We start from the raw sequence: 54,363 nt of genomic DNA, 5'->3' as shown, positions 1-54,363 counted from the left end.
CGGGCTCATGATGCTGCCGATGGTCATCGGCATCACGCTCGGCTCCCAGGTTGCCGGGCGGGTCACCCGGGTGACCGGGCGCTACAAGGTGTTTCCCGTCGTCGGCAGCGTGCTGGTCGGGATCGGCGGGCTGTGCTTCGCCCAGCTGTCCTACGACAGCCCGCTCTGGTTCCCGCTCGCCGTCGGCGCGCTGGTCGGGGTCGGGCTCGGCACCAGCCTGCAGACGCTCATCATCGCCATCCAGAACGCCGCGCCGCGCGCCGACATGGGCGCCTCCACCGCCGCGGCCACCTTCTTCCGGCAGATCGGCGGCACGCTCGGCGTCGCGGTCTTCCTGACCGTGCTCTTCAGCCTGCTGCCCGCCCGGATCCTCGCGGCGGCGGGCGGTGCGCTGCCCGCCGGAACCGATCCGGCGCTGCTCGACGTACTGCGCAGCGACACCTCCGGCATCGCCGCGCTGCCCGAGGCGGTGCGCACACCGGTGCTCATCGGCTTCACCGAGGCCATGCACCCGGTGTTCTACACCGCCGCCGCCGTGGCCTTCCTGGCCGCGCTGGTGCTGCTCCTCCTCGATGAGATCCCGCTCCGCGAGCCGGAGCCGGTGGAACCGCTCTGACCTGAAGGTTTTCCCGCGCGGGGTCGGGTACATCGGCGCCATGACCGACACCGAACCGCGCACCCGCACGAACGGAACCGGGACCGCCGCCACCGAGCGGGAGATCGCGGACGCCCTGCGCACCGCCCGCGCGGCCCAGCCCGGCTGGGCCGCGACCCCGGCGGCCGAGCGCGGCGCCGCGCTGCACGCCGCCGCGGCCACGCTGCGCGCGCACGCCGACGAGCTCGCCACCACCCTGGAGCGGGAGACCGGCCGCCCCGCGGCCTCCGGCGCGGAGGGCGTCGAGGCGGGCGCGGGCACCCTGGTGCAGTACGCCGAGCTCGGCCCGGTGCACCGCGGCCGGACCCTGCGCGGCGGCGCGGAGGCCACCGACTTCATGGTCCCCGAGCCGCGCGGCGTTGTCGCCGCGCTCACCCCGTGGAACGACCCGGTGGCGATCGCCTGCGGGCTGCTCGGCGCCGCGCTGGTCACCGGGAACACGGTGCTGCACAAGCCGAGCGAGCGCTGCCCGCGCACCGGCGCGCTGCTCGGCGGGCTGCTCGCCAGGCACCTCCCGGACGGCGTGCTGCACACGCTCGGCGGCGCGGGCGAGGTCGGCGCCGCGCTGGCCGCCGCGCCGGGGGTGGACGTGGTCGCGCACGTCGGCGGCACCGCCACCGGACGCTCGATCGCGGCGGCCGCGGCCCGCACCGGGGCCAAGGTGCTGCTGGAGAACGGCGGCAACGACCCGCTGCTGGTCGACGCCGACGTGGATCCGGTGTGGGCGGCCGAGCAGGCCGCGCTCGGCGCCTTCGCCAATGCCGGGCAGATCTGCGTCTCGGTGGAGCGGATCTACGTGCACCGCGCCATTGCCGAGCCCTTCCTGACCGCGCTGGTCGCGGCGGCCGAGCGCTGGAACGCCGACCCGCAGCCGCTGGTCGACGCGGTGCAGCGGGACCACGTGCACGCGCAGGTCCGGGAGGCCGTCGCGGCGGGCGCCCGCGTGCTGATCGGCGGGGAGCCGGGCTCCGGTGCCCACTACCCGGCCACCGTGCTCGCGGACTGCGCGCCCGGCATGCGGGTGCTGCGCGAGGAGACCTTCGGGCCGGTCGCGCCGGTGCGCGTGGTGCCGGACTTCCAAACCGGGCTGGCCGAGGCCGCCGACGACGAGCACGGCCTGGCCGCCACCGTGCTCACTGCGAACATGGCGCACGCGCAGCGGGCCTGGCGCGCGCTGCCGGTGGGCACGGTCAAGATCAACGCGGTGTTCGGCGGGGCTCCCGGCGGCGCCGCCCAGCCGCGCGGCTGCTCCGGCACCGGGTTCGGCTACGGCCCCGAGCTGCTCGACGAATTCAGCACGGTCAAGGTGGTGCACCTGGCGAGCCCGCCCGAGCACCCCTGAACAGGTCGTACGCTGGACCTCGTGGCCGACCTCCTGGAGCTGACCGCCGTCGACGCCGTCGCCGAGCTGCTCGCCGGGCGCCGGGTGGCGGTGCTCACCGGCGCGGGCATCTCCACCGACAGCGGCATCCCGGACTACCGCGGCCCCGGCTCCCCGCCCCGCAACCCCATGACCTACCAGCAATTCGTCGGCGACCCGGAGTTCCGGCAGCGCTACTGGGCGCGCAACCACGTCGGCTGGCGCACCATGGACGGCTCCCGCCCGAACCCCGGCCACCGCGCGCTGGCCCGGCTGGAGCGGGCGGGCGTCGTCACCGGGCTGATCACGCAGAACGTCGACCTACTGCACACCAAGGCCGGGCACCGCGGCGTGATCGACCTGCACGGCACCTACGCCAGGGTGCGCTGCCTCGGCTGCGAGCGGCTGATCTCCCGGATGACGCTGGCCGACCGGCTGGAGGCGGCCAACCCCGGCTTCGCGGCCGCCGCCGCGGCCGACGGCCTCGAGATCGCGCCGGACGCCGACGCCGTGGTCGCACGCACCGACACCTTTCGCATGGTGGACTGCGCGCACTGCGGCGGCATGCTCAAGCCGGACATCGTCTACTTCGGCGAGAACGTCCCCAAGCCCCGGGTGGCCGCGGCCTTCGCGCTGGTGGACGCGGCGGACGCGGTGCTGGTCGCGGGGTCGTCGCTGACCGTCATGTCCGGGCTGCGCTTCGTCCGGCACGCGGCCAGGGGCGGTAAGCCGGTGGTGATCGTGAACCGCGGGGCCACCAGGGGGGACGAGTGCGCCACCCGCACCGTCGACGCGGGCTGCTCCCCCGTGCTCGACGCGCTCGCGGCGCGGTTGGGTTAGGACCGGCCGAGGTGGCGGTTCATGGCCATCGCGGCGTCGGCCGGCTCGGAGAGTTCCACGACCTCCCCCCTGACTGCTGTAGCTTCTCCACCCTCAGCCGGAGGCGGTCGCGGGTTCAATGCCTCGGGCGCGGTAGGCCACCTGTTCAATCGGCACGGACGGGAAGCGGCAGGATCAATACGTCGAAAGGTCGGGGCGTCGGGCCAGTCCGGGCGCAGCGTCCCGGCCTTCGACCACCCCCACCGCGCATAGCGCTCGTAGGCGCGGTCGTTCACCGGATCGACCAGCAGCGTTGCCCGCTGCTCCGCCCGCCCGTCCAGCAGCTCGTCGTGCAGGGCCCGCCCGATCCCGCGCCCGGCTTGCTCCTTCGCCACCATGATCTCGCTGAGCGCGAACGTGCGGCGGCCGTCCTCCCGCGTGAAGTCCGCGGGGTCACCGTCGTCCAGCTGCAACCCGCGCCACCACCCGGCACCGGCGCGCTCGTCCAGCGGCCAGCCCCAGGACTGCCCGACCGGCTCGGCCCCGTCGGTGGCGATCACCAGCGCGAACCCCGTCGCGGTCGAGCGGGCCGGGTCGGTGTAGGCGTCGAACCGCTCCATGAACGGGCCGGGCTGCTCGAAGGGGTTGCTGCTGGCGATGGCATCGGCGTAAGCGCGTTCGTAGACCCTGCGCACCACGGCGCGCTGCTCGCGCGCCCCCGCAGCGTCGTACCTGTGGAACCTGATGGTCACGCAGTGCTCCCGGTCGTCGTGAGGGCGTCGAATCGTGCGGCGAACTCCTCGCCGGAGGGCAGCGCGCGGGCGACGGCGCGCACCGGCGTGAGCACCTTCGCCGTGCGGGTCGAGGCCACCGACACCTCCAGCGCGGCGAGCACCGGCGCGGCTTCCTCGAGCGCGCCCCCGGTGTCGCCGATCGCGGCCCGGGTGGCGGCCAGCCAGGCCCGCGCGTTCACCGAGTTGCGGGGCTGCGCGGGCTCGGAACAGGCCACCTCGTAGAGCGCGAGCGCCTGCGCCGGGTTCCCGATGTCGTTGTGCGCCCGGGCTTCGTGGCTGCGGATCTCGGAGTGCGTGACGAATCGCAGCCACTGCGCGCACTCGTCGATCGGCTCGAAGTTCCAGGCGGCGTCCATTTCCCGCCACGCGGTCGCGGTGGCGCGGCCGAATCCGTCGGCGTCGCCGAGCAGCGCGCGCACCCCGGCCTCACGAGCGGCGATGAGCACGTGGATGCGCCCGGGCGGGCGGCCTCGCATGAGCGTGCGCGCCCGCCCGATCAGGGTCAGCGCGTAGGACAGCGAGCCCCGGCCGTCGCGGGACAGCCAGACCGCCTGCAGCGCGGCGCACAGGCACGCGTACGCGGTCAGGTCCGGATCGTCGCAGGCCGACGCCAGCGACAGTGCGTCGGCGTAGCAGCGGCGCGCCTGCCGGTGCTGCTCGGCGTCGAAGGCCAGCCACCCGGTCTGCACCGCGAGGTTGCCGGTGGCGGTCATGAACGCGCGGCCGGTGGCCTCGTCGTAGCTGCTGGTGCCGAGCAGATCGAGGGTGCGGTTCAAGGTGGCGACCGCGGCATCGACCAGCGCGGCGCCACCGACGCGCTGGTCGGCCGCTTCGAGTTCGTCGACTGCGGCGGTGAGCCGGTCCACGTCCTCGGCACCGAGCCTGGTGGCGGACGGCGCGCGGTCCCGGCTGGGCAGGCTCGCGGCGGCGAGCGCGGCGAACTTGCCGAAGTCGCGGCGTCGCACGGCGGCATCCTCCTCGGTCCCGGCCGGGTGGTGACCGGCGGTGGTTCCAGGATGCATCGGGCGGGCGGGGCGGTGCTGGGTGAGTGCGGCGGCGAAGCGCTGGAGCTGCTCGCCGGTGAGGGCGCTGAGCACGGTGTCGAGGTCCTCGGCCCGGTTCGCACGCACGCACCGGCCGTCGGCCACCCGCTCCCACTTGCGAATGGTCGGCACACCCCACCCGAGCCGCGCGGCGAACTGCTCCTGGGTGTCGCGGAGTGCCGCTGTCCGAAGGGCTCTCACCTCGGCGGCTCCCCACCTCTCGACGATCATGCGCTCCCCCTGTCAGCACCGGTCGTGCCGGAAGCGTATCGGCAGCGCATCCCCTCGCACCCTGGGTTCGCCCGTACCGGTCGAAGAGTCTGAGAACGCACCCGGCGCCGGGTGCTCGACGCAGCAGGGGAGGAAAATGGTGAGCCAGCCGGACGCCAGCGACAGAGCGCGCCGCCAGGGCCAGCACGACGAGACGCGCACGTACCGGTGCACCGAACCGCCTCCGGCACTGCAACGCTGGGACGCCGCGAGCGTGCTCACCCGGCACTCGGGCCACGACCCGGCCCGATGCCTGCCCTACGCCGCCGCACTCGCCCGCCTGTCCACGCCGCTGGAATGACCGCTGACCTGCCGCACTGGCGCGAGCTGACGAGGGTGTTCCGGACTCCGCTGCGCCAGCATGACTCCGCGCTGTTGAAGCGTGCCCGAATCCTGGCCTCGATACACCGGGTACGCGGGTGCTACCCGGACCGGGCCGCGGTCTTCGACGCCAGCCGAACCGCACTGCGCCAGCAGATCGCGGAATGGATCATCGAGCACACCGACGCACGGCCCGGCACCGCCGCCAAGTGCGCGACCGTCATCGACGACATGGCAGCCGCGCACATCACCGCCGAGCGGCTCCTGCAGACGAACCCACCACCCAGCGCCGAACAACTGCACGCCGCGTGGTCCGACGTCGGCTACCTCGCCACGCACTGGGCCGACCTGGTCGCCGAGGTGATCGACGGCCAACGACCGGTGCCGCGCCCGTGACCGCTCAGAACAGCGTCATCGTCTGCGCCGGTTTTGGCTCAGGCAACGGCTCCAGCTCGGGAATCAGCGCCCGCACCTCGGCATGGAATCGCCGAGCCAACCCGAGCGCGTCCCCATTGTCCGGCGTGTGCACGAACACCGTCGGCGAACGCCCCTCGGCCAGCCACCCGGCCACCGTCTCCAGCCAGGGCGCCCAGCCCGCAACCGTCGCCTCGGCATCGTCACGCCCGTGATACCGCACCACCGGATGCGGCCCGAGCGCGGGCGTGCGCCGCGGCAACCGCGGCTTCTTACCCCACGCCTCGCGCTCGGCCGGAGTACGCGGCGGCGCCGCGAAAAGCGTGGTGGTGTCGAAGGTGACCCACTCGGCGCCCGCCGCGTTCAGCACCCGCACCAGCCGCCGCGCCTGCTCGACCTCCTCGAAGAAGGCCGGGTGCCGCACCTCGACCGCGATACCGGGCCCGGCGGGCAGCGCGGGCAGGAAGGCCGCGAGCGCGCCGAGATCGTTCGGGCCGAAGGTGGGCGGCAGCTGCACCCAGAGCGCGTGCAGGCTCGGGCCGAGCGGCTCCATGGCGTCCAGGAAGGCGGCGAGCTCGGCCGCGCCGCCGCCGAGCCGGTGGTCGTGCGTGACCGGGCGCGGCAGCTTGGCGTAGAAGCGGAAGTCGGGTCCCACCTGCGCCGCCCAGGATTCCGCGGTACGCCGGGAGGGGGTGGCGTAGAAGGTGGTGTTGCCCTCGACGGCGGTGCAGTGCTCGGCGTAGCGGCGCAGCCGCTGCGCGGCGGGCGGCTGAGGCTCGAACCAGGACCCGTGCGACCACATCGCACACCCCACGTGGAGTCGCATCCCGCCACGCTAGCGCAGCGGGCTGCGCGCTCAGGAGATGAGCGTGTTCATGATGGTGCCCGCGCTGGTGGCCACCACCCCGCCGATCATGCCGCCCGCGATCATCTTCGGCGAGGTGAAGCTGGAGCCGTGCCACTTCTCCCAGGCGAACTTGCCGCCGGCCACCGTGATCCCGGCGACCCCGGAGAGGATGGAGAACCAGGTGACGTACCTGACCATCTGCAGGATCTCGCCGGAGAGCGGCGGCGCCTCCGGAGTCGGGTTGCCCACCTGAGCGAGCAGGAACATGTCGTGCGCCGTGCTGAAGACCATGTGGGGCTCCCCTGAGGATTCCGCAACCGTTGCGCAAACAGTGATCTCCTCGGATTATGCGCGGTCGAGCGGCACCGAGTCAACGATCGGCACACTCGTGGCAAACCGAACGGTTCGCACTGTCCGATCGGCACCCCCCGGCGCCGGAACCCGCTTGTCGGTTCGCGTTGCTACCTTCTCGCCCGAGATCGACCGAACGACGAAGCGGGGCAAGACGATGACGACCGGCGCCAGCACCAGCACCTACCTGGAACTGTCCGAGGACGACGGTTCGGCGCACAAGTTCTACGAGGTCGGCGTGGCCGGTACCCAGGTGACCATCCGGTACGGCCGGATCGGCGACCAGGGCCAGGTCAAGGTCAGCAGCTTCCCGACCGCGGACCGGGCGCGCGCCGCGGCGGCCAAGAAGGTCGGCGAGAAGGTGCGCAAGGGGTACGCGCCGGCGGTCCAGGGGCAGCGCGCCCGGCGGCAGACCACCCGGCGCACCATCACCAGCACCCGCTCCACCGCCAAGGCGGCCCCGGTGCTGTGGAGCTTCGACTCCGGCGCCTCCGCCTTCGGCATCTTCGTCGACGACGAGCGCTGCTGGGTCGGCAACGAGCACGGCGACGTCTTCACGCTCGCCCCCGACGGCACCGTCACCGGCCGCTTCCGCCTCCCGGATGCCGTCAAATGCATTGTCGCGGACGATTTCTGGATCTACGCGGGGTGTGACGACGGCCGCGTCTACGACCTCTCCGGCAAGGTGCCGCGGGCCGCCTACGACATCGCCGCCGACGTCGACATCTACTGGCTCGACATCCACGACGGCATCCTCGGCGTCTCCGACCGGGAGGGCGGCGTCACCGTGATCGACCACGAGGAGGAATCGCTCTGGTCGCACCGCAGCCGCGGCGATTCCGCGTGGATGGTGCGGATCGACGACACCGGGGTGTACCACGGGCATTCGCGCGGCGTCACCAAGTACGGCCTGGAGCGCGGGCAGCAGCTCTGGCAGGTGCCCACCGGCCCGGTGCTCTTCGGCTGGCAGGAGTCCGGCGCGGTCTACGCGGGCACCGGTACCAGCGAGGTGCGGATGATCGGCAAGGACGGCACCGACGCGATCACCTACCGCTGCGACGCCGCGGTCTTCTCCTGCGCCACCTCGCCGGACGGCCGCTACGTCTTCGCCGGCGACAACCACTCCTCGGTGTACTGCTTCGACGCCGGCGGCCGGCGGCTCTGGAAGCTCGGCACCGGCTGCGGCTCGGCGTACTCCATGCAGTACCACGCGGACCGGCTCTACCTCGTCACCACCAGCGGCGCGCTGGCCTGCCTGGACGTCACCGAGAGCGCGATCCGCGGCGCCGAGGAGGGGGTGCTGCCGCGCACCGTCTCGATCAAGGCGCCGGAGATCTCCGCGGTGGCGCCGAGCTCCACCGTCGAGGTGATCGCGGAGGCGGGCGACGGCATCGTGGTGGAGTGCGTCGAGCAGGGCGGCGGGCTGCGGGTGCGGGTGGTCTCGCCGGGGTACCGGGACGGCTGGAATGTGCAGTTCCCCCGGGATATCCGGGAGGCGGGGGCGCGGTATGTGGTCGACGCCGTCGCGGAGTCCGGCCGGGGCGGCTTCTACCGGGTGCGCGGCGACATCCGCAGGCTGCGCTGACCCCGCGCGGAGCCGAATTACTGTACCGCGCGGTATCTTTCGAGCTACCTCGCGGACATCGCACCCCGCCGCGCCCTAGGATAGGGGCGATTACGGTTCCAACGAACGTGAGGTCCCCGCCTGTGTCCGACAATTCCCCCTCGGTCGAGATCGATCAGAGCAAGCCGAGCATCGCCCGCGTCTACGACTACGTGCTCGGCGGGAAGGACAACTACCCGGTCGATCAGGCGATCGGCGATCATTTCATCCACAACCTGCCCGGCTCGGTCGCCATCGCCAAGACCAATCGGGACGTGCTGGTCCGCGCCGTCCGCGAGCTCGCCGCCGATGGCATCCGGCAGTTCGTCGACCTCGGCAGCGGCCTCCCCACCTCGGACAATGTGCACCAGGTCGCGGCCAGGCACGCGGCGGGCGCGAAGGTGGTCTACGTGGACAACGACCCGATCGTGCTCGCGCACGGGCGGGCCATCCTCGCCACCGACGCGAACACCGTGGTGATCCAGGCCGACGCGGTCGACCCGGAGGGCATCCGGAACCACCCGGATCTGGTGCGGCTCATCGATTTCGACCAGCCGGTCGCGGTGATCTTCAGCGCCATCCTGCACCACCTGGAGGACCGGGAGAACCCGCTCGGCATCGTGCGCTTCTGGCGCGACCGGGTGGCGCCGGGCAGCGCGCTCTTCATCTCGCACTTCCGCTCCGGCGACAACGCGGAGACCAGGGAGGCCGAGGGCAAACTCCAGGAGACCTTCGGCCGCGGCCGCTGGCGCACCGACGAGGAGATCGCGGCCTTCTTCGAGGGCCTCGACATCGCCGAGCCCGGCATCGTGCCCGCCGTGCAGTGGCGCCCGGACGCCACCGGCGGCGCGGAGGCCATCGGCACCGCCGAGCGCGAGCTCACCGTCTGGGAGCGGCTGATCGTGGCTGGGCTTGGCTACAAGCGCTGACGTTCAGCGCTTCAGGCCGTGCGCCCGCGCGGTGATCCGGTGGATCGCCGCCGCGGGCAGCAGCCGGCGCAGCGCGAAGACCAGCGGGGCCCGGCTCCCGGTGGCGTAGAGCGGCTTCGGCCGCCTGGCCCGCGCCGCCTTCAGGATGAGCGCGGCGACCTGCTCGGCCGGGATGCCGTTCTGCTCGTTGTGGTCCAGCTGGGTGATCATGGTCCGGTAATCGGCAAGGTGCGCGGAGTCGGCGGCGATGTAGGCGGTGCGGCGCTCGCCGATCCCGGTGGCGATCGAGCCCGGCTCCACCGTGCTGATCGAAACCCCGAACGGCGAGACCTCCAGCCGCGCCGCGTGCGCGAAGCCCTTGAGCGCCGCCTTGGTGGCCACGTACGAGGAGCGGTAGGCCAGCGGGAAACTCGCCAGCATCGAGCCGACCATGAGCACCCGCCCGGAGCCGCGCTCGCGCATACCGGGCAGCACCAGCTGGGTGAGCCGCACCGGGCCGAGCACATTGATCTTGAAGAGCCGGTCGAGCGCATCCGCGGGCAGCTCCTCCAGCGGCCCGGACTGGCTCTCGCCGGCATTGTTGACCAGCACGTCCACCGTGCCGAGGCCGGCGCCGAACGCCTCGATCGACTCCGAGTCGGCCAAGTCCAGCGCGCGGTACTCGACCCCGTCGACCCGGTTCGCCGCCGGGATCCGCTCCGGATCTCGGCTGGTGCCGATCACCGTGTAGCCGTGCGCGAGGAACAGGGCCGCGGTGGCGCGGCCGATTCCGGACGACGCTCCGGTGATGACGGCGGTCTGGGACATCCGAACTCCTCTGGTGCGCATGCCCGCGCCATCGGGCGCGGGCCACCCCGACCCTAGCGGAGCCGCCCGCCGCGGTTCACTCCACGCGCAGCGCCGCCATGGGGCAGCTGTCCGCCGCCAGCCTGGCATTCTCCAGGTCGGCGGCGGCGAGCTCGCCGGGCGTCACGAGCACCACGTCGTCGTCGCCCACCCGGAAGAGCTCCGGCGCCACCGCCTCGCACATGCCGTGCCCCTCGCACCGCTCGGTATCGGCGAACACCTTGGTCATGGCAGCCGCTCCAGCCGGATCGGCAACCCGTCCGCCGGGGTCGGGCCGGTGGTCGGCACCATGGGCGGCACGTACCCGGCAGGCACCGACCAGCGGTAGCTCAGCAGCATGCGGTGCAGCACCGCCTTGACCGTCATGCCGCCGAAGTAGAGCCCGATGCACTTGTGCGCGCCGCCGCCGAAGGGCGGCCAGGCGAAGCGGTGCGACTTGTCCTCGCGGCGGCCGTCGACGAAGCGCTCCGGGTCGAAGGTGTCCGGGTCGTGCCAGAACTCGGCATTGCGCATGAGCCCGAACGGCCCGGTCATCACCAGCGTCCCCTTCGGCACGAAGTGGCCGCAGAGCTCGGTGTCCTCGGTGGTCTCCCGGGCCTGCTGGCCGACCGGCGCCCACATGCGCAGCGCCTCGCGGAAGGCGAGGTCGAGCGATGGCAGCTTCTCGAGGTCGGCGTAGTCCAGCGAATCCTTGCCCAGCGCCAGCGATTCCGCGCGCACCCGCTCCTGCCACTCCGGGTGCCTGCCCAGCTCGTAGATGAGCATGGAGGAGGCGATGGTGCTTGTATCGTGCGCCGCCATCATCACGAAGATCATGTGCTCCACCACCTCCTCGTCGGTGAAGGCGTGGCCGTCGGTGCTGCGTGCCCTGGTGAGCACGCTGAACAGGTCGGCGCCGTCGCCCGCGCGCTTGGCCGGCAGCTCGCTGCGGAAGTACTCGGAGAGCGTGCGCCTGCCGCGCAGCCCGCGCGCCCAGACCCCGCCGGGCACATTCGCCCTGATGATCGCCATGCCGCCGTGCACCGCGTCCTCGAAGGCGTGCTCCAGCCGGTTCGCGATCGGGCCGAGCTCGGCACCGGCGAAAACCGCGGTGGCCTGCTGCAGCAGCATCTTCTTGATCGCCGGGTAGACGGGGAACCGCGGCCCCGGCTCCCAGGCCGCCACCGCGCGCTCCAGCAGCGGCGTGGTGAGCGCCAGGTACCCCTCCAGCCGGGGCCGGGTGAAGGCCTGCTGCATGATCCGGCGGTGGTGCAGGTGGTCCTCGAAGTCGCGGAGCATGAGCCCGCCGCGGAAGAACGGGCCGATCAGGTACTCCCAGCCGCGCTCGGCCGACATCACCTTGTTCCGGTCGAGCAGCACCGCCTCGAAGGCGGCCGGGCTGCCGACGAAGACCACCTTGCGGCCGAGCACCCCGACCCACTGCACGTCGCCGAAGCGGTCGTACCGCTGCTGGCCGAAGCCGAGCGGGTCGACGATGGAGTGGAAGGTGTAGCCGATCACCGGCGGCCCGAAATCACCGAGCACCGGTTTCAGCCCGCTGCCCGGCGGCGGCTCGGCCAGCGGCCGCACCCGGCTCGGCAGCCGGTCGGCGAGCCGCACCGCGGCCCGCTGGAACGTGAAGGCGGCCCTGGCGCGCGCGTGGCGGTACCTCTCGGTGAGACCGTCGACGCTCGGCGGGGCTAGCAGAAGACTCATGGCCGGTCATCCCTTCGCTTCATTGCGAACAGGAACGACGATAGAGGAAACATGCGTTTCCGTAAACGATTGTTTCCCAATTGGTGCTGTGCCAAGCTGGCGTGATGACCCGCGCATCAACCGGCACCTACCGCGGCGCCTCCTCGGAGGAGCGCCGCGAGGATCGGCGCAATCGGCTGCTGGACGCGGCGCTCGGCATCATCGGCACGAAGGGGCTCGCCGCGCTCACCGTGCGCGGGGTCTGCGAGCAGGCCAAGGTGGGGCCGCGCTTCTTCTACGAGGCCTTTCCCGACCTGGATGCGCTCGCCGCCGAGCTGCTGCTCCGCATCCAGCAGGCCGGGCTGGACCGGGCCCGCCACGCCATCGCCGAGACCTCCGCCGACCCGGAGGCCAGGATCAGAGCCGGGGTCGCCGCGCTGATCACCGAGCTCACCGACGACCCGCGCCGCGCCAAGATCGTGTTCGCGCAGGCGTACGGCAGCGAGGCGCTCATGCGCAGCCGCTTCGACGGCATGCGCCGGGTGGCCGAGGTGATCATCGAGCAGACCCGGGTGGTGCTCGACCTGCCCGAGGGGCAGGACGCCGCGGTCGCCGTCACCTCGCAGCTGATCACCGGCGGCGCCGCCGAGCTGGTGCTGATCTGGCTGGACGGACAGCTCGAGGTGGACCGGGACGGGCTGATCGACCTGCTCGCCGATTTCGCCGTCGACATGCTCGCGCGCATCCCCGCCCTGGCCGAGCGGCTGCGGACCACCAAGAAGTCCGCGGCCTCCTAGCGGGCCGCGGCCCTACTCCAGCTCCAGCTCGGTCTCGGCGACGATCCGGGTCAGCTCCTTGAGCTGATCCCGGAAGCCGATGAGGTCGCGCGGGTCCATCCCGCTCGCGCAGGCGATCCGCTCCGGCACCGCGGCCGCCCGCTCGCGCAGCGCGGCGCCCGCCTCGGTCGGCGCGACCAGCACCGAGCGCTCGTCGGCGGCCGAGCGCACCCGCGCCACCATTCCGCTCGCCTCCAGCCGCTTGAGCAGCGGCGAGAGCGTGCCGGAGTCCAGGTCGAGCGCCCGGCCGAGTTCCTTGACGGTGACCGTGCCGCGCTCCCAGAGCACCAGCATCACCAGGTACTGCGGGTAGGTCAGCCCCAGCGGCTCCAGCAGCGGCCGGTACAGCCGGGTGACCGCACGGGACGCCGAATACAGCGCGAAGCACAACTGCTGATCCAGGGCCAGCGCATCCGCTCGCGACATCCCGCACCACCTCCTGCTTCGAAGTTAGCGAGCCGATCGGTTGCGAGCAATCAATTGTGCGCGGAATCGCGGCGCCACCGCCCGCTCCGGCCGCGCGGTACGCGCCGTGATCAGCCACCCCGCGAGCAGCGCGAGCGGCACCGAGACGATGCTGTAGACCCCCGCGGGCACCGCCATCCGGATATCGCCGAGCACACTCACGGCGATCGTCATGGCCAGCGCGCTGTTGTGGATCCCGACCTCCATGGCGCAGGCCAGCGCCTGCGGCCGCGGCACCCCGGCCAGCCGCGGCACCAGGTACCCGGTGCCGAGCGCGATCGCGCAGAGCGCCGGGATCAGCACCCCGACCTCGGCCAGGTACCCGCCGATATTGCGGCGCTCGACGATCAGCGCCGCCACCGTGGCCACGGCGAGGAAGCCGAGCGCGAGCACCCGCACCGGCCGGTCCAGCCGCGCGCCCCACCCCGGCCGGGCCGCCCTGGTGAGCATCCCGGCCAGCACCGGGAGCAGCACCAGCGCGAAGACCTGGAGCAGCTTGCCGGATTGCAGCCCGAGCCGCTCCTGCCCCGCGGGCGCGAAGTACGTCAGCGCGAGGTTGGCGACGACCGGCAGGGTCAGCATCGCGAGCAGTGAGTTGATCGCCGTGAGCGTCACGTTCAGCGCGACGTCGCCGCGGAAGAGGTGGCTGAGCAGGTTGGCCGTCGCCCCGCCCGGCGCCGCCATCAGCAGCAGCACCCCGACCGCCGCGGCGGGCGCCGGGCCGGTCGCCAGCACCAGCCCGAAGGCGATGGCGGGGAGCAGCACCAGCTGGCAGCCGAGCGCGACCCCGACCGCGCGCGGATACCGCAGCACCCGGGTGAAGTCGGCGCCCGTCAGCGCGAGCCCGAGCCCGAACATGATCAGCGCGAGCACGACCGGAAGCAGCACCGTCACCGGCCACGACCCCATGCCGACCTCCCGCCCTCCCGGCGGTCTTCGCCGATGGCGGTCACTCTAGAACCGCGGGTGGACCGGGGGCATGCCACCAATCCTGGGGCGGATCAGCGCGCGGTGCCGATGGTGGCGTCGGCGAGGAACTCCGCCGGGCTCACCCCGAACCGGGTCTCGATCAGGGTGAGCGCCGAGGCCAGCGCCCCCGCCGAATCCCGGCCGACCACGATGGAGTGCGCGGGCGCCGCCCTGGCCCGGTCGACCGCGAGCCGGCACCAGTACCCCGAGCCGCGCACCGGCGGGATCGGCGCCGGTCGGCCCACCGTCACCGACACCGGTTCCCCGGCCACCAGCAGGCTTCCGGTCACGAGCACGTCGTGGCGCGGGTCCGCGGGGGCGGGCCGGTCGCTGTCGGTCATCGGTGTCGGTTCCTTCCCTCGGCGTTTCCCGGACGGTCGCCGAGCGGCTGCCGGGTATTCCGGTCCCGGCGGGCCCGGCGATCTCCGACCTAGTTACCCAGTGCGATCGGATTCCAATCGACCGCACGCGCGGGTGTGCGGCGGGATTGCTGAACAGGCGGAACCGGGCGTGCGGCGCGCTGCGGCGCGCCGGTCCGTTCCTGCCCCTAATCGGCGCCGAAACGTCCCGTTCGCCCGAGGTGTGCTGCTAGATTTCGCTGGCTCGAATCACGAAGGGACACAATGCGTAACGCACTCCTGCTCGGCGTCGCCGGCGCCGCCGTCTCCGCCTTCCTCGCCGCCGCGGCCCCGGCCTCGGCCGCGCCGCAATCCGGCTGCCACGCCTCCTACCGCCCCTGCGTCCCGATCACCTCGGACGTGGACTGCGCGGGTGGCAGCGGCAACGGCCCGGCCTACACCGGCCGGGTCGAGGTCATCGGCCCCGACGAGTACGACCTGGACCGCGACGGCAATGGAATCGGCTGCGAGAACAGCTGATCCGAAAACGCGAAGGCCCGCCCGGATATACCGGGCGGGCCTTCGCCGTCGTCGAGCGGTCAGGCGCGCTCGAGCACGACCACCGGGATCACGCGCTCCGTCTTGGTCTCGTACTCGGCGAAGCCGGGCATGCGCTCGACCAGCTTGCCGTAGAGCCGGTCGCGCTCCGGGCCGCCGGTGACCGGGGTCGCGATCGCGGTGAAGGTCTCGGTGCCCAGCTCCACCGTGACCTCGGGGTTGGCCTTGACGTTGTGGTACCAGTCCGGGTTGGTGTCGGCGCCCGCCTTGGAGGCGGCGATCACCAGGCGCTCGCCGTCCCTGGCCAGCGCCAGCGGGCTCACCCGCGGGGCCCCGCTCTTCGCCCCGGTGGTGGTGAGCAGCAGCAGCTCGCCGCCGGCGAAGGGCCCGCCGACCCTGCCCTGATTGGCCCGGAACTCGGCGATGATCTTCGCATTGAAATCCTCGGCCACAGCCGCTCCCTCCATTCGCCCCGTGCGCGGGTCCGCGCGAACCCGAGGCTACCGGCCCACGATCTCACCCGCTCCGGGTGACGCGGCGGCACGGCGAGCACGGCAGGCTCGGCGCACGGGACAGGGAAGGAGGGATGGTGACCGCGCTGCGCTACCAGTTCATCATCGACGGCGAACTCTCCGAGCGCGCGCTCGCCGCCTTCCCCGAGCTCAGCGCCTCGAATCGGGCGCCGGGCGCGGTGACGGCGCTGTACGGGCCGGTCACCGACGCCGCCGCGCTGCGCGGCCTGCTGGCCAGGATCGACGCGCTCGGCCTCACCCTGCTGGAGCTGCGGCAGATGCCGGATTGAGGCTCAGACCCGCACCGGCACCCGCGGCCGCACCGGCCGCAGCGTCTTGCCCAGGTCGGTGCGGAGCGTGGTGGCCGAGTCGAGCAGGTAGTTCTGCCGCACCTTCCACGGGTGCCGGTCGCCCTGCCGCGGGAAGTCGCCGATCGAGCGCTGGACATACCCGGACGCCAGGTCCAGCAGCGGCTGCTCGCCGAGCTCGCCCGCGGGCTCCGGCACCACCGCCGCGTACCCCTTCCGGTCCATGAAGGTGAGCACCTTGCAGATGAGCCGGGAGGTGAGGTCGGCGCGCAGCGTCCAGGAGGCATTGGTGTAGCCGATGCAGACGGCGAAGTTCGGCACCCCGGTGAGCATGGTGCCCTGCCAGACGTACTGCTCGGGCAGCGCCACCTCGACCCCGTCCACCGAGGGCGCGATGCCGCCGAAGGCGAGCAGCTCCAGCCCGGTCGCGGTGATCACGATGTCGGCGGGCAGCACCCGGCCGGACGCCAGCCGGATGCCCTCCGGCACGAAGCGGTCGATGCGGTCGGTGACGACCTCCGCCTTCCCCTTCTTCATGGCCTTGAAGAAGTCGGCGTTCGGCACCGCGCAGAGCCGCTGGTCCCAGGGGTCGTACTCCGGGGTGAAGTGCTCGGCCACCAGCTTCTCGTCGCCGAGGATCCGGGTGGTGAGCCCGGTGAGCAGCTTGCGCGCGGCCTCCGGGCGGCGTCGGCAGTACTGGTAGAAACCCACGCTGAACAGGATGTTCTTGGTGCGGATCAGGCGGTGCGCGAGGTCGGCGGGCAGCGTCGCGCGGAGCTTGTCGGCGATCTTGTCGCGGCCGGGCACCGCGCTGATCCAGGTGGGGGTGCGCTGCAGCATGGTGACCGACTCGGCGTCGTGCGCCATGGCGGGCACCAGCGTCACCGCGGTGGCGCCGCTGCCGATCACCACCACCCGCTTGCCGGTGTAGTCCAGCTCCTCGGGCCAGAACTGCGGGTGCACCACCTGCCCGGTGAAGTCCTCGCGCCCGGCGAACTCCGGCGCGTGGCCGCGGTCGTAGTTGTAGTAGCCCGCGCAGCTGTAGAGGAAGCCGCAGGTCACCGTCTCCTCGACGGTATGGCCGTCGGCGCCGGTGCGCTCCAGCGTCAGGGTCCAGCGCAGCCGCTCCGACGACCAGTCCGCGCCGACCACCTTGGTGCCGAAGCGGATGTGCCGGTCGATGCCGTACTCGTGCGCGGTCTCGGTGATGTAGCGCAGGATGGCGGGGCCGTCGGCGATGGACTTGGCGTCCCGCCACGGCTTGAAGGGGTAGCCGAGGGTGAACATGTCCGAATCCGAGCGGATCCCCGGGTAGCGGAAGAGGTCCCAGGTGCCGCCGAGCGCCCCGCGGGCCTCCAGCACGGCGTAGCTCTTGCCGGGGCACTCGGTCTGCAACCGGTACGCGGCGCCGATTCCGGAGAGCCCTGCGCCGACGATCACGACGTCGAGGTGTTCGGTCATGGTTCCAGTCTGCCCGCGATAGGCCGCGCCTTCTTGCCTTCACGCGACAAAACTTTGATCCTGGACGACATGTCCGTCATCCGCTCCGCCGGTCTGCGCGGTTTCCGCGCCACCGTGGCCGAGCTGGGCGGCGATGCCGAGGCGCTGGCCGCCGCGGCGGGGCTGCCCGCCGCCGCGCTGGACACCGACGACATGCTGGTGCCGGACACCGCCGTCGCCGCGGTGCTGGAGCTGGCCGCGCACCGGCTCGGCTGCCCCGACCTCGGGCTGCGCATCTCCTACCGGCAGGACCTGGACATGCTCGGCCCGCTGGCGCTCGCCATCCGCAACTCGCCGACGCTGGCCGGGGTCATGGAGTGCACCGCGCGCTACCTCTTCGTGCACGCCCCCGCGCTCAGCCTCGGCCTGGAGCCGGACCCGTACGGCGACGAGCACGTGGTCGCGCTGCGCTACCAGGTGCGCACCGACGACCTGCCCACCCCGGTACAGGGCACCGACCTCGGCCTCGGCTTCGTGCACCGGGCGCTGCAGCGGCTGGTGGCCCCGCGCTACGGGCTGCGCTCGGTGGAGCTGCCGTACCGCCCGCCCGCCGCGCTCGCCGCCTACGAGCGGTTCTTCGGCGCCCCGGTGCGGGCCGGGCGGCCCGCCGCGCTGCTCCGGGTGCCGCGCGGGCTGGAATCGCGCTCGCTCGCCGGCGGCGACGAGACGCTGCACCGGCTGGCCATGGCCTTCCTGGCCGCGCAGACCGCGGGCGACGGCGCCGCGGCGGCACCGCGGGTGCGCACCACCGTCCGGCAGCTGCTCGGCACCGCCCCGCCGGAGATCGGCGTCGTCGCCGAGCTGCTCACCGTGCACCCGCGCACCCTGCAGCGCAGGCTGGCCGCGGAGGGAACGAGCTTCGCGGCGATCCTGGACGAGGTGCGGCGCGAGCAGGCGCACCGCTACCTGACCACGACCGCCATGCCGATGAGCCAGATCGCCTCGCTGCTCGGCCTCGCCGAGCAGGCCACGCTCACCCGCTGCTGCCGCCGCTGGTGGGGCAGCACCCCGACGGCCGTCCGGCGCGGCAGGCCCTGAGCACACCAAAGCGGGGCGGGTGCGGAATCCGCACCCGCCCCGCTCCGGGGTGGATCAGCGCCGGAAGGCGTCCCGCACGGCCGAGGCCGCGCGCTTCAGGTTGCCGGTCGCCTGCTCCCTGCGCCCCGACGCCTCCAGCCGGCGATTGCCGACCGCGCGTCCGAGCACCTTCTTCGCGTTCCCCCGGGCGGCTTCCACCCGGTGGGCGACTCGATCCTCGAAGGCCATGGCGCCGGTTAGAAATAGTGGCGGCGGCCACCGACCGGGCGGCCCAGCGAGCCGGCGAGCAGCAGGACGGCGCCGACGAGCAGCACCACGATGCCCGCGGTGGTGAGCAGCGGGATGCCGAGCAGCCAGCCGACGAGGAGGAGAATCAGGCCGAGAACAATCATTTTCCTGTCCTTACTTCGTTCTGCGGATGAGGGGTTGGATGGACGCGAGTCGCAGCGCTCGCGGCCGTTACTTGCTCGCGGTGGCCGCGCCGGATCGGTTGAGGAAGCGGTTCCAGCTCCACGAGGGTTTCTGCTCCGGTGCGGACTTCTGAACCGGTGCGGTGGTGGCGGCCGGGGCCGTCACCGGGACCGAAGGCTGGGTGGCGGCGAGATCCTTGCGGGCCGCGGCCACCTCCTTCCGGGATTGCCGTAGCTCGCGGCGAGCCAGCATCGCGCGCCTGCTGGCGAACCAGGAGCCACCGACCACCAGCACGAAGCCGAACATCCCCAGGGCGCCGAGCACGATGCCGTCGAAGAACAGCAGCCCGCTCGACCCGGAGAAGTGGTAGTCGAAGACCGTGAAATCGCTGGCGAGGTAGTGGTTCTCGCCCGTATTGGCCACGGTTCCGGCCACGCCGACGATCACGGCGGCGACCAGGACGAGCAGCCCGATGAGAATGATCATGACACTTCCTGCTGGTGTCGAGTTTTCCTACAGCCCAGCTATTCCCGGCTTTTCGAGTACCAAACTGCGCTAATTTCGAATTTGCGACTTCGCCCACAAACAGTTAGTGCACTAAGTATTCGTGCGCTAAACTGGCAGCATGACGGCGGTCGAGGATCCGCTCCGGCTGGAGCGACAGGTGTGTTTCGCGCTCGCGGTGGCCAACCGCTCGGTGCTCGCGGTGTATCGGCCGCTGCTGGAGCCGCTCGGCCTCACGCATCCGCAGTACCTGGTGATGCTGGCGCTGTGGGGCGATGCGCCGATGTCGGTGAAGAGCATCGCCGAGGCGCTGCAACTGGACTCCGCCACGCTCTCGCCGCTGCTCAAGCGGCTGGCGGCCGCGGGGCTGATCAGCAGGGGCCGGGATCCGAGGGACGAGCGCGCGCTGCTGGTCGAGCTGACCGACGAGGGCCGCGCCCTGCGCGCCCGCGCCGAGGAGATCCCGCCCGCGGTGGTGCGCAGGCTCGGCGTGAGCCCGCGCGACCTCGAGGAGCTGCACGCCGTCCTGACCCGAGTCAACGCCGCCGCGCTCGGCGCTGCGGCACCCCGTGAGGAGCACCCGTGACCCGCGAACCCCGCCGCCCCGGCCCGATCCGCTGGATCGGTTACGCCTTCGGCCGCCGGCTGCCCGACTCCATGCGCGAGTGGGTGCGCCGCGATCTCACCGGCAAGCACGCCGCCGCCAGGCACGTACTGCGCGGCCTGGTCCCGTTCACCCCGCTATACGCGGCCTTCCTGCTCTTCCCCGGCGAGCTCTGGCTGCGCGGCGCCATGGTGTTGCTCGCGCTGCTGCTCGCCCTCTTCTATACGGTCGCCTTCATGCCCATGAACCGGGCCCATCGGCTGGCGAAGCACGGCTTCCCGCAGGATCTGCGGAATCCGGCGCAGGCGCGCCGCGAGGACGCCGACCGCGCCAGGTACGCCGCGCGCTACGGCCACTGACGCGCGGAGCGGGAGCGGCGCGCCAGCGACGATCGCCCCGCACCGCCCCGAGTGCGCGAGAATGCAGCCCGTGCGAACCCAGTTCACCCGCGAGCTCGTCGCGTTGACCCAGGATCTGACGCAGATGTGCCGGCTCGCCCACGACGCCGCCGAGCGCGTGACCCACGCGCTCGCCGCCGCCGACCTCGCCGCCACCTACGAGGTCTTCGCGCTGGACGAACAGCTGCAGAAGATGTACGCCGCCTGCGAGGCACGCACCGTCGTGCTGCTCGCACTACAGGCACCGGTCGCCCGCGACCTCAGGCACGTGGTGACCGCCATCCAGATCGCCGGTGAACTCTCCCGGATCGGCAGCCTCACCAGTGGAGTCGCCGACCAGGTGTACAGCGCGCACCCGGAGCACGTCGCGGCCGGCCCGGTCGCCGCGACCATCGGCGCCATGGGCAGGCTCGCCACCGAACGCACCGCCATCGCGGTCGAGGGCGTCGCCAACGGCCGCCCGGCCGGCGACCACGCCGCCGCCGTCACCGCCATGCGCGACCTGCACGGGCGGCTGCGCACCGAGCTCGCCGACGCCGCCGCCGACCGGCCCATCGGCGCCGCCATCGATCTCGCGCTCCTCGGCCACCACCTGGAGCGCTGCGTCGACCACACCGGCCGGATCGACCGGCTCATCCGGTTCCTGGAGACCGGAGTGCCGCCCACCGCCCAGGGCGAGCCGGGCGACACGCCGGGCGAATAGGGCGGTTGCCCCGAATTCACCCCGGCGCCACCCGATTCCACACCGTAAACCACGGTGTGCGGTAGCTCATATGCGACAATCGCATTCGTCCACCGCGTCGCCGAGTACGGTGGCGCGGTTCGTGGTTCGACTCCGGTTCGGTGGGTATCGTGGTGAATTTGTCTGCTGCTCGGCGCGGTGCGCGCCGGGCGTTTGCCGTTGTCGTCCCGCTCCTGGTGGCGGGGGTGCTGACCGGCTGCACCGCGACCGAGCAACCCGGCGCGCCCGGCAAGCAGGGCAGCGGTCCGGTCTCCTCGGCCGGAATCCCGGCCGCCGACGCCAATGCGCTGCTCGGGCAGCTGAAGGTCGCGCCGGAGGCCGAGATGGCCGGTTACGACCGGGACAAGTTCCCGCACTGGGACACCGCCCCGCTCGAGCACGGCTTCGGCCCGGAGTTCTCGCAGTACGCCAAGTGCACCACCCGCGACGTCATGATGCTGCGCGACGCCAGCGGCCCGGTCACCCTCGACCCCAAGTCCTGCAAGCTCAGCATCGGCAAGGACGGCGGCTGGCACGACCACTACGGCGTGGTCGACCGCAAGACCGGGAAGCTGAAGCCGTACGCCTTCATCACCGATCCGGCCAAGGTGGATGCCGAGCACATCGTGCCGCTGGCCGAGGCGTGGCGCTCGGGGGCGGGCGCCAAGGATCTGGAGACCAGGCGCGCAATCGCCAACGACGCAACGAATCTCGTGGCCTCGGACCCGACGGCGAACCGCTCCAAGGGTGATCAGGATGTCTCCAGTTACCTGCCGCCCGGCGAGTTCCGCTGCACATACGTGGTTCACTACCTGCAGATCAAGGTAAAGTACGGCCTCACCGTCGACAGTGCGGAGCAGGCCGCGCTGCGCACCGCGATCGACGATTGCGTCAGCCGAGGAGGGTTCGCATAACCGAGACCGTCGCACTGGAGAGCAAGGCCGCCGTCCTCACGGAAGAGGAGGGGACGGTCTCGGGCGAGCTCGATCTCTCGCTGGACGAGAGCGGGCACGGATTGGTCCGCTACCGCGGGACCGAGAAGTGGTACCGGATCGGGAACCTCGATGGCGAGCCGCCCTGCACCTGGGTCGATCTCGCCGCGCTGGTCAGCGCGGTGCGGGCGGGGCTCGGCGAGCGGGATTTCGCCGGGAACGTCATTCCCTTCGAAGCGTCCGCTGCCGGTCCGGGCGACCCGGTCGGCGGGAAGTCCGCCCCGGACGGGGGTTCGGCGGGTTCCGCAGCGGCGGTGTCCGCGCCGGACGCGGCTACGGCGCCCCCCGCCGACAGCACGACTGCCGCGCCCCCCGCCGACGGCGGAACCGGAACGGCGCCTGCGCCGGAAGCGAACGCCGCGGCTCCCACGGAAGCGCCCCCGGCGACTCCCGCCGACGGCGGAACAGACGCGGGCCCGGCGACGGGTAAGGGCCCTTCACCTTTCGCCGGTGCGTCCGGCAAGGGCTCGGTGACCTCCGGCGAACCTGCGAAACCCCCTGCGGACGAGCAGAACTAGACCCCGACCGCTTCCCGCTCCCGCACCCCCTCGTCCAGCAGCTTCGTGGCGATATTGTCCATCGCCCGCGCCAGCAGCGCACGATCCGCCGGATCATCGGCCGACCAGTCGTCGAGCCGCGCGTCCAGCCACTGCCGCCACGCCTCGCGGATCCGATCCACCTCCCCCTGCCCGCGCTCGGTCAGCAGCAGCCGGGTACCGCCCTGCGCCAGGTACCCGGCGTCGATCAGCTCGGCGAAGACCGGCTCGAGCACCTCCTCCGGCACGTGGTGCGCGTCCGCGATCGCGCCGACCGTCGCCTCCCCGCGATACCGCCGCAGCACGTACACCTGCCCGAGCGCCCACGCCTGCCCGCGCCCGAGCCCGCTCCCGGCGGAGGCGAGCAGCTCGGGAACGACCGGCCCGGCGGCCCGCGCCCGGCGCAGCGCCACCCCGACATCGCGCTCCAGCAGCGCCACCCGATCGTCCGGGCCCGGCACCGAGAACCCGTCCCCCACATCGCCTGCCGCCGCCTTGGCGCTGTCCCGCAGCGGCACCTCCGGCAGGAACCAGGCGATCACGAACCCGGCCAGCGCCACCGGCACCACCCAGCGGAAGACGTGGTCGACGGCGGCGGCGTAGGCGTCGATGATCGGCGCCGCCTGCTCGGCGGGCAACCGCCGCAGCAGCTCCGGATTCGCCGCCGCATCGGCGGGCACCCCGGGGCTCGCGGCCAGCGCCTCGGCCAGCCGCGCGCTCAGCTCGTTGCTGTAGAGCGTGCCGAAGACCGCGGTGCCGAAGGCGCTGCCCAGCGTCCGGAAGAAGGTGACCCCCGAGGTCGCGGTCCCGAGCTGCGCGTACGGCACGGTGTTCTGCACCACGATGGTGAGCACCTGCATGGCCAGCCCGATCCCGAGCCCGAGCACCAGCATGGAGAACGACTCCCGCAGCGTGCTGGTCCCGCGCCCCATGGTCGACATCAGCAGCAGCCCCACCGCCATCAGCGCGGTCCCGGCGACCGGGAAGTACCGGTACCGCCCGGTGCGCCCCACCACCTGCCCGGAGACGATGGAGGTCAGGAAGAGCCCGGCCACCAGCGGCAGCGTGCGCACCCCGGAGGCGGTCGCGCTCACCCCGTCCACGTACTGCAGGTACGCGGGCAGGTAGGTCATGGCGCCGAGCATGGCGAAGCCGACGATGAAGCTGAGCAGCGAGCAGACGGTGAAGACCCGGCTGCGGAACAGCGCCATCGGCAGCATCGGCTCCGGCGCCCGCAGCTCCACCGCCACGAACCCGGCCAGCAGCGCCACCGCGAGCAGGAAGAGCCCGATGATCTGCCACGACCCCCACGGATACTCCTGCCCGCCCCACTCCAGCCCGAGGATGAGCGCCGAGACCCCCACCGCGACCAGCGCGATCCCGGCGTAGTCGATGATCGGCTTGGCCACCGCGCGCACCCGCGGAATGCTGCGCGCCGCCACCGCGATCATCAGGATCGCCAGCGGCACATTGACGTAGAAGCACCAGCGCCAGCTCGCGTGGTCGGTGAAGAGCCCGCCGAGCGTCGGCCCCACCACCGTGGTCACGCCGAAGACCGCGCCGAGCGCGCCCTGGTACTTGCCGCGCTCGCGCAGCGGGATGGTGTCCGCGATCAGCGCCATCGAGGTGACCATGAGCCCGCCGGCGCCGATGCCCTGCACCGCCCGCGCGCCGACCAGCAGCGCCATGCCGTTGGAGAGCCCGGCCACCATGGAGCCCGCGATGAAGATCAGCGCGCTCAGCTGGAAGACCAGCTTGCGGCCGAAGAGGTCGCCGAGCTTGCCCGCCAGCACCGTGGCGACCGCCTCGGCCAGCAGGTACGCGGTGACCACCCAGGCCATGTGCCCGGCCCCGCCGAGGTCGGCCACGATGGTCGGCAGCGCCGTCGAGACGATGGTCTGGTCCAGCGCGGCCATGAGCATGCCGAGCACCACCGTGCCGAAGACGACCCTGGTGCGCGCCCGGCTCAGCGGCTGCACCGGATCGGCGGTAGCAACAGCACCGTTCATCGAGTCAGTATGGGACTTCCCCTCGCTCGAGCCCGCGCAGCGACACGGCAGCGAACAGCGCGCCGAGCGGCGCGGGCGGGGTCCGGGCACACCGTCTCAGAAAGTGTGCCAAGGTGGCCCCATGGCGTGGAAACCCTCACAGATCCCGGATCAGACCGGTCGCACCGTCGTGATCACCGGAGCCAATGGCGGCATCGGCACCGAGGCCACCAAGGCACTCGCCGCGAAGGGCGCGGCGGTGATCATGGCCTGCCGCAGCGCCGACAAGGCGAAGGCGATCGCCGGGAAGATCGGCGGCGACGTCCGGGTGGAGCAGCTGGACCTGGCCGACCTCGCCTCGATCCGCGGCTTCGCCGAGCGCACCGGCGACATCGACGTGCTGATCAACAATGCCGGGCTCATGAACATCCCGTTCTCCCGCACCACGGACGGCTTCGAGACCCAGTTCGGCGTCAACCACCTCGGCCACTTCGCGCTCACCGCGCTGCTGCTGCCGAAGATCAGGGACCGGGTGGTCACCGTCTCCAGCGTCGCGCACAAGCAGGCGGGCAAGCTGCGGGTCGACGACCTGAACTACGAGCACCGCCGCTACCAGCGCGGCGCGGCGTACTCCCAGGCCAAGCTGTCGAACCTGATGTTCGCCAGGGAGCTGCAGCGCAGGCTGGCGAGCAACGGCTCCGGGGTGCGCTCGTACGGCGTGCACCCCGGTGTCTCGGCCACCGAGCTCTTCACCCGCACCGAGACCCCGCTGGACCTGGTGAGCAAGCCCTTCATCCGGCTGGTCGGGCACTCGCCGCGGCACGCGGCGGAGTCGACGCTCTTCGCCGCCACCGAGCCGGACGCCGACCCGAACACCTACTGGGGCCCGACCTGGCTGTTCCAGTCCCGCGGCCCGGTCGGCCCGTGCCCGTCGACCCGGCTCTCCCGCGATGCCGAGCTGCAGCGCCGGCTCTGGGAGGAGTCCGAGCGGCTGACCGGGATCAGCGCCGCGCTCTGACCCGGGAGCTGCCCTACGTCGGCTGTAGTAGAAGCGGGTACCGTGGGAGCGTGCCCGCTTCACCGCCGCCGGACCGCCCGGCCCACAACCGCCCGGCGCTGATCGCCCTGGTGGTCGTGGCCGCGCTGGCCTGCCTGGCGCTCGGCTGGTGGCAGTGGGAGCGGTTCGAGTCGGCGAGCGGCACCGGCCAGAACCTCGGCTACGCGCTGCAGTGGCCGCTCTTCGCCGGGTTCGCGGTCTTCGCCTACTTCCGGTTCGTGCGGCTGGAGCGCGGCGACGAGGAGGGCGGCGACACCGGGCCCGCGCCCGCGCGGCCGAGCGCCGCCCGCGAGATCCCGGCGGGCATCCTGCCGGAGCGGCCCGCCGCCGCCAGGGACGACGATCCCGAGCTCGCCGCCTACAACAGCTACCTCGCCGAGCTGAACCGCCCGGCCACCCCCGACAGGAGCGCCGGTTGACCACCAGCGAGAACCCCGCCGAGACCCGCCCGGCGAAGCGGCCGGCCGATACGCGGAAGATCGCGGGCGCGCTGCTGCGCTACCGCGTGCTGGCCTGGGCCACCGGGCTCTGGTTGCTGCTGCTCACCGTCGAGATGATCGCCAAGTACGGGTTCGGGGCCGACACCCCGAGCTGGATCGCCGTGGTGCACGGCTGGGTCTACTTCGTGTACCTGCTCTTCACCGCCGACCTGGCGGTCAAGGTGCGGTGGCCGCTCGGCCGGACCATCGGCACGCTGCTCGCGGGCACGGTGCCGCTGCTCTCGTTCTTCATCGAGCACCGCAATGCGGTCCAGGTGAAGAGGGATTTCGGGGTCTGACCCCGGCCCCACCGCCGCGGCCGCGGCCGCGCGCAGCGGTTGCCACAGCCGCGGTGTCCGGCGCTACTCGGCCAGCGCGGCCAGCGCGGGGAGCAACTGCTTCAGGGCGCGGCCGCGGTGTGAGACGGCGTCCTTCTCGGCGGGGGTGAGCTGGGCGGCCGAGCGCCCGTCGCCCTCCGGCACGAAGAGCGGGTCGTAGCCGAACCCGTGCTCGCCCAGCGGTTCCCTGGCGATCCGCCCCGGCCACTCCCCGCGCACCACGGTCTCGGCGCCGTCCGGCGTGACCAGCGCGCAGGTGGAGACGAAGCGCCCGCCCCTGCGCTCGTCCGGCACATCCCCGAGCTGCGCGAGCAGCAGCGCGTTGTTGGCCGCGTCCGCCCCGTGCCCGCCGGACCAGCGCGCGGAGAGCACCCCCGGCATCCCGTTCAGCGCGTCCACCTCGATCCCGGAATCGTCGGCGACGCAGGGCAGCCCGGTCGCCGCGGCGCCGTCGCGCGCCTTGGCCAGCGCGTTCTCCTCGAAGGTGGCACCGGTCTCCGGCGCCTCCGGGTACTCGGGCACGTCGGCGAGCCCGACGATCTCGATGCCGGCGACCCCGGCCTCGTCCAGGATGCGCCGCAGCTCGATCAGCTTCTTGGCATTGCGGCTGGCGAGCAGCACCCTGCGGGCCACGGCTACCTCCGCTTCCCGGTCTCGGCGCGGGTGGGCAGGGTGCCGGGGTAGGGCTCGGCCAGCGCCGCCTTCTGCACGGCGAAGAGCTGCTCGCAGCCGGCCAGCGCGGAATCCAGCAGCTTGTCCAGGGTGGAGCGGGGGAAGGTGGCGCCCTCGCCGGTGCCCTGGATCTCGACCAGGGTGCCGGTGTCGGTGGCGACCACGTTCATATCCACCTCGGCGCGCGAATCCTCCTCGTACGGCAGGTCCAGCCGGACCCGGCCGTCGACCACGCCGACGCTCACCGCGGCGATGCCGCAGGAGATGGGCTGCGGGTCGGCGAGCGCGCCGGCCGCGCCGAGGTAGGTCACCGCGTCCACCAGCGCGACGTAGGCGCCGGTGATCGCGGCGGTGCGGGTGCCGCCGTCGGCCTGCAGCACGTCGCAGTCGACGGCGATGGTGTTCTCCCCGATGGCGGCGAGGTCGATGCAGGCGCGCAGCGAGCGCCCGACCAGCCTGCTGATCTCCTGGGTGCGGCCGCCGACGCGGCCCTTCACCGACTCCCGGCCGCTGCGGGTGTGGGTGGCCGCGGGCAGCATGGCGTACTCCGCGGTGAGCCAGCCGAGGCCGCTGTCCCGGCGCCAGCCGGGGACCCCCTCGGTGACGCTCGCGGTGCACAGCACCCGGGTCTGGCCGAACTCGACCAGCACCGATCCCGCTGGATGCGTGGTGAATCCGCGGGTGATCCTGACCTCGCGGAGCTCGTCGTCCGCCCTGCCGTCCACTCGTCTCGACACGGGGGTCAGCCTAACCGCACCCGGCGCGGCGCCGGGCGGCGGTGCTACAGAGCGAAGGTCTCCCCCGGCGCCACGGCGTGCACCGGCCCGCTGAACTGCGCCTTCGCCTCCGCGATCACGTCCTCCCGCGAGGTCCACGGCGGGATGTGGGTGAGCAGCAGCTCCTTGACCCCGGCGCGGGCCGCGATCAGCCCGGCCTCGTGCCCCGAAAGGTGGATGCCGGGCGGCCGATTCGCCGGGTCGTGCGTCCAGGACGCCTCGGACATCAGCACGTCGGCGCCTTCGGCCAATTCGAAGACCGCGTCGCAGACGGCGGTGTCGCCGGTGTAGACGAAGACCCTGCCCTCGGCGGTGGTGATGCGCAGCCCGTAGGACTCCGGCGGGTGGTACATCCGGCGCGCCGAAATCGTATGGCCGGGGCCGAACTCGACGACCTCGCCCTCCTGCCAGGCGCGCAGGTCGATGACGTCGGACCAGTCGTCGGTCTCGCCGCCGACCTCGGCCGAGGCATTGCCGATCCGCAGCGCCGAATCCGAGGGCCCGCGCACGATGGCGCGGCCGACCGGCGGTGCCGGGTGGTAGCGGCGCCAGACCAGCAGGCCGGGCAGGTCGAGGCAGTGGTCCGCGTGCAGGTGCGTCAGGAAGATGTCGACCGCACCGGGATCGGCGTACTTCTGCAGCGCGCCGAGCACGCCGGGACCGAAATCGATGACCGTCGGCGTCATGTCCGGACCGGTCAGCAGATACCCCGACGCTGGGGAGTCCGGGCCGGACACACTGCCCGAGCACCCGAGGACGGTAAGGCGCATGCCCCCATGCTGCCACGACGTTTCACCGGTCACGAAGGGATCCCCCAAATTCTCACGGGTGTGCGACGTGGTCACCGGGGGTGTGCGATCGGACGCGGTTCCGTTGCGCGTCGGCGACGACGTTCGTCTCCGGAGAGTACCCAGCCCGCGACCAGGCCACCCACGGCCCCGAACAGATGGCCCTGCCAGGAGATCATCGGCTGCCCCGGCAGCACGCCCCAGAGCAGCGAACCGTAGATCGCGAAGACCACCAGCCCCACCACGATCTGGGTGAGGTTGCGGGCGAACCAGCCGCGCGAGATGAGGAAGGTGAGCCAGCCGAAGACGAGCGAGGAGGCGCCGATGTGCACCGTGCCCGCGCCGCCGATGAGCCAGGTTCCGACGCCCGCGATCAACCAGATGAGGGCGGTAGCGGCCAATCCGCGGCCGATCCCGGAGAGCAGCGTGAGGAAGCCGAGGATCAGCACGGGCAGCGTATTGCCCATCAGGTGATCCCAGTTGCCGTGCAGCACCGGCGCCCAGAGCACGCCCCAGAGCCCGTCCGGATCGCGCGGCCGGATGCCCTCGCTGTCCAGATCGACGCCCTGCAGGCTGTCCACGCCCTCGATGCCGTAGAGCAGCGCGACGAAGCTCAGCATGAGCGCGGCCGCCTGGGCCCAGAGTTTGCCGATCATCGCGACCGCGCGGGAACGGACCGGTGTGCTGTTCGGTGGATACCCCGAACCAGGACCGACGACCATGGCACCTCCTGCGCTAGCCCTGCCGTCGAGGGTACCGGGGTTCAGGCCCAGAGCTGCCCCTCCAGCCGTTCCTCCGCCTCCTCCAGCGTGCCGTCGTAGGCGCCGGTGGAGAGGTACTTCCAGCCGCCGTCGCAGACCACGAAGGCGATGTCCGCGCGCTTGCCCGCCCTGATCACCTTCCGCGCGACCCCGAGCGCCGCGTGCAGGATGGCGCCGGTGGAGATGCCCGCGAAGATCCCCTCCTCCAGCACCAGCTCCCTGGTCCGGCGCACCGCGTCCAGCGGGCCGACGGAGAAGCGGCTGGTGAGCACGGCTTCGTCGTACAGCTCGGGGATGAACCCCTCGTCGATATTGCGCAGCCCGTAGACCAGCTCGCCGTAGCGCGGCTCGGCTGCGACGATCTCGATGCCGGGCACGTGCTCGCGCAGGTAGCGGCCGGTGCCCATGAGCGTCCCGGTGGTGCCGAGCCCGGCCACGAAGTGCGTGATCTCGGGGAGGTCGGCCAGGATCTCCGGGCCGGTGGTCTCGTAGTGCGCGAGCGCGTTCGCCGGGTTGCCGTACTGGTAGAGCATGACCCAGTCCGGGTTGGCCGCGGCGATCTCCTTGGCCTTGGCGACCGCCTGGTTGGAGCCGCCCGCCGCGGGCGAGCCGATGATCTCGGCGCCGAACATGGTGAGCAGCTGCCTGCGCTCCACCGAGGTGTTCTCCGGCATGACGCAGACCAGCCGGTACCCCTTGAGCTTGGCCGCCATGGCCAGCGAGATCCCGGTATTGCCGCTGGTCGGCTCCAGGATGGTGCAGCCGGGGGTGAGCCTGCCGTCGGCCTCGGCCTGCTCGATCATGCGCAGCGCGGGGCGGTCCTTGATCGAGCCGGTGGGGTTGCGGTCCTCCAGCTTGGCCCAGAGCCGCACCGGCTGCTCGCCCTCCCACCGCGGCGAGAGGTTCCGCAGCCCGACCAGCGGGGTGTCGCCGAGCGTCGCGATCAGCGATTCGTACCGTGCCACCGGATCAGCGCGCGCCGCCGGCCACGGCCGGGAGGATCGTGACGCTGCCGCCCGCCGGCACCTCGGCCTCCAGCCCGCCCGCGAAGCGCACGTCCTCGTCGTCGACGTAGATATTGACGTAGCGGTTCAGCTTGCCGTCGGTGAGCAGCCGCTCGGACAGCCCGGGGTGGTTCGCCTCCAGGTCGGCGATGAGCGCGGCGAGGGTGGCGCCCTCGGCCTGCACGCGCTTCTCGCCGCCGGTCAGGTTGCGCAGGATGGTCGGGATGGACACGGTTACCGGCATGGCTTCTCCTCGGGGTTGAACGGGTTCAGTAGGCGTCGACGACCCGCACCGGCTCCTCGGTGACCTCGCCCTCGCGGATGCGGTAGCTGCGCAGCTCGTGCTGCTCCGGATCGCGGGTGGAGATCAGCACGTAGTGCGCGTTCGGCTCGGAGGCGTAGGCGATGTCGGTGCGGCTCGGGTACGCCTCGGTCGCGGTGTGCGAGTGGTAGATCACCACCGGCTCCTCGTCGGCGGCGTCCATGGCCCGCCAGACCGTCAGCTGCTCGCCGGAGTCGAAGCGGTAGAAGGTGGGCGAGCGCTCGGCGTTGACCATGGCGACGAAGCGCTCCGGGCGGTCCGAGCCCTCCGGCCCGGCGAGCACCCCGCACGCCTCGTCCGGGTGGTCGGCGCGGGCATGCGCCACCATCGCCTCGACGAGGTCGGCCCTGATCACCAGCACGACAACACCCTTCCCGCGACAACGCCCTCGACAACGAGCCAGCTTATTCGGCTATTCCCGCCCCGGCCGTTCCGCCCCGATCAGCCGCCGAAGAGCTCGCTGTACGAGGGGATTCCGGCGATCGAGCGGGCGGAGACCACGGCGTCGACGACGGCCCGCTCCACGCAGACCGCGGCCGCGGTGCAGACCGCGTCGAGGAGCCCGAGGTTCGCGGGGAAGTAGGGCGGGGGCAGCGGGCCGGGCGGCGGCGCGGCGGTGCCGGTGGCGAGCGCGAAGAAGGTGTCGCCGTCCAGCGGCGAGTGCGCCGGGCGCACCGCGCGGGCCAGGCCGTCGTGCGCGGTGGTCGCCATCCGGCGGCAGCCCGCCGGGTCGAGCGGGGCGTCGGTGGCGACCACGCCGATGGTGGTGTTGAGCACGGTGCCCTTCACCGGCAGCGCGTTGGCCGCGGCGAGCTGCTCCGGGGAGGGGGTGCGCAGCCCGAGCGCGACGGCGCCGTCGGTGCCGGCGCCCCACGGCAGCCCGGTGCGCGGGTCGAAGACCGAGCCCACCGGGTTCGCCACCACCAGCGCCGCCACCGTGATCCCGATATCGAGCAGGATCGACGCGGTGCCGATCCCGCCCTTGAGCGCGCCCGCGCGCGCGCCGACCCCGGCGCCGACGGTGCCGCGCTCGAACTCCCGGCCCGCGGCCGCGGCCGCGCGGTACCCGAACTCGGCGGTCGGGCGGATGTGCCAGTCGCCCACCGGCAGGTCGAAGATGACCGCGCCGGGCACGATCGGCACCACCCGGGCGGGGTCGAGCGGGTCCAGCGGGATGCCGTTGCCCGCCTCCTCGCAGAACCGCATCACTCCGTCGGCGGCGGCCAGCCCGTAGGCGCTGCCGCCGCTGAGCAGGATCGCGTCGGCCCGGCGCACCGAGTTGGCCGGGTCGAGCAGGTCGGTCTCCCTGGTGCCGGGCCCGCCGCCGCGGACGTCGACCGCGGCCACCGCGCCGCCGGGCACCCGCACCACCGTGCAGCCGGTCGCGGCGCCGGAGCCGAGCGTGGCGTCCGGGTCGAGTTCGTGGTGGTGCCCGACGAGCACACCGGGCACGTCGGTCAGACCGGTCACGGGGCGAGCGCCGAGAGCAGCGAGTCCTGCATCCAGGTGAGCCAGTGGTAGACGTCGAGGTGCGGCGCGCGCGGATCGCCCGGCTCCAGCTCCTCGGGGGTGTCGGCGTCGATCTCCAGCACTGTGCCGAGCGCGAGCCGGACGTCGTTGAGCGCGGTCAGCCAGGCATCGGCCTGCTCCGGCGAGAGCGTCACCTTGCCGCCGTCGGCGGGCACCGTGCGCAGCACCACCGCGCCGGCCGCCACCTTGGTCTCGATGATGTCGGGCTCGTGCAGGCTGCGCAGCGCGTCGTTCAGCCCGGCCCGGTCGGCGTCCGGCGAGCCGGGCTCGGCGCGGTGGAAATCGGGCAGCAGCCGGAGCAGCTGCGGGTCGGTGGGCGGGGTCGAGTTACCGGTCCGCATCCCGGTGAGCGCGGCCAGCTCGTCGTCGGGGCCGGAGTTCGCGCGCTCGGTGAGCAGCCCGCACACCGCCCCCACCAGCGAGCGCAGCACCGCGGCCTCCCTGCCGTCCATCTCGGAACGCAGTTTCAGGCCGCCCAGCGAATTCTTCCGGCTCCACTTACGCACGTTGCCTACGGTAGCCGCCCTCACTCGTCGCGCTGCATGGTCGCCCACAGCCCGGCCGCGTGCAGCCGCTGGACGTCGTGCTCCATCCGATCCCGCGAGCCGGAGGTCACCACGGCCTTGCCCTCGTTGTGCACCTGCAGCATGAGCTCGGTCGCCTTGGCTTTGCTGTAGCCGAAGAGCTTCTGGAAAATGTAGGTCACGTAGTGCATGAGGTTCACCGGGTCGTCCCAGACCACGGTGACCCAGGGCCGGTCCTCGGCCTCCAGGATCTCGCTGTGCTCGATGGCTTCGGGGGTCGCCGACGGGGTCGCGTGCGCGACGACGGCAACGGCCGCCGCGAGATCGCCGGGATCGACTCGGTCGAACTGCGCCATGCGTCCAGGGTACGACGGCAGGCCGAGAACACAACCATCCGAGCGGTCCCGATCGCGGCTTTTCCGGCTCCGCCGCCGCCGTTCCGGCCCGATCCGGCGCCTGCGCGCCTATCATGCTCCCCGATCCCCGGTCCCGCGCTGTCTAGAGTGGCCACGTGGAGACCATCGACGGGCGGGCGAGCACCGCGCTGCTGACCGACCAGTACGAGCTGACCATGCTCGCCGCCGCGCTCGCCGACGGCTCGGCGCACCGCCGCTGCACCTTCGAGGTGTTCGCCAGGCGGTTGCCGAACGGCAGGCGGTACGGCGTGGTCGCGGGTACCGGCCGGATGCTGGAGGCGCTCACCCGCTTCCGCTTCGGCCCGGCCGAACTCGAGGTCGCGGCGCGCTTCCTGGACGACCGGACGCTGGAGTGGTTGCGCGAGTACCGCTTCGGCGGCGATATCGACGGCTACGCCGAGGGCGAGCTGTACTTCCCGAATTCCCCGGTGCTCTCGGTGCGCGGCAGCTTCGCCGAGTGCGTGATCCTGGAGACGCTCATCCTCTCCGTCTACAACCACGACTGCGCCATCGCCTCGGCCGCCGCCCGCATGGTGAGCGCCGCGGCCGGGCGCCGGATGATCGAGATGGGCTCGCGCCGCACCCACGAGCTCGCCGCCCCCGCCAGCTCGCGCGCCGCCTACCTGGCCGGCTTCGACGCCACCTCGAACCTGGAGGCGGTGCGGCGCTACGGCGTCCCCGGCGCGGGCACCAGCGCGCACGCCTTCACCCTGCTGCACAGCGGCAGCGACGGCGCGCACGAGGCGGAGGCGTTCCGCAGCCAGGTGCGCGCGCTCGGCGTCGGGACAACGCTGCTGGTCGACACCTTCGACATCACGCAGGGCGTCGCCACCGCCATCGAGGTGGCCGGGCCGGAGCTGGGCGGGGTCCGGATCGACTCCGGCGATCTCGGGGTGCTGGCCGGGCAGGTGCGCGACCAGCTGGACGGCCTCGGCGCCACCCGCACCCGGATCGTGGTCTCCGGCGACCTGGACGAGTACGCCATCGCCGCGCTGCGCGCCGAGCCGGTGGACGTCTACGGCGTCGGCACCTCGCTGGTGGTCGGCTCCGGCGCGCCCACCGCGGGCATGGTCTACAAGCTGGTCGAGGTGGACGGGGTGCCGGTGGCCAAGCGGAGCAGCCACAAGGAGTCGCGCGGCGGCACCAAGGGCGCCCTCCGGCTGGCCAGGGCCAGCGGGACCATCGTGGAGGAGGTCGTCTTCCCGGCCGGATCGGCGCCCGCGACCGGCGAGTTCACCGCGCGCGAGCTGCTCGTGCCGCTGGTGCGCGGCGGCGAGCTCACCCCGGAGCAGCCGAGCCTGGCCGAGAGCCGCGACCTGGTGGCGCGCGGGCTCGTGAGCCTGCCGTGGGAGGGGCTCAAGCTCTCCGCGGGCGAACCGGCCGTGCCGACCACCTTCGCGGCAGAATAGAACCATGACGCGTGCGTTGATCGTGGTGGATGTGCAGAACGACTTCTGCGAGGGCGGGTCGCTCGCGGTGAGCGGCGGGGCCGCGGTGGCGAGCCGGATCAGCGACTACCTGCTGACCGCGGACTACGCGGCGGTGGTGGCGACGCGGGATCACCACATCGACCCGGGTGATCACTTCTCCGACACCCCCGACTACGTGGACAGCTGGCCGCCGCACTGCCGGGTCGGGACGCCGGGCGCCGACTTCCACCCGAACTTCAGCGCCGATGTGGACGAGGTATTCAGCAAGGGCGAGTACGCCGCCGCCTACTCCGGGTTCGAGGGCGCGGCGGAGGACGGGACGTCGCTCTCGGAGTGGTTGCGGGCGCGCGAGATCGACGCCGTCGACGTGGTTGGCATCGCCACCGACCACTGCGTCCGGGCCACCGCGCTGGACGCGCGCGAGGCGGGGTTCCAGACGAGGGTGCTGCTCGCGCTCACCGCCGGGGTCGCGCCGGAGAGCACGACCGTCGCCATGGAGCGCATGCGCGCCGCGGGCGTCGAGTTCGACGGGGAACTCGGGCACTGAGTCGCTCGGAGCAGCTCGCCCGGCCGTTGGCGGCCCAGGCATCGCAGGCGGCTCGGCGCGGCACCGAACCGGGTGACGGCTTGCGCGCGACGTCGCCGCGGCTGACCGGCGCCCCCGCGCGCAGCGGCACCGCGCCTCCGCCGAGCGTGTCGGCGGGCCGCAGTAGGCTGCTGCGCGTGCCCGAACTGCCGCCGGTCCCGGAACTCCTCTCCACCGCCGTCCGCGCGCTCGGCGGCACCGAGCGGACCGGGCAGGTCACCATGGCCTCGGCGGTCGCGCACGCCATCGACACCGGCGAGCACCTCGCCGTGCAGGCGGGCACCGGCACCGGGAAATCGCTGGCCTACCTGGTGCCCGGGCTGCGGCACGCGGTCCGCACCGGGCGCACCGTCGTGGTCTCCACCGCCACCATCGCGCTGCAGCGCCAGCTGGTCGACCGCGACCTGCCGCGGCTCGCCGAGGCGCTGACGAAGCCGCTCGGCCGCACCGCCCGCTTCGCGATCCTCAAGGGTCGCAACAACTACCTGTGCCTGAACAAGATGAACAGCGCCGTCCCGGAGGATCCGGGCGAGGCCGAGCTCTTCGACGCCTTCGCCGTCTCCCGGCTCGGCCGCGAGGTGCAGCGCCTCACCGCCTGGGCCTCCGACACCGAGACCGGCGACCGCGACGAGCTCGCCCCCGGCGTGAGCGACCGCGCCTGGCGGCAGGTCAGCGTCTCCTCCCGGGAGTGCCTCGGCAAGTCCCGCTGCCCCTTCGGCCAGGACTGCTTCGCCGAGAAGGCGCGCGCCGACTCCGCGCAGTCCGACGTGGTGGTCACCAACCACGCGCTGCTCGCCATCGACGCCATCAGCGGCATCCAGATCCTGCCCGAGCACGACGTGGTGATCATCGACGAGGCGCACGAGCTGGTCGACCGGGTCACCGGCGTCGCCACCGCCGAGCTGGCCCCCGCCACCGTCACCGCCGCCGCCAAGCGCTGCGTCAAGCTGGTGGACGAGCGCGAGCTGGACCGGCTGGAGGAGGCGGGCGAGGCCTGGCACGAGGTGCTGGACGAGCTGCCCGCCGCCCGCTGGGAGCGGCTGCCGGAGAGCGCCGCCCCGGTCCTCGCGCTGATCCGGGACGCCGCCTGGAACGTCCGCACCGCGCTCTCCCCGCCCGGCGGCACCACCGCGCAGGGCAGCGACCCGGAGGCCGCGGCCGCCCGCAACCAGGCGCTGGTCGCGGTGGAGGAGGTGCACGACAGCGCGGTGCGCGCGCTCTCCGCCTTCGACGAGCCGGATCCGGCCGCCCGCCGCGACGTCATCTGGCTCGCCGCCGACGAGATCCGCGGCACCGCGCGGCGCACGCTGCGGATGGCGCCGCTCTCCGTGGGCGGGCTGCTGCGCAGCCGGCTCTTCGGCGCCTCCACCGTGGTGCTCACCTCGGCGACGCTGCAGATCGGCGGCTCCTTCGACGGCCTCGCGATCACCTGGGGGCTGCCCGCCCAGTCCGGTAACCGCCCGGACACCGGCACCGCCAACGGCGCGCAGGCGCCGTCCGACACCGAGAGCGTGCGCTGGTCGTCGCTGGATGTCGGCTCGCCCTTCGACCACGCCCGCTCCGGCATCCTCTACGTCGCCAAGCACCTGCCGCCGCCCGGCCGGGAGGGCATGTCCCCCGCCGTGCTGGACGAGATCGAGCGGCTCGTCCGCGCCGCGGGCGGCCGCACCCTCGGCCTCTTCTCCTCCATGCGCGCGGCCCGCGCCGCCACCGAGGCCATGCGCGAGCGGCTCGACACCCCCGTGCTCTGCCAGGGCGACGACGCCACCGGCGCGCTGGTCAAGGCCTTCGCCGAGGACGCGGCGACCTCGCTCTTCGGCACGCTCTCGCTCTGGCAGGGCGTCGATGTGCCCGGCCCCTCGCTGAGCCTGGTCCTGCTGGACCGCATCCCCTTCCCCCGCCCCGACGACCCGCTGCTCACCGCGCGGCAGCGGGCGGTGGAGTCGCGCGGCGGCAACGGCTTCATGACCGTCGCCGCGAACCACGCCGCGCTGCTGCTCGCCCAGGGCACCGGGCGGCTGCTGCGCAGCGTCGACGACCGCGGCGTCATCGCCATCCTCGACTCGCGGATCGCCACCGCCCGCTACGGCGGCTACCTCCGCGCCTCGCTCCCGCCCTACTGGGAGACGGCCGACCCGGAGGTGGTGGCCAAGGCGCTGGGCAGGCTCACCGCCTCCTGACTACTCGGCCAGGAAGAAGAAGTAGCCGAGGAAGACCAGCATGAGCACCCACATGACCGGGTGCACGTCGCGGACGCGGCCGCGCGCCACCATGACGATCGGGTAGAAGAGCATGCCCATGGCGAGGCCGTTGGCGATGGAGTAGCTCAGCGGCATGAGCGCGATCGTCAGGAAGGCCGGGATGGCGTACTCCAGATTCCCCCACTCGATCTCGCCGAGCGAGCGGGCCATGAGCACCCCGACCACGATGAGCGCGGGCGCCGTCACCTCCCCGGCGGAGGCCACCACCGCGAAGATCGGGTAGCAGAACATGGCGATCAGGAACCAGCCCGCCGTGGTCACCGCGGTGAGCCCGGTCCGGCCGCCCGCCGAGACGCCCGCCGTGGATTCCACGTAGGCGGTGGTGGTGGAGGTGCCGATGATGGCGCCCGCGGTGGTGCCGACCGAGTCGGCGGCCAGCGCGCTCGCGGCGCGCGGCAGCTTGCCCTTCTCGTCCAGCAGCCCGGCCTGCTTGGCGACGCCGATGAGGGTGCCGGAGGCGTCGAAGAAGTCGACGAAGAGCATGGTCAGCACCACGACCGCCATCTGCCCGGTAAAGGCGTCCGGCAGGTTGATGATGGCCTGGCCGAAGGTCTGGTCCAAGCCGCGGGGCAGCGCGGCGACGCCGTCCGGCAGCTCCACCAGGCCGGTGAGCATGCCGAGCACCGTGGTCGAGACGATGCCGATCAGCACCGCGCCGTGCCGCCCGAGCACCAGGAAGATCACCGTCACGACCAGCCCGAAGAAGGCGAGCAGGGTCCGGCCCGCGGTCAGGTCGCCGAGCTTGACGAAGGTGGACTCGCTGGCGACCACGAAGCCCGCGTTCTTCAGCCCGATGAAGGCGATGAAGAGCCCGATCCCCGCGCCGACCGCGAGCTTCAGCTGCATGGGAATGGAGTCCAGGATGCGCTCGCGGACCTTGGTCACCGCGAGCACGAAGAAGATGACGCCGGAGAGCAGCGTGCCGGAGAGCGCCGTCTGCCACGGGATGCCCATGCTCTGCACCACCGTGAACGCGAAGAACGCGTTCAACCCCATGCCGGGGGCGAGCGCGATCGGGTAGCGCGCCCACACCCCCATCACCAGGGTGCCGAAGACGGCGGCGACCGCCGTCGCGGTGAAGACCGCCTGGGTCGGGATGCCGAGCGGGCCCAGCGGGCCCTCGTCGCCGAGGATCGACGGGTTCACCGCCAGGATGTAGGACATGGCGAGGAAGGTGACGGTGCCCGCCATGAGTTCGCGGCGGTAGGTGGAGCCGAGTTCGGTCACCTGGAAGTAGGCGTCCAGTTTGCCCTTGGGCGCGGCGGGCGCCGCGGGAGCCGGGGGTGCGGGCTCGTCGCCGGTCCACCCCAGCCCCTGCTCGCCCGCGTCGAGCGTGCGAGCGGCCCGGTCCGTCGCGGTCGCGTCACCCCGGGCCGCACTGCCCTCGGCGGGGGCTTCCGCCCCGGCGGGATCCGGGCTCCCCGGCTCCGGATCGTGCCGATTCTCGGAATCGCTACCCATGGGACTCTCCGTCCTCGTGAACCATCCGCTCCAGCGTTTGTACCCCGAGATCACGCGTTCGGCGCGGTGACCAACCCGAGTTCGCCGTCCGAGGCGAGCAGCTCGTGGTGCGGCAGCACCCGCACTGTGTACCCGACCGCACCGGAGAGCGGCACCGGCGTCTCCACCGAGAACAGCTCGACCCCGCCCTCGGACCCGGCGTGCGTCATGGGCACCGCGGTGACGTCGGTGAGCTCGTCGGCGGCCGAGACCCGCCCGAACACCGCCTGCACCGCCACGTCCCCCACCCCGAGCCCGGCCAGGTCGACCCGCGCGGTGAGCGAGAGCGGCGCCCCGATCACCGGCGTATCCGGCAGCCCCGCGCTGTCCACCTGCACCACCTTCACCCCCGGCCACGCCTGCTCGACCCGCCGCCGGTACTCGGCGACCGCCCGCGCCCCGGCGAAACCGTCGGCCGAAACCCGCCCGAAGGAATCCGAGGCAGGCCCGTAGTAGGTCACCGCGTAGTCCCGCACCATGCGCGAGGCCAGCACCTTGGGCCCGAGCGTCTGCAGCGTGTGCCGCACCATCTCGACCCAGCGCGCGGGCACCCCGGCGGCGTCCCGGTGGTAGAAGCGCGGCGCGACCGTCCGCTCGAAGAGGTCGTAGAGCGCCGCCGCCTCCAAGTCGTCGCGCCGGTGCTCGTCGGCGACCCCGTCCGCGCTGGGAATGGCCCAGCCGTTCTCGCCGTCGTACATCTCGTCCCACCACCCGTCCCGGATGGAGAGGTTGAGCCCGCCGTTCAGCGCGGATTTCATCCCCGAGGTCCCGCAGGCCTCGAGCGGCCGCAGCGGATTGTTCAGCCACACGTCGCAGCCCCAGTACAGGTGCCGCGCCATGGACATGTCGTAGTCCGGCAGGAAGACGATCCGGTGCCGCACCTCGGGATCGTCGGCGAACCGCACCACCTGCTGGATCAGCGCCTTGCCGCCGTCGTCGGCCGGGTGGCTCTTGCCCGCGACCACCAGCTGCACCGGCCGCTCCGGGTCGAGCAGCAGCGCCCGCAGCCGCTCCGGGTCGCGCAGCATGAGGGTGAGCCGCTTGTAGGTCGGCACCCGGCGGGCGAACCCGACGGTCAGCACCCCCGGATCGAAGACCTCGTCCACCCAGCCCAGCTCGGCCGGTGCGGCACCGCGCTCCAGCCAGGAGGCGCGCACCCGGCGCCGCACCTCGGCGACCAGCCCCGCGCGCAGCGTGTTCCTGGTTTCCCAGAGTTCGCCCGGGTCGACGTCGCGCAGCCGCTCCCAGCCCCGCGCCTCCTGCACGAACTCCGCGCCGATCAGCTCGCGCGCCTTCTCCAGCCACTCGCGCGCCGCCCAGGTGGGCGCGTGCACGCCATTGGTGATCGAGCCGATCGGCACCTCGGCCGGGTCGAAGCCGGGCCAGAGGCCGGAGAACATGTCCCGGCTCACCTCGCCGTGCAGCTGGGAGACGCCGTTCGCGCGCTGCGCCAGCCGCAACCCCATGTGCGCCATGTTGAAGACCGCCGGGTCGTTCTCCCGGCCCAGCGCCAGGATCCGATCCACCGCCAGCCCCGGGAGCAGCGCCGACTCCGCCTCGCCGTGCGCGCCGCCGAAGTAGCGCCGCACCAGCTCGGCCGGGAAGCGGTCGATGCCCGCGGGCACCGGGGTGTGCGTGGTGAACACCGTCCCCGCCCGCACCGCCGCCAGCGCGCTGTCGAAATCCATGCCGCCGGAGACGTATTCGCGAATCCGCTCGACCCCGAGGAATCCCGCGTGCCCCTCGTTCATGTGGAAGACGTCCGGGTCGGGCAGCCCCGTGGCGCGGGTGTAGGCCCGCACCGCGCGCACCCCGCCGATCCCCGCGAGGATCTCCTGCTTGATTCGATGGTCCTGGTCACCGCCGTACAGCCGGTCGGTCACCGCGCGCAGCTCCGGATCGTTCTCCGCGATATCGGAGTCGAGCAGCAGCAGCGGCACCCGGCCGACCTGCGCCACCCAGACCCGGGCCCGCAGCACCCGCTGGTCCGGCACCGCCACGTGGATCAGCACCGGTGACCCGTCGCTGGTCAGCAACCGCAGCGGCAACCCCTGCGGGTCCAGCGCCGGGTAGTGCTCCAGCTGCCAGCCGTCCGCCGAGAGCGACTGCCGGAAGTACCCGCTGCGATACAGCAGCCCCACCCCGATCAGCGGCAACCCCAGGTCGGAGGCGGCCTTGAGATGGTCACCCGCCAGAATCCCGAGCCCGCCCGAGTAGTTCGGCAGCACCTCGGTGACGCCGAACTCCATCGAGAAGTACGCGATCCCGCGCACCCCGTCCCCGTCGGTATTGCGCTGGAACCAGGCGGGCCGCTCCAGATACTCCTGCAGGTCCTGCGCGGCCTCGTCGACCCGGCGGACGTACTCCGCATCCCCCGCCAGCTCGTCCAGCCGCGCCGGCGAGACCTCCCCGAGCATCCGCACCGGATCGTGCCCGAGCTCGGCCCAGCGCTCCCGATCCAGCTCGGCGAAGAGGTCCTGCGTTGGCCAGTGCCACGACCACCGCAGGTTGGTCGAGAGCTCGCCCAATGCCGCCAGACGCTCGGGCAGATGGGCACGGACGGTGAATCGACGCAATGCCTTCACGGCCGGAACCCTACACGGATCAAGGGGAATCGACAGGGCGTGCGCGGAGCGTTCAGGACGCCGCTGACGTGCCGATTCACCGAGCGAAGGCACTCGCATGGCGTGCGCCACATCCCCGCGCTTTCCTCCGGCGGCCCGCTCACCGCCGCTCGAGCGGCCACGGCACCGGGCGCTGCCCGTCGACCACCTCGGCCACCAGGTCCGCCCAGTGGGTCGCGAGGTACCCGACCGCGAACCACGCCGCGTGCAACTCCTCGGCGCTCGGCGGCGGATTGATGCGCAGCAGTCGCTCCGCCTCGACGTGCGCCGCCGCCATGTCGTCGATGGCCTGCGCGCAGGCCACGGCAAGAACAGGCCGGGATCCGGTATGGCCGACGATCCATTCGGCGATCCGCTGCCGTAGTGCGGCACGGCCGGCCTCGAAAACCGCCTCGCAGCCGGGATGGAGCGCACGCACCCGGTGCATCGAGGCCAGCATTCGGGCCCGCTTCACCAGCCCGTTGTCGTGCGAACCGACCGAGGTCCGAAATGCCGCGGTGAGCGCACGCCAGTGCGGCAACTCGGGGCGCACGGTGGTCACGCCAAGGGGGTGGAGAGCCGGGCCAGCGCAGCCACGTACGGCAAGCAGCGCATCGGGTCGTGTCCGGCGTGCCGGGTGAGCACGCTCGCTGCGTCCCAGCGCGCCAAGCTGCCGGGGTGCTCGTCGCACCGGTAGGTGTGCGGTTTATCGTCCGGCCTGCTCTCCATGGCTCTCCCCTGCCGCATGTCGAGCACCCGGCGCGGGTGGCCCGGGCGGAAGGGCAGCGGGCCGAAAGCGGGCGTCGGCCGCGGTATCCCGGCGCCGGGTGCGTTTCCAGCCTCACCAACCGGCGCGCCCGAACCCAGACCCCGGACCTCCACAAGACCGATATGCTTCTGCCACGGGCGATATCAGCGCGACGAGGGGAAGCGGTTGATCGTCGAGAGGTGGACCGCGGCCGAGGTGCGGGCCCTGCGGGTATCGGCGCTGCGCGACACGCAGGAGCAGTTCGCTCGGCGCATCGGCTGGAAGGTGCCCACCGTACGAAAGTGGGAGCGCCTCACCGATGGCCGATCCGTCCGCGGCGACCGCGCCGAGACGCTCGATACCGTCCTGCATGGCCTGACGCCCGACCAGCTCCGCCGCTTCACCACCGCCCTCGCTCTGTCCGCCCCTGCCTCGCCGGTGCATCCTGGAATGGCGACCGAATGGCACGCGGTCGCGCCCGAGGAGGATGCCGACGTGAGACGCCGTGACTTCGGCAAGCTCGCCGCGATGACAGCGGTGAGCTTGCCCGCCTGGACGCAACCGCCGGTCCGCATCGGCGCCGAGGAGGTGCGTCAGCTCGCCGCGGCTGCCGACGCGCTCCAAGCAGCGGACCAGCAAGTCGGCGGCGTCCCGCTGGTCGACGCCGCGGTGACGACCCTCGAGCGAGCCTTCGACCTGCTCAACACCAGCAGCTATGACGACGCGACCGGCCGGGCGTTCATGACCGCCACCGGCAAACTCGCAGTTCAGACCGGGTGGCTTGCGTTCGATGCCGACCGCCACATGCTCGCCCGCCGCTACTACTCCGACGCGCTGTCGCTGGCCTCTGCCTCCGCTGACCCTGACCTGACCGCCCGCGCCTGTCTGTGCGCTGCGTTGCAGGCGATCACGCTCGCCCGCGCCGGGCAGGGCTCACCGTCCTACGCCCTGGCCCTGATCGGCCGGGCCCGCGACCTCATGCGTGGACGGCCGCCCGGCCGCATCCACGCCCTCATCGCCGCCCGGGAGGCCGGTGTGTACGCGCTGCTCGGTGACACCGGCGGGTTCGGCCGCGCCACCGCGACCGCATGGCGCGAGCTGGACGCCGCGCTGAACCTCGAGCCGCTCGAGGAGTGCCCGCAGTGGCTGCGGTTCGTGACGCCCTCGGAGGTGCGCGCCCACGAAGCCCGCGCCCACACCGACATTGGCAATCCCGCCCTGGCGCTCGCCCTGTACGAAGTCGCGTGCGCCGAGTTCGCCCAGCCACGGAACGCTGTGAACGTGCGGGCATTGCTGGCCGCAGCCAGGGTGGCGGTCGGCGACGAGCACGGCGCGCTGGAGGAAGCCGGGCCGGTGCTCGCCGCACTGGAGGGCGGAGTCACTTCCGCCCGGACGGTCAAGGCGCTCGCCCCGGTGCGCGCCGCTGCCCGCGAACTTCCCGCCGGTGCCGAGTTCGCCGCCCGGTTCGATGCTGTCACCACGACGATCAGGAGTACTGCGTGACCACCACGTTCGACCGGTTCGACGCCGCCGGTGCCCGCCGGATCCGCGACACCGTACGCAGCGTCTACGAACGTGCCTACGTCGATGCCATCGCATCGGGCGACCCCTTCGAGCAGCCGGGCGCCTTCATGGAGCGGTTCGACGCCTACACCGACCCGGCCCGGCCGTCGGGCTTCGAACTGGTGGTCGCCGCCGAGGACGCCGAGCCGGTCGGGCAGTCGTGGGGGTGGCCGTTGGGAGTGCGGTCGGGATGGTGGGGCGGGCTGCGGCTCGACAGCGGTGACCACGAGGAATTCACCGTGGAGGACGGGCACCGCACCTTCGCACTGTCGGAGATCATGGTGGCCCGTGAGCACACCGGCCGCGGACTGGCGCGGGCGCTCCACGACGAACTGCTGCGGGGCCGCGGTGAGCAGCGGGCGACGTTGCTGGTCGATCCCGGGAACGACCGGGCCTACGACCGGTACCGGCGGTGGGGATGGCACCGCGTCGGCACCCTGCGTCCCAGCTGGCCCGACGCCCCGACCTTCGACGTCCTGGTCCTCCCCCTCCCCCACAACGGCAGGTGATCGAAAATCTCCGCACCCGGTGCGGAAATTCACGAACACCACCCCACTCCGCGCGTACCCGGTGACGACGCCCCCCACCCGGTAGGTTGGTCCGCGTGACCGGCCGCATCGCCATCGACGACACCGCCCCATCAATCCCCGGCAACCGCCCCGCAAAAGCCGCCGTCGGCGAGGTCTTCCCGGTCCGCGCGGTGGTCTGGCGCGAGGGACACGACGCCGTCGCCGCCACGCTCACGGTCCGCGCGCCGGGCTCGTCCCGCGCGGTCCGCAGCCGGATGACCCCCGACCAGGAACCCGACGTCTTCAACGGCGCCTTCATCCCGAGCACCCCCGGCATCTGGACCTTCCGCATCGAGGGCTGGAGCGACCCCATCGCCACCTGGCGCTCGGCAGTCGAGAAGAAGCTGGCCGTCGGCCAGACCGCCGCCGACCTCGCCAACGACCTGGAGATCGGCGCCCGGCTCTTCGACCGGGCCGCGCAGGCCGTCCCGAAGAAGCAGTTCGAGAAGCTGCGCGCGGTGGCCGCCGCGCTGCGCTCGACCGAGCAGCTACCGGCCAGGGTCGCCCCCGCCTTCGCGACCGATATCGCGGAGATCCTGCGCGCGACCCCGCTGCGCGAGCTGGTCACCCGCGGCCCGCAGCACACCGTGCACGTGGAGCGCAGGCGCGCGCTCTACGGCTCCTGGTACGAGTTCTTCCCGCGCTCCACCGGCGGGTGGGACGCCGACGGCAAGCCGGTGCACGGCACCTTCAAGACCGCCGCCAAGGAGCTGGAGCGGGTCGCCGCCATGGGCTTCGACGTGGTCTACCTGCCGCCGGTGCACCCGATCGGCGAGGTCAACCGCAAGGGCCCGAACAATTCGCTGATCGCCGAGCCGGGCGATGTCGGCTCGCCGTGGGCCATCGGCTCGGCGGCGGGCGGCCACGACGCGCTGCACCCCGAGCTGGGTACCGTCCGCGATTTCAAGGCCTTCGTCGCCGCGGCCACCAAGCTCGGCCTGGAGGTCGCGCTCGACCTCGCCCTGCAGTGCGCCCCCGACCACCCGTGGGTCGCCACGCACCCGGAGTGGTTCACCACGCTCCCCGACGGCACCATCGCCTTCGCCGAGAACCCGCCGAAGAAGTACCAGGACATCTACCCCATCGACTTCGACAACGACCCGGACGGCCTCTACGCCGAGATCCTGCGCGTGGTCCGGCACTGGATCGCGCTCGGCGTGCGGATCTTCCGGGTCGACAACCCGCACACCAAGCCCGCCGACTTCTGGGAGTGGCTGATCGCCACGGTGCGCGCGGACGACCCGGACGTGATCTTCCTCTCCGAGGCCTTCACCCGCCCGGCCCGGCTCTACGGCCTGGCCCGGCGCGGCTTCAGCCAGTCCTACACCTACTTCACCTGGCGGGTCGCCAAGTGGGAGCTCACCCAGTTCGGCGAGGAGCTGGCCGCCAAGGCCGACGAGGCCAGGCCCAACCTCTTCGTCAACACCCCCGACATCCTGCACGAATCGCTGCAGCACGGCGGGCCCGGCATGTTCGCCATCCGCGCGGTGCTCGCCGCCACGCTCGCCCCCAGCTGGGGCGTCTACTCCGGCTTCGAGCTCTTCGAGCACGAGGCGGTGCGGCCGGGCAGCGAGGAGTACCTGGACTCGGAGAAGTACCAGCTGCGCCCGCGCGACTTCGCCGGCGCGCTGGCCCGCGGCGAATCGCTGCAACCCTGGCTGACCAGGCTGAACGAGATCCGCCGCGGGCACCCGGCGTTTCAACAGCTGCGCTACGTGCACTTCCATCACGTGGACAACGACGCGCTGATCGCCTACTCCAAGTTCGACCCGGCCACCGGCGACGCGGTGCTGGTGGTGGTGAACCTGAACCCGTTCGGCGCCGAGCAGGGGCTGGTCTCGCTGGACCTGCCCGCCATCGGCCGGGAGTGGCACGACCGCCCGGTGGTGGTCGACGAGGTCACCGGCGCGGAGTACCACTGGGGCCAGACCAACTACGTGCGGCTGGACCCGCCGCAGGCGGTCGCGCACATCTTCGCGCTGCCCTCGGTCCCGCAGCGGCTGCGCCCGCAGCTCGCCCAGCGCCGGACGCTGCGATGAAGCGCCGCGACCTGATGCTGCTGGCCGCGGGCACGCACCACGACCCGCACACCGTGCTCGGCGCGCACCCGCACGCCGAGGGCACCGTGGTCCGGGTGCTGCGCCCGCACGCCGAGCGGGTCGCGGTCCGGGTCGGCGGCACCGACCACCCGCTGGAATCGCTCGGCCACGGCGTCTTCGCCGCGGTGCTCCCCTTCCCGCAGCTCGACGACTACCGCGTGCTCGCCACCTATCAGGGCGGGCAGACCGTCCTGAGCGCCGACGGCTACCACTTCCTCCCCACGCTCGGCGAGCTCGACCTGCACCTGATCAACGAGGGCAGGCACGAGCGGCTCTGGGACGTGCTCGGCGCGCACCCGCGCCGCTACACCACGCTGGACGGCGAGGTCACCGGCACCTCGTTCGCGGTGTGGGCGCCGAACGCGCGCGGCGTCACCGTGATCGGCGACTTCGACAGCTGGAGCGGGCACAGCGCGCCCATGCGGGCGCTCGGCTCGTCCGGGGTCTGGGAGCTCTTCGTCCCCGGCGTCGGGCCGGGGACCAGGTACAAGTACCGGGTGCACGGCGCCGACGGCCGCACCGTCGACCACGCCGACCCGCTCGCCTTCGCCACCGAGCTGCCGCCGGCCACCGCCTCCGTCGTCACCGAAAGCAGCTACACCTGGGACGACGCCGCCTGGATCGCCACCCGCGCCACCGCCGAGCCGACCGCGGCGCCGATGAGCGTCTACGAGGTGCACCTCGGCTCCTGGCGGCCGGGGCTCGGCTACCGCGAGCTCGCCGACCAGCTCGCCGAGTACGTCGCCGACGCCGGGTTCACGCACGTGGAGCTGCTGCCGGTGGCGGAGCACCCGTTCGGCGGCTCCTGGGGATACCAGGTCACCTCCTACTACGCGCCGACCGCGCGCTTCGGCAGCCCGGACGATTTCCGCGCCTTCGTCGACCGGCTGCACGCGGCTGGCATCGGCGTCCTGCTGGACTGGGTGCCCGCGCACTTCCCGCGCGACGAGTGGGCGCTGGCCCGCTTCGACGGCGCCCCGCTCTACGAGCACCCGGACCCGCGCCGCGGCGAACAGCTCGACTGGGGCACCTACGTCTTCGACTACGGCCGCAACGAGGTGCGGAACTTCCTGGTCGCCAATGCGCTGTACTGGGTCGAGGAGTTCCACATCGACGGACTGCGGGTCGACGCCGTGGCCTCCATGCTCTACCTGGACTACTCGCGCGGCGCCGGGCAGTGGGAGCCGAACATCCACGGCGGCCGGGAGAACCTCGAGGCCGTCGACTTCCTGCAGGAACTCAATGCCACGCTGCACCGGGCGCATCCCGGGGTGGTCACGGTGGCGGAGGAGTCGACGGCGTGGCCGGGGGTCACCCGCGGCACCGATGTCGGCGGACTCGGTTTCACCATGAAGTGGAACATGGGGTGGATGCACGACACCCTCGGCTACCTGGGGCGCGACCCGATCCACCGCTCCTGGCACCACAACGAGGTCACCTTCTCGCTGGTGTACGCGTGGAGCGAGAACTACGTGCTGCCGATCAGCCACGACGAGGTGGTGCACGGCAAGGGCACGCTCTGGACCCGCATGCCGGGCGACGATTTCGCCAAGGCGGCGGGGGTGCGAGCCCTGCTCGCCTACATGTGGGCGCACCCCGGCAAGCAGCTGCTCTTCATGGGGCAGGATTTCGGGCAGTTCCGGGAGTGGTCGCACGAGCGCGGGCTGGACTGGGGTGAGCTGGAGAACCCGTTGCACGCCGGGATCCTCGGCGTGCTCCGCGACCTGAACGCCACCTACCGTTCGCGCCCCGCGCTGTGGAGTCAGGACACCGCGCCCGGCGGGTACTCCTGGATCGAGGCGGACGACAGTGCCTCGAACGTCCTGGCGTTCCTCCGCTACGGATCCGACGGGTCCGTCGTCGCCTGCGTCTTCAACTTCTCCGGTTCCGCGCACCGTGAGTACCGGGTCGGGCTTCCCCACACCGGTCGCTGGACCGAGATTCTCAACACCGATGCCGCCGACTACGGAGGTTCGGGCCAGGGCAACCTCGGCGGGGTGACCGCCGAGCCTTACGCCTGGCACGGGCGTCCCGCCTCCGCCACCCTGGCTCTGGCCCCCAACACCGCCATCTGGCTGGCTCCCGAGAAAGAGTGAGGTTTTTTCTCGGGGCCTAGCGGCCCCGAACCCCGCTCCAAGGGCCGGCGCTTCTCGCCGCCGGCCATGAGCGCACCCGCGGAGCGGGGGCGGGTCCGCAGGGCCCGGGATCCCCCGTCACGGTGACGCGAGCGTCAGTACAACGCGGCAGCGAGCTTGCGTCGGGCAGCGACGACGAACGGCTCCGCCTGATCGAACAACTCGAAGAGCTCGAGCAGCCGAGTACGCGCGGCAGTGCGATCATCACCAGCGGTGACCTTAACCGTCCCGATCAACCGCGCGAACGCCGCCTCCGGCTGCTGATTGAACAGCTCGAAATCCGCCGCCTGAATGGCCGCGCCGACATCGGTGGGATCGGCGTCGGCGGTAGCGAGCACCTCCGGCGAGAGCCCCTGCGCCCGCCCGAGGAACCGCAACTGCCGCAGCGCCCCCTTGGCCTCGTCGTTCTCCGGCTCGGCCGCGATGATCGCCTCGTACACCGCCTCGGCCCCGGCGAGATCCCCCCGCTCCAGCGCCTCCTCGGCCGCGACGAACCGCGGATCCTCGACCGGCTCCGGCTCCCCCGGCTCGCCACTGCCCTCGAGCTTCCCCGCGACGGCGTCGACGACCGCGGTCAGCCACTGCCGCACCTGCGGCTCCGGCTGCACCCCCTCGAAATCGGCGAGCGGCTGCCCGGCCGCGATCGCGACCACGGTGGGAATCCCCTGCACTCGCAGCGCCTGCGCGATCCGCATATTGGCCTCGGCCTCGACGGCGGCGAGATCCCAGCTGCCGCCGCTCTCGGCGACGAGCTGCTCGAAGAGCCGCACCAGCTCCACGCTGCCGGGGCTGCGCTGCGAGTACAGCACCACCACGACCGGCACCTGCGTGGAGCGGCGCAGCACCTTGGTCTCGAACTCCGCCTCCCCGACGGCGTAGTCGCCCGCACCGCCGCCACCCGACGCACCGGCCGGGGGCTGCTTGAGGCTGGACAGGTCCACCGCCCCGGACATGGCAGCGGCAACGGCGGGCGAGGGACGACGACTGGCTGGTCTGGTCACGGATTCAGTTTGGCACGACCCCGCGGGTCGTCACCATCCGATCTACGAGCTGACCCCGGCGGGCTGCTCGTCCTTGCGGGTGCCGGGCGCGCTGAGCTCGCCGAGCCTGCCGGTGCGCACCGCCCAGATCTCGAACAGCACGGTGCAGAACGGCGGGATGCTGGAGATCAGCGCCAGCGCCGTCGTTTTCAGATTCCAGCCCAGCTCACGCGCGGCCAGCAGCGCGGAGAGCACGAACAGCACGAAGATCGCGCCGTGGATCGGGCCGAAGATCTTCACCCCGATCTCGTTGCCCGGATCCGGGATGTACTTGAAAGCCATGCCGACGAGCAGGCCGAGCCAGGACAGCGCCTCCAGCACGGCGAAGAAGCGGAACCTACCGGCGACGCTGCGCAGGTCGAAGAAATTCATGCCGACATTGTGCCGGATCAACTACACCGAGTCGTAGTCGATCCGGTCACAACGGACAATCAGACCCGCACGATGAGCGCATCCCCCTGGCCGCCGCCACCGCACAGCGCGGCAGCGCCGACGCCACCACCGCGCCGCTTCAGCTCCAGCACCAGGTGCAGCAGGATGCGCGCCCCCGACATGCCGAGCGGGTGCCCGATCGCGATGGCGCCACCGTTGACGTTCACCTTCGCCGGATCGATCCCCAGCTTCCGGGTCGAGGCGATGCCGACCGCGGCGAACGCCTCGTTGATCTCGATCAGATCCAGGTCACCGGGGGCGATCCCCTCGCGCGCGCACGCCTTGACGATGGCGTCGGCCGGCTGGTCCTGCAGCGTCGAGTCCGGCCCGGCGACCACGCCGGCGGCGCCGATCTCGGCCAGCCACTCCAGCCCGAGCGCCTCCGCCTTGGCCTTGCTCATCACGACCACCGCGGCCGCGCCGTCGGAGATCTGCGAGGCGCTGCCCGCGGTGATGGTGCCGGTCTTGCTGAACGCCGGGCGCAGCTTGCCCAGCGACTCCACCGTGGTGTCGGCGCGAATGCCCTCGTCCTGACCGATCAGAATCGGGTCGCCCTTGCGCTGCGGCACCGCCACCGGCACCACCTCGTCGTCGAAGAGGCCGTTCTTCCAGGCCGCGGCGGCGCGCTGGTGCGAGGCCGCCGCGAAGGCGTCCTGCTCCTCGCGGCTCACGAAGTCGGGCTGGTCACCGGCGTTGCGCTGCTCGGTGAGCGCGCCCATGGCCTGGTCGGTGAAGATGTCGTAGAGGCCGTCGTAGGCCATGTGGTCGCGCAGCGTGACGTCGCCGTACTTGAAGCCCTCGCGGCTCTTCTCCAGCATGTGCGGTGCCCGGCTCATGGACTCCTGGCCACCGGCGACCACGATCTCGAACTCGCCCGCCCTGATCAGCTGGTCGGCCTGCGCGATGGCATTGATGCCGGAGAGACACACCTTGTTCAGGGTGAGCGCGGGCACGCTCATCGGGATGCCGCCGGCCACCGCGGCCTGCCTGGCCGGGATCTGCCCCGCGCCCGCGGTGAGCACCTGGCCCATGATCACGTACTCGACCAGCTCCGGCGCGACCCCGCCGCGCTCCAGCGCCGCCCGGATGGCGAAACCGCCGAGATCCGAGCCGCTGAAGTCCTTGAGGCCGCCGAGCAGCCGCCCGACCGGGGTGCGCGCACCGGAGACGATCACGGAAGTGGTCACGACGAGCCTCACATTCGTTGTCGAGTTTCGTACTCCACGGTAACCGGTACGACCGCACCACCCGCCGGAAGGTGCCGCGCTACCGTCGAGTACGTGAGCAACGTAACCGAACCCGTCACCTCCCCCGCAGCGTTCGTCCCCGGCGACTACGTCGTCGCGGTGGACCACACCGGCATCGCGGTGCCCGATCTGGACACCGCCGTCGCCTGGTACGCCGAGCACCTCGGCATGATCGAGACCCACCGGGAGGTGAACGAGGCCCAGGGCGTGCACGAGGCGATGCTCTCGCTGCCGAACGCCCCCGCGGGCGCCACCGCCATCCAGCTGCTGGCTCCGCTGAACGAGAATTCGACCATCGCGAAGTTCATCGATCGCAACGGTCCCGGCTTGCAACAGCTCGCCTATCGGGTCACCGACATCGAGGCCGTGTCAACACATCTTCGCGATCGCGGCGTGCGTTTGCTGTACACCGAGCCGCGCGGCGGAACGGCGGGTTCCCGCATCAACTTCGTCCATCCGAAGGATGCCGGGGGTGTGCTGATCGAGTTGGTGCAGCCGAACGCAAATGTCACGAATTAGTATCGGAGGGCTGACCGGGAAAATCGGCGAAATCTCCTTCCCGGTCGAGTCACCATCAATCCCCAACACGCTGTAGTTTGTGTGCCATGTCGTCACCCGAGTCCGATCGCAATCGCTTCGTTGCGCTCCCCTTCACCGTTGTGCGCAAGGGTTATGCGCAAGACGAGGTGCGTAACTACTTCGACCGTTTCGATGCCGAGCTGCGCGTCACCGCCACCGACCGCGACGCGGCCGCCGCTCAGGCCCGCAACCTCGCGGCCCAGCTGGAGGATGCCAGGGACGAGATCGATGAGCTCCGCAAGGAGGTCGACCGCCTCTCGGTGCCGCCGACCACCGCCGAGGGCATGTCCGACCGCATCTCCCGGATGCTGCGGCTCGCCTCCGACGAGGCCTCCGAGGTCCGCGCCCTGGCGCAGGCCGAGGCGGCCGAGATGGTCTCCATCGCCGAGCAGCAGGCCACCGAGATGCGGGGCAAGTACGAGTCGCTGCTCTCCGAGACCAAGGAGAAGCGCGAGGCGCTCGAGATCGAGTACGAGCAGACCCTCGCCAACGCGCGCTCCGAGTCCGGCAAGATCATCGAGGCCGCGCAGGCCGAGTCCGATCGCATCGCCAAGGAGGCGGAGGCCAAGCGCAAGGCCGCGCAGCAGGACTTCGAGGTCACCATGGCGGAGCGGCGCACCAAGCTGACCCGCGCCATGGAGGAGCTGGAGGCCACCTCCCGCGCCGAGGCCGCGCAGCGGATCAAGGACGCCACGGACGAGGCCAACCGCCTCATCTCGTCGGCCACCCAGACCTCCGATCGCAAGATCGCGCACGCCAAGGAACTGGCCGAGGAGATGCGCGTGCTGCGCGGGCGGGTGCTCGCCCAGCTGCTCGGCATCCGCGGCCAGCTCGACTCGGTGCCCGCCATGCTCGCCGCGGTCAACCGGGAGAGCGAGCTGCTCGACGGCGCCCCTGAGCAGCAGCGCAAGTCCATCGGCAACGGCGCCAAGCCGGTCGCGGGCACCCGCCCCAAGGCCATCCAGGAAGCCACCGACGAAGACGACGATGTCGTCGAGGAGCGGGAGAACGCCAACGTCAGCAACTGACGTCGGCTTCGACGTGACGGCGACGACGTAATACCCGCGAAGGCCGTCCCAGCAGGGGCGGCCTTCGCGCTGGTATCGCCGGCACGAGTTTCACGACCACCGGCGGGTGATGCGCCGCGTCCCCCGCCCCTCCCAGCAGCCCCGGTGCCAGTGCCGCCGGTCGTCCTCCCCGCCGTAGGCGGGCCAGGCGACCACGTGCGCCACGCCCGGGGCTATTTCGTGGTCACACCCCGGGCAGCGGTACGGCTTGCGCGCCCTGCTGCCCGGGATGGTTCGCACGGTGTAGACCTCGTCCCCGTCCGGCCCCGGCTCGCTGCGCCCGAACACGTCGCCGAGCGGCCGCGGCGAATCCGCCGGGCGGGCTGCACGCGCTTTCCTGCGGGACATGCCGCCCAGGGTAGCCGCCGGTTCAGAAGAGCCGGAACTCGTTGCTCTCCGTGCCACGCAGGGCGTTGTAATCGAGGGTGAGGCAGCGAATTCCACGGTCCTCCGCGAGCGTCCGCGCCTGCGGCTTGATCTGCTGCGCCGCGAAGACCCCCGCGACCGGCGCGAGCAGCGGGTCGCGATTCAGCAGTTCGAGGTAGCGGGTGAGTTGCTCGACCCCGTCGATCTCGCCGCGGCGCTTGATCTCCACCGCCACCGTCGCGCCCGCGGCATCCCGGCAGAGCAGGTCGACCGGCCCGATGGCGGTCATGTACTCGCGCCGCACCAGCGTGTAGCCGGTGCCGAGCGTCTGCACGTGCTCGGCGAGCAGCTCCTGCAGGTGCGCCTCGACGCCGTCCTTCACCAGCCCCGGGTCGACCCCGAGCTCGTGCGAGGAGTCGTGCTCGATCGCCTCCACGGTGATGCGGAGCTGCTCCCCCGCCTTGTTGGTGACCACCCAGAGCGCCGCTGCGCCCTCGGGGAACTCGGCGGAGTCCGGACCACGCTCCTCCACCCAGCAGGGCGGGCTCATCCAATTCAGCGGCTTGTACGAGCCACCGTCGGAGTGGACCAGCACCGAGCCGTCGGCTTTCATCATGAGGAGCCGGCGGGCCATCGGGAGGTGGGCGGTCAGCCGCCCCACGTAGTCGACCTGGCAACGGGCAATCACAAGGCGCACCGGGACGAGTGTAGATTATGGCCCCGGAAACGACTGAAGGCCCCGACCATAATGGTCGGGGCCTTCAGTGAACAATTGTTCCGGCGGTGTCCTACTCTCCCACACCCTGTCGAGTGCAGTACCATCGGCGCTGGCAGGCTTAGCTTCCGGGTTCGGAATGGGACCGGGCG

62 protein-coding genes and 1 rRNA gene (1 of these 63 only partly in view) are annotated in these 54,363 nt (G+C 72.2%); 27 read left to right on the top strand and 36 right to left on the bottom strand.

The window, feature by feature from the left end:
* The 3 genes in view from AB0H71_RS15850 to AB0H71_RS15840 are tightly spaced (at most 40 nt apart) and all read left to right on the top strand, a layout consistent with a single transcriptional unit that may run on beyond the window.
* Window positions 1–616, top strand: the final stretch of a protein-coding gene (locus AB0H71_RS15850; RefSeq protein WP_357020603.1) for an MDR family MFS transporter. The gene continues 944 nt to the left of window position 1, outside the view; only the last 616 of its 1,560 coding nucleotides appear in the window; the start codon falls outside the window, past its left edge; the stop codon is at window positions 614–616.
* A gap of 40 nt (window positions 617–656) precedes the next feature.
* Window positions 657–1,997 (top strand): aldehyde dehydrogenase family protein, encoded by a 1,341-nt coding sequence (locus AB0H71_RS15845; RefSeq protein ID WP_357020600.1) that lies wholly within the window; start codon window positions 657–659, stop codon window positions 1,995–1,997.
* 21 nt (window positions 1,998–2,018) lie between these two features.
* Window positions 2,019–2,855: an NAD-dependent protein deacetylase gene (locus AB0H71_RS15840; protein ID WP_357020598.1), complete on the top strand. Its 837-nt coding sequence runs from the start codon at window positions 2,019–2,021 to the stop codon at window positions 2,853–2,855.
* Here AB0H71_RS15840 and AB0H71_RS15835 read toward each other — a convergent pair.
* Both AB0H71_RS15835 and AB0H71_RS15830 read right to left on the bottom strand, forming a co-directional pair.
* On the bottom strand, window positions 2,852–3,586 hold the full coding sequence (locus AB0H71_RS15835; RefSeq protein WP_357020595.1) for a GNAT family N-acetyltransferase: 735 nt from the start codon (window positions 3,584–3,586) through the stop codon (window positions 2,852–2,854). The two genes, AB0H71_RS15840 and AB0H71_RS15835, sit on opposite strands and share 4 nt — an antisense overlap.
* Window positions 3,583–4,902: a hypothetical protein gene (locus tag AB0H71_RS15830; RefSeq protein ID WP_357020592.1), complete on the bottom strand. Its 1,320-nt coding sequence runs from the start codon at window positions 4,900–4,902 to the stop codon at window positions 3,583–3,585. Before AB0H71_RS15830 ends, AB0H71_RS15835 begins: the two co-directional genes overlap by 4 nt.
* Window positions 4,903–5,038: 136 nt before the next feature.
* Between AB0H71_RS15830 and AB0H71_RS15825 the strand changes: the two genes are divergently transcribed.
* Complete coding sequence (locus AB0H71_RS15825) at window positions 5,039–5,242, top strand: hypothetical protein (protein WP_357020589.1); 204 nt, start codon at window positions 5,039–5,041, stop codon at window positions 5,240–5,242.
* Complete coding sequence (locus AB0H71_RS15820; protein ID WP_357020587.1) at window positions 5,239–5,658, top strand: hypothetical protein; 420 nt, start codon at window positions 5,239–5,241, stop codon at window positions 5,656–5,658. The genes AB0H71_RS15825 and AB0H71_RS15820 overlap by 4 nt, the downstream gene beginning before the upstream one ends.
* 4 nt (window positions 5,659–5,662) lie before the next feature.
* Here the strand turns inward: AB0H71_RS15820 and AB0H71_RS15815 are convergent, their stop codons facing one another.
* Complete coding sequence (locus AB0H71_RS15815; protein ID WP_357020584.1) at window positions 5,663–6,502, bottom strand: DUF72 domain-containing protein; 840 nt, start codon at window positions 6,500–6,502, stop codon at window positions 5,663–5,665.
* A 30-nt stretch (window positions 6,503–6,532) separates the two neighbouring features.
* The gene (locus AB0H71_RS15810) at window positions 6,533–6,814 is read right to left on the bottom strand and encodes a hypothetical protein (protein WP_357020581.1); all 282 of its coding nucleotides are present in this window, start codon (window positions 6,812–6,814) and stop codon (window positions 6,533–6,535) included.
* Between the two features lie 217 nt (window positions 6,815–7,031).
* On the opposite strand from AB0H71_RS15810, the gene AB0H71_RS15805 reads away from it, so the two are divergent.
* Window positions 7,032–8,459, top strand: a complete 1,428-nt coding sequence (locus AB0H71_RS15805) for a WGR domain-containing protein (protein ID WP_357020578.1) — start codon at window positions 7,032–7,034, stop codon at window positions 8,457–8,459.
* Between the two features lie 122 nt (window positions 8,460–8,581).
* Window positions 8,582–9,406 carry an SAM-dependent methyltransferase gene (locus AB0H71_RS15800; RefSeq protein ID WP_357020576.1) on the top strand — a complete coding sequence of 275 codons (825 nt, stop codon included), beginning with the start codon at window positions 8,582–8,584 and terminating at the stop codon, window positions 9,404–9,406.
* Between the two features lie 3 nt (window positions 9,407–9,409).
* On the opposite strand, the gene AB0H71_RS15795 is transcribed toward AB0H71_RS15800, so the two are convergent.
* The 3 genes from AB0H71_RS15795 to AB0H71_RS15785 form a co-directional block, all read right to left on the bottom strand.
* The gene (locus AB0H71_RS15795; RefSeq protein ID WP_357020573.1) at window positions 9,410–10,213 is read right to left on the bottom strand and encodes an SDR family oxidoreductase; all 804 of its coding nucleotides are present in this window, start codon (window positions 10,211–10,213) and stop codon (window positions 9,410–9,412) included.
* A 76-nt stretch (window positions 10,214–10,289) separates the two neighbouring features.
* Window positions 10,290–10,481: a ferredoxin gene (locus AB0H71_RS15790; protein ID WP_357020570.1), complete on the bottom strand. Its 192-nt coding sequence runs from the start codon at window positions 10,479–10,481 to the stop codon at window positions 10,290–10,292.
* Window positions 10,478–11,947: a cytochrome P450 gene (locus AB0H71_RS15785; protein WP_357020567.1), complete on the bottom strand. Its 1,470-nt coding sequence runs from the start codon at window positions 11,945–11,947 to the stop codon at window positions 10,478–10,480. The genes AB0H71_RS15790 and AB0H71_RS15785 overlap by 4 nt, the downstream gene beginning before the upstream one ends.
* A gap of 104 nt (window positions 11,948–12,051) precedes the next feature.
* Here AB0H71_RS15785 and AB0H71_RS15780 point away from each other — a divergent pair, with 104 nt between their 5' ends.
* Window positions 12,052–12,723: a TetR/AcrR family transcriptional regulator gene (locus AB0H71_RS15780; protein WP_357020564.1), complete on the top strand. Its 672-nt coding sequence runs from the start codon at window positions 12,052–12,054 to the stop codon at window positions 12,721–12,723.
* 12 nt (window positions 12,724–12,735) lie between these two features.
* Here the strand turns inward: AB0H71_RS15780 and AB0H71_RS15775 are convergent, their stop codons facing one another.
* From AB0H71_RS15775 to AB0H71_RS15765, 3 genes are all read right to left on the bottom strand, one after another.
* Window positions 12,736–13,188: a MarR family transcriptional regulator gene (locus AB0H71_RS15775; protein ID WP_357020561.1), complete on the bottom strand. Its 453-nt coding sequence runs from the start codon at window positions 13,186–13,188 to the stop codon at window positions 12,736–12,738.
* Between the two features lie 24 nt (window positions 13,189–13,212).
* Window positions 13,213–14,136 (bottom strand): bile acid:sodium symporter family protein, encoded by a 924-nt coding sequence (locus AB0H71_RS15770; protein ID WP_357020558.1) that lies wholly within the window; start codon window positions 14,134–14,136, stop codon window positions 13,213–13,215.
* Between the two features lie 92 nt (window positions 14,137–14,228).
* Window positions 14,229–14,537 carry a hypothetical protein gene (locus tag AB0H71_RS15765; protein WP_357020555.1) on the bottom strand — a complete coding sequence of 103 codons (309 nt, stop codon included), beginning with the start codon at window positions 14,535–14,537 and terminating at the stop codon, window positions 14,229–14,231.
* A 282-nt stretch (window positions 14,538–14,819) separates the two neighbouring features.
* On the opposite strand from AB0H71_RS15765, the gene AB0H71_RS15760 reads away from it, so the two are divergent.
* Complete coding sequence (locus tag AB0H71_RS15760) at window positions 14,820–15,074, top strand: hypothetical protein (protein ID WP_357020553.1); 255 nt, start codon at window positions 14,820–14,822, stop codon at window positions 15,072–15,074.
* A gap of 59 nt (window positions 15,075–15,133) precedes the next feature.
* Here AB0H71_RS15760 and AB0H71_RS15755 read toward each other — a convergent pair whose 3' ends face one another.
* Window positions 15,134–15,544, bottom strand: coding sequence for a nitroreductase family deazaflavin-dependent oxidoreductase (locus AB0H71_RS15755; protein WP_357020550.1), 411 nt, complete (start codon window positions 15,542–15,544; stop codon window positions 15,134–15,136).
* Window positions 15,545–15,678: 134 nt separating this feature from the next.
* Here AB0H71_RS15755 and AB0H71_RS15750 point away from each other — a divergent pair, with 134 nt between their 5' ends.
* Window positions 15,679–15,894 (top strand): hypothetical protein, encoded by a 216-nt coding sequence (locus tag AB0H71_RS15750; protein WP_357020547.1) that lies wholly within the window; start codon window positions 15,679–15,681, stop codon window positions 15,892–15,894.
* Window positions 15,895–15,897: 3 nt separating this feature from the next.
* Here AB0H71_RS15750 and AB0H71_RS15745 read toward each other — a convergent pair whose 3' ends face one another.
* Window positions 15,898–17,373 carry an NAD(P)/FAD-dependent oxidoreductase gene (locus tag AB0H71_RS15745; RefSeq protein WP_357020545.1) on the bottom strand — a complete coding sequence of 492 codons (1,476 nt, stop codon included), beginning with the start codon at window positions 17,371–17,373 and terminating at the stop codon, window positions 15,898–15,900.
* A gap of 69 nt (window positions 17,374–17,442) precedes the next feature.
* Between AB0H71_RS15745 and AB0H71_RS15740 the strand changes: the two genes are divergently transcribed.
* Window positions 17,443–18,450, top strand: a complete 1,008-nt coding sequence (locus tag AB0H71_RS15740) for an AraC family transcriptional regulator ligand-binding domain-containing protein (protein ID WP_357020543.1) — start codon at window positions 17,443–17,445, stop codon at window positions 18,448–18,450.
* A 54-nt stretch (window positions 18,451–18,504) separates the two neighbouring features.
* Here the strand turns inward: AB0H71_RS15740 and AB0H71_RS15735 are convergent, their stop codons facing one another.
* The 3 genes from AB0H71_RS15735 to AB0H71_RS15725 form a co-directional block, all read right to left on the bottom strand.
* Window positions 18,505–18,678: a CsbD family protein gene (locus tag AB0H71_RS15735; protein ID WP_084505584.1), complete on the bottom strand. Its 174-nt coding sequence runs from the start codon at window positions 18,676–18,678 to the stop codon at window positions 18,505–18,507.
* An 8-nt stretch (window positions 18,679–18,686) separates the two neighbouring features.
* Window positions 18,687–18,842, bottom strand: a complete 156-nt coding sequence (locus AB0H71_RS15730) for a hypothetical protein (RefSeq protein ID WP_357020540.1) — start codon at window positions 18,840–18,842, stop codon at window positions 18,687–18,689.
* 67 nt (window positions 18,843–18,909) lie between these two features.
* Window positions 18,910–19,347, bottom strand: coding sequence for a hypothetical protein (locus AB0H71_RS15725; RefSeq protein WP_357020537.1), 438 nt, complete (start codon window positions 19,345–19,347; stop codon window positions 18,910–18,912).
* A gap of 139 nt (window positions 19,348–19,486) precedes the next feature.
* On the opposite strand from AB0H71_RS15725, the gene AB0H71_RS15720 reads away from it, so the two are divergent.
* The 4 genes from AB0H71_RS15720 to AB0H71_RS15705 all read left to right on the top strand — a co-directional run bounded on the left by AB0H71_RS15720 (window position 19,487) and on the right by AB0H71_RS15705 (window position 22,002).
* Complete coding sequence (locus AB0H71_RS15720; protein WP_357020534.1) at window positions 19,487–19,951, top strand: MarR family transcriptional regulator; 465 nt, start codon at window positions 19,487–19,489, stop codon at window positions 19,949–19,951.
* Window positions 19,948–20,328, top strand: coding sequence for a DUF5313 family protein (locus AB0H71_RS15715; protein WP_357020531.1), 381 nt, complete (start codon window positions 19,948–19,950; stop codon window positions 20,326–20,328). Before AB0H71_RS15720 ends, AB0H71_RS15715 begins: the two co-directional genes overlap by 4 nt.
* Before the next feature lie 70 nt (window positions 20,329–20,398).
* Complete coding sequence (locus AB0H71_RS15710) at window positions 20,399–21,070, top strand: PhoU domain-containing protein (RefSeq protein ID WP_357020528.1); 672 nt, start codon at window positions 20,399–20,401, stop codon at window positions 21,068–21,070.
* Window positions 21,071–21,222: 152 nt separating this feature from the next.
* Complete coding sequence (locus AB0H71_RS15705; RefSeq protein ID WP_357021912.1) at window positions 21,223–22,002, top strand: HNH endonuclease family protein; 780 nt, start codon at window positions 21,223–21,225, stop codon at window positions 22,000–22,002.
* Between the two features lie 592 nt (window positions 22,003–22,594).
* Here the strand turns inward: AB0H71_RS15705 and AB0H71_RS15700 are convergent.
* Window positions 22,595–24,625 (bottom strand): MDR family MFS transporter, encoded by a 2,031-nt coding sequence (locus AB0H71_RS15700; RefSeq protein WP_357020525.1) that lies wholly within the window; start codon window positions 24,623–24,625, stop codon window positions 22,595–22,597.
* Window positions 24,626–24,746: 121 nt separating this feature from the next.
* On the opposite strand from AB0H71_RS15700, the gene AB0H71_RS15695 reads away from it, so the two are divergent.
* Genes AB0H71_RS15695 through AB0H71_RS15685 form a run of 3 tightly spaced genes read left to right on the top strand, consistent with a single transcriptional unit; the run spans window position 24,747 to window position 26,439 of the window.
* Window positions 24,747–25,622: an oxidoreductase gene (locus AB0H71_RS15695; RefSeq protein WP_357020523.1), complete on the top strand. Its 876-nt coding sequence runs from the start codon at window positions 24,747–24,749 to the stop codon at window positions 25,620–25,622.
* 50 nt (window positions 25,623–25,672) lie between these two features.
* On the top strand, window positions 25,673–26,080 hold the full coding sequence (locus AB0H71_RS15690; protein ID WP_357020520.1) for a transcriptional regulator: 408 nt from the start codon (window positions 25,673–25,675) through the stop codon (window positions 26,078–26,080).
* Window positions 26,077–26,439 carry a DUF3817 domain-containing protein gene (locus AB0H71_RS15685; RefSeq protein ID WP_357020518.1) on the top strand — a complete coding sequence of 121 codons (363 nt, stop codon included), beginning with the start codon at window positions 26,077–26,079 and terminating at the stop codon, window positions 26,437–26,439. The genes AB0H71_RS15690 and AB0H71_RS15685 overlap by 4 nt, the downstream gene beginning before the upstream one ends.
* A 63-nt stretch (window positions 26,440–26,502) precedes the next feature.
* Here AB0H71_RS15685 and rdgB read toward each other — a convergent pair whose 3' ends face one another.
* The 10 genes from rdgB to clpS all read right to left on the bottom strand — a co-directional run bounded on the left by rdgB (window position 26,503) and on the right by clpS (window position 33,211).
* Window positions 26,503–27,111 (bottom strand): RdgB/HAM1 family non-canonical purine NTP pyrophosphatase, encoded by a 609-nt coding sequence (gene rdgB / locus AB0H71_RS15680; protein ID WP_357020515.1) that lies wholly within the window; start codon window positions 27,109–27,111, stop codon window positions 26,503–26,505.
* 2 nt (window positions 27,112–27,113) lie between these two features.
* Window positions 27,114–27,887, bottom strand: coding sequence for a ribonuclease PH (gene rph / locus AB0H71_RS15675; RefSeq protein ID WP_357020512.1), 774 nt, complete (start codon window positions 27,885–27,887; stop codon window positions 27,114–27,116).
* Between the two features lie 44 nt (window positions 27,888–27,931).
* Complete coding sequence (locus tag AB0H71_RS15670) at window positions 27,932–28,696, bottom strand: cyclic nucleotide-degrading phosphodiesterase (RefSeq protein ID WP_357020509.1); 765 nt, start codon at window positions 28,694–28,696, stop codon at window positions 27,932–27,934.
* Between the two features lie 71 nt (window positions 28,697–28,767).
* Complete coding sequence (locus AB0H71_RS15665) at window positions 28,768–29,370, bottom strand: rhomboid family intramembrane serine protease (RefSeq protein WP_357020506.1); 603 nt, start codon at window positions 29,368–29,370, stop codon at window positions 28,768–28,770.
* Between the two features lie 107 nt (window positions 29,371–29,477).
* Entirely contained in the window at window positions 29,478–30,440 is a 963-nt protein-coding gene (locus tag AB0H71_RS15660) for a cysteine synthase (RefSeq protein ID WP_357020503.1), read from the bottom strand.
* A gap of 4 nt (window positions 30,441–30,444) precedes the next feature.
* Window positions 30,445–30,723: a MoaD/ThiS family protein gene (locus tag AB0H71_RS15655; RefSeq protein ID WP_357020500.1), complete on the bottom strand. Its 279-nt coding sequence runs from the start codon at window positions 30,721–30,723 to the stop codon at window positions 30,445–30,447.
* Between the two features lie 25 nt (window positions 30,724–30,748).
* A complete protein-coding gene (locus AB0H71_RS15650) occupies window positions 30,749–31,162 on the bottom strand; it encodes a M67 family metallopeptidase (RefSeq protein ID WP_357020497.1) in 414 nt (137 codons plus the stop codon).
* An 80-nt stretch (window positions 31,163–31,242) separates the two neighbouring features.
* Window positions 31,243–32,271 (bottom strand): P1 family peptidase, encoded by a 1,029-nt coding sequence (locus AB0H71_RS15645; RefSeq protein WP_357020494.1) that lies wholly within the window; start codon window positions 32,269–32,271, stop codon window positions 31,243–31,245.
* Entirely contained in the window at window positions 32,268–32,837 is a 570-nt protein-coding gene (locus tag AB0H71_RS15640; RefSeq protein WP_357020492.1) for a DUF2017 domain-containing protein, read from the bottom strand. Before AB0H71_RS15640 ends, AB0H71_RS15645 begins: the two co-directional genes overlap by 4 nt.
* 20 nt (window positions 32,838–32,857) lie before the next feature.
* Entirely contained in the window at window positions 32,858–33,211 is a 354-nt protein-coding gene (clpS, locus tag AB0H71_RS15635; protein WP_357020489.1) for an ATP-dependent Clp protease adapter ClpS, read from the bottom strand.
* Window positions 33,212–33,366: 155 nt separating this feature from the next.
* Here clpS and AB0H71_RS15630 point away from each other — a divergent pair, with 155 nt between their 5' ends.
* The 3 genes from AB0H71_RS15630 to AB0H71_RS15620 all read left to right on the top strand — a co-directional run bounded on the left by AB0H71_RS15630 (window position 33,367) and on the right by AB0H71_RS15620 (window position 37,467).
* Window positions 33,367–34,680, top strand: coding sequence for a nicotinate phosphoribosyltransferase (locus AB0H71_RS15630; RefSeq protein ID WP_357020486.1), 1,314 nt, complete (start codon window positions 33,367–33,369; stop codon window positions 34,678–34,680).
* A 4-nt stretch (window positions 34,681–34,684) separates the two neighbouring features.
* Complete coding sequence (locus AB0H71_RS15625; RefSeq protein ID WP_357020483.1) at window positions 34,685–35,248, top strand: nicotinamidase; 564 nt, start codon at window positions 34,685–34,687, stop codon at window positions 35,246–35,248.
* Between the two features lie 176 nt (window positions 35,249–35,424).
* Window positions 35,425–37,467 carry an ATP-dependent DNA helicase gene (locus tag AB0H71_RS15620; protein ID WP_357020481.1) on the top strand — a complete coding sequence of 681 codons (2,043 nt, stop codon included), beginning with the start codon at window positions 35,425–35,427 and terminating at the stop codon, window positions 37,465–37,467.
* Here AB0H71_RS15620 and AB0H71_RS15615 read toward each other — a convergent pair whose 3' ends face one another.
* From AB0H71_RS15615 to AB0H71_RS15600, 4 genes are all read right to left on the bottom strand, one after another.
* A complete protein-coding gene (locus tag AB0H71_RS15615) occupies window positions 37,468–39,009 on the bottom strand; it encodes an NCS2 family permease (RefSeq protein ID WP_357020478.1) in 1,542 nt (513 codons plus the stop codon). It lies immediately after the preceding gene.
* A gap of 50 nt (window positions 39,010–39,059) precedes the next feature.
* Window positions 39,060–41,633: an alpha-glucan family phosphorylase gene (gene glgP, locus AB0H71_RS15610; protein WP_357020475.1), complete on the bottom strand. Its 2,574-nt coding sequence runs from the start codon at window positions 41,631–41,633 to the stop codon at window positions 39,060–39,062.
* Window positions 41,634–41,772: 139 nt separating this feature from the next.
* Window positions 41,773–42,213, bottom strand: a complete 441-nt coding sequence (locus AB0H71_RS15605) for a hypothetical protein (RefSeq protein ID WP_357020473.1) — start codon at window positions 42,211–42,213, stop codon at window positions 41,773–41,775.
* The gene (locus tag AB0H71_RS15600) at window positions 42,210–42,398 is read right to left on the bottom strand and encodes a hypothetical protein (protein WP_357020471.1); all 189 of its coding nucleotides are present in this window, start codon (window positions 42,396–42,398) and stop codon (window positions 42,210–42,212) included. Before AB0H71_RS15600 ends, AB0H71_RS15605 begins: the two co-directional genes overlap by 4 nt.
* 187 nt (window positions 42,399–42,585) lie before the next feature.
* Here AB0H71_RS15600 and AB0H71_RS15595 point away from each other — a divergent pair, with 187 nt between their 5' ends.
* The 4 genes from AB0H71_RS15595 to glgB all read left to right on the top strand — a co-directional run bounded on the left by AB0H71_RS15595 (window position 42,586) and on the right by glgB (window position 48,726).
* A complete protein-coding gene (locus AB0H71_RS15595) occupies window positions 42,586–43,902 on the top strand; it encodes a hypothetical protein (RefSeq protein WP_357020468.1) in 1,317 nt (438 codons plus the stop codon).
* Complete coding sequence (locus AB0H71_RS15590; protein WP_357020466.1) at window positions 43,899–44,471, top strand: GNAT family N-acetyltransferase; 573 nt, start codon at window positions 43,899–43,901, stop codon at window positions 44,469–44,471. The genes AB0H71_RS15595 and AB0H71_RS15590 overlap by 4 nt, the downstream gene beginning before the upstream one ends.
* Before the next feature lie 95 nt (window positions 44,472–44,566).
* Window positions 44,567–46,570, top strand: a complete 2,004-nt coding sequence (locus tag AB0H71_RS15585; protein ID WP_357020463.1) for an alpha-1,4-glucan--maltose-1-phosphate maltosyltransferase — start codon at window positions 44,567–44,569, stop codon at window positions 46,568–46,570.
* Entirely contained in the window at window positions 46,567–48,726 is a 2,160-nt protein-coding gene (gene glgB, locus AB0H71_RS15580; protein ID WP_357020460.1) for a 1,4-alpha-glucan branching protein GlgB, read from the top strand. Before AB0H71_RS15585 ends, glgB begins: the two co-directional genes overlap by 4 nt.
* Before the next feature lie 134 nt (window positions 48,727–48,860).
* Here the strand turns inward: glgB and AB0H71_RS15575 are convergent, their stop codons facing one another.
* The 3 genes from AB0H71_RS15575 to AB0H71_RS15565 form a co-directional block, all read right to left on the bottom strand.
* Entirely contained in the window at window positions 48,861–49,718 is an 858-nt protein-coding gene (locus AB0H71_RS15575) for a tetratricopeptide repeat protein (protein WP_357021908.1), read from the bottom strand.
* A gap of 90 nt (window positions 49,719–49,808) precedes the next feature.
* Window positions 49,809–50,177 carry a DUF3817 domain-containing protein gene (locus AB0H71_RS15570; protein WP_357020458.1) on the bottom strand — a complete coding sequence of 123 codons (369 nt, stop codon included), beginning with the start codon at window positions 50,175–50,177 and terminating at the stop codon, window positions 49,809–49,811.
* A gap of 59 nt (window positions 50,178–50,236) precedes the next feature.
* Window positions 50,237–51,424, bottom strand: a complete 1,188-nt coding sequence (locus AB0H71_RS15565; protein ID WP_357020456.1) for an acetyl-CoA C-acetyltransferase — start codon at window positions 51,422–51,424, stop codon at window positions 50,237–50,239.
* Between the two features lie 93 nt (window positions 51,425–51,517).
* On the opposite strand from AB0H71_RS15565, the gene mce reads away from it, so the two are divergent.
* On the top strand, window positions 51,518–52,003 hold the full coding sequence (gene mce, locus AB0H71_RS15560; RefSeq protein ID WP_357020454.1) for a methylmalonyl-CoA epimerase: 486 nt from the start codon (window positions 51,518–51,520) through the stop codon (window positions 52,001–52,003).
* Window positions 52,004–52,089: 86 nt separating this feature from the next.
* On the top strand, window positions 52,090–53,091 hold the full coding sequence (locus AB0H71_RS15555) for a hypothetical protein (protein WP_357020453.1): 1,002 nt from the start codon (window positions 52,090–52,092) through the stop codon (window positions 53,089–53,091).
* 90 nt (window positions 53,092–53,181) lie between these two features.
* Here AB0H71_RS15555 and AB0H71_RS15550 read toward each other — a convergent pair whose 3' ends face one another.
* The 3 genes from AB0H71_RS15550 to rrf all read right to left on the bottom strand — a co-directional run.
* A complete protein-coding gene (locus AB0H71_RS15550) occupies window positions 53,182–53,478 on the bottom strand; it encodes an ATP/GTP-binding protein (RefSeq protein ID WP_357020450.1) in 297 nt (98 codons plus the stop codon).
* Window positions 53,479–53,500: 22 nt separating this feature from the next.
* Entirely contained in the window at window positions 53,501–54,193 is a 693-nt protein-coding gene (nucS, locus tag AB0H71_RS15545; protein ID WP_357020447.1) for an endonuclease NucS, read from the bottom strand.
* Between the two features lie 78 nt (window positions 54,194–54,271).
* A 5S ribosomal RNA gene (gene rrf, locus AB0H71_RS15540) occupies window positions 54,272–54,363 on the bottom strand; the annotation flags it as partial.

The organism is Nocardia sp. NPDC050697 (assembly GCF_040654395.1).
In the GTDB taxonomy this organism is placed as follows: Bacteria; Actinomycetota; Actinomycetes; order Mycobacteriales; family Mycobacteriaceae; genus Nocardia.
The sequence above is the reverse complement of the archived record's forward strand: the minus strand, read 5'-3'. Positions and strand labels throughout refer to the sequence as shown.

Bases quoted from the DNA above. Each gene is read 5' to 3' on its own strand.
- AB0H71_RS15670 (WP_357020509.1), bottom strand. From the start codon at position 28,696: ATGCGCCTTACCGTCCTCGGGTGCTCGGGCAGTGTGTCCGGCCCGGAC.
- glgB (WP_357020460.1), top strand. From the start codon at position 46,567: ATGAAGCGCCGCGACCTGATGCTGCTGGCCGCGGGCACGCACCACGAC.
- AB0H71_RS15775 (WP_357020561.1), bottom strand. From the start codon at position 13,188: ATGTCGCGAGCGGATGCGCTGGCCCTGGATCAGCAGTTGTGCTTCGCG.
- AB0H71_RS15655 (WP_357020500.1), bottom strand. From the start codon at position 30,723: ATGCCGGTAACCGTGTCCATCCCGACCATCCTGCGCAACCTGACCGGC.
- AB0H71_RS15830 (WP_357020592.1), bottom strand. From the start codon at position 4,902: ATGATCGTCGAGAGGTGGGGAGCCGCCGAGGTGAGAGCCCTTCGGACA.
- AB0H71_RS15780 (WP_357020564.1), top strand. From the start codon at position 12,052: ATGACCCGCGCATCAACCGGCACCTACCGCGGCGCCTCCTCGGAGGAG.
- AB0H71_RS15555 (WP_357020453.1), top strand. From the start codon at position 52,090: ATGTCGTCACCCGAGTCCGATCGCAATCGCTTCGTTGCGCTCCCCTTC.
- AB0H71_RS15785 (WP_357020567.1), bottom strand. From the start codon at position 11,947: ATGAGTCTTCTGCTAGCCCCGCCGAGCGTCGACGGTCTCACCGAGAGG.
- AB0H71_RS15765 (WP_357020555.1), bottom strand. From the start codon at position 14,537: ATGACCGACAGCGACCGGCCCGCCCCCGCGGACCCGCGCCACGACGTG.
- AB0H71_RS15615 (WP_357020478.1), bottom strand. From the start codon at position 39,009: ATGGGTAGCGATTCCGAGAATCGGCACGATCCGGAGCCGGGGAGCCCG.
- AB0H71_RS15550 (WP_357020450.1), bottom strand. From the start codon at position 53,478: ATGTCCCGCAGGAAAGCGCGTGCAGCCCGCCCGGCGGATTCGCCGCGG.
- AB0H71_RS15720 (WP_357020534.1), top strand. From the start codon at position 19,487: ATGACGGCGGTCGAGGATCCGCTCCGGCTGGAGCGACAGGTGTGTTTC.
- AB0H71_RS15725 (WP_357020537.1), bottom strand. From the start codon at position 19,347: ATGATCATTCTCATCGGGCTGCTCGTCCTGGTCGCCGCCGTGATCGTC.
- AB0H71_RS15735 (WP_084505584.1), bottom strand. From the start codon at position 18,678: ATGGCCTTCGAGGATCGAGTCGCCCACCGGGTGGAAGCCGCCCGGGGG.
- AB0H71_RS15575 (WP_357021908.1), bottom strand. From the start codon at position 49,718: ATGTCCGGGGCGGTGGACCTGTCCAGCCTCAAGCAGCCCCCGGCCGGT.
- AB0H71_RS15770 (WP_357020558.1), bottom strand. From the start codon at position 14,136: ATGGGGTCGTGGCCGGTGACGGTGCTGCTTCCGGTCGTGCTCGCGCTG.
- AB0H71_RS15665 (WP_357020506.1), bottom strand. From the start codon at position 29,370: ATGATCGGCAAACTCTGGGCCCAGGCGGCCGCGCTCATGCTGAGCTTC.
- AB0H71_RS15805 (WP_357020578.1), top strand. From the start codon at position 7,032: ATGACGACCGGCGCCAGCACCAGCACCTACCTGGAACTGTCCGAGGAC.
- AB0H71_RS15810 (WP_357020581.1), bottom strand. From the start codon at position 6,814: ATGGTCTTCAGCACGGCGCACGACATGTTCCTGCTCGCTCAGGTGGGC.
- AB0H71_RS15750 (WP_357020547.1), top strand. From the start codon at position 15,679: ATGGTGACCGCGCTGCGCTACCAGTTCATCATCGACGGCGAACTCTCC.
- AB0H71_RS15740 (WP_357020543.1), top strand. From the start codon at position 17,443: ATGTCCGTCATCCGCTCCGCCGGTCTGCGCGGTTTCCGCGCCACCGTG.
- clpS (WP_357020489.1), bottom strand. From the start codon at position 33,211: ATGGCGCAGTTCGACCGAGTCGATCCCGGCGATCTCGCGGCGGCCGTT.
- AB0H71_RS15825 (WP_357020589.1), top strand. From the start codon at position 5,039: ATGGTGAGCCAGCCGGACGCCAGCGACAGAGCGCGCCGCCAGGGCCAG.
- AB0H71_RS15820 (WP_357020587.1), top strand. From the start codon at position 5,239: ATGACCGCTGACCTGCCGCACTGGCGCGAGCTGACGAGGGTGTTCCGG.
- AB0H71_RS15730 (WP_357020540.1), bottom strand. From the start codon at position 18,842: ATGATTGTTCTCGGCCTGATTCTCCTCCTCGTCGGCTGGCTGCTCGGC.
- AB0H71_RS15600 (WP_357020471.1), bottom strand. From the start codon at position 42,398: ATGCGGCAGGGGAGAGCCATGGAGAGCAGGCCGGACGATAAACCGCAC.
- AB0H71_RS15700 (WP_357020525.1), bottom strand. From the start codon at position 24,625: ATGAACGGTGCTGTTGCTACCGCCGATCCGGTGCAGCCGCTGAGCCGG.
- AB0H71_RS15845 (WP_357020600.1), top strand. From the start codon at position 657: ATGACCGACACCGAACCGCGCACCCGCACGAACGGAACCGGGACCGCC.
- AB0H71_RS15760 (WP_357020553.1), top strand. From the start codon at position 14,820: ATGCGTAACGCACTCCTGCTCGGCGTCGCCGGCGCCGCCGTCTCCGCC.
- AB0H71_RS15745 (WP_357020545.1), bottom strand. From the start codon at position 17,373: ATGACCGAACACCTCGACGTCGTGATCGTCGGCGCAGGGCTCTCCGGA.
- AB0H71_RS15695 (WP_357020523.1), top strand. From the start codon at position 24,747: ATGGCGTGGAAACCCTCACAGATCCCGGATCAGACCGGTCGCACCGTC.
- AB0H71_RS15570 (WP_357020458.1), bottom strand. From the start codon at position 50,177: ATGAATTTCTTCGACCTGCGCAGCGTCGCCGGTAGGTTCCGCTTCTTC.
- AB0H71_RS15815 (WP_357020584.1), bottom strand. From the start codon at position 6,502: ATGCGACTCCACGTGGGGTGTGCGATGTGGTCGCACGGGTCCTGGTTC.
- AB0H71_RS15795 (WP_357020573.1), bottom strand. From the start codon at position 10,213: ATGTCCCAGACCGCCGTCATCACCGGAGCGTCGTCCGGAATCGGCCGC.
- AB0H71_RS15625 (WP_357020483.1), top strand. From the start codon at position 34,685: ATGACGCGTGCGTTGATCGTGGTGGATGTGCAGAACGACTTCTGCGAG.
- AB0H71_RS15790 (WP_357020570.1), bottom strand. From the start codon at position 10,481: ATGACCAAGGTGTTCGCCGATACCGAGCGGTGCGAGGGGCACGGCATG.